The sequence below is a fragment of the Halovenus rubra genome, assembly GCF_026586665.1.
Taxonomy (GTDB): Archaea; Halobacteriota; Halobacteria; order Halobacteriales; family Haloarculaceae; genus Halovenus; species Halovenus rubra.
The window spans coordinates 1-57,671 of record NZ_JAODIY010000016.1 but is presented as its reverse complement, the minus strand read 5'-3'; the positions used below and the strand labels follow the sequence as shown (position 1 = coordinate 57,671).

43 protein-coding genes, 2 tRNA genes and 1 pseudogene (1 of these 46 running past the window's edge) are annotated in these 57,671 nt (G+C 54.6%); 22 read left to right on the top strand and 24 right to left on the bottom strand.

Going from position 1 to position 57,671, the window contains the following annotated elements; all coding sequences use genetic code 11:
- From pglX to N5098_RS14415, 6 genes and pseudogenes are all read right to left on the bottom strand, one after another.
- A protein-coding gene (pglX, locus tag N5098_RS14440; RefSeq protein ID WP_267638588.1) for a BREX-5 system adenine-specific DNA-methyltransferase PglX crosses the window boundary here: on the bottom strand, positions 1-3,599 show its 5' portion. The gene continues 619 nt to the left of window position 1, outside the view; the window shows 3,599 of its 4,218 coding nt (coding positions 1-3,599); the start codon lies at positions 3,597-3,599; the stop codon falls past the left edge of the window.
- Positions 3,600-3,917: 318 nt separating this feature from the next.
- Entirely contained in the window at positions 3,918-7,733 is a 3,816-nt protein-coding gene (locus N5098_RS14435; protein WP_267638587.1) for a hypothetical protein, read from the bottom strand.
- Entirely contained in the window at positions 7,730-8,320 is a 591-nt protein-coding gene (locus tag N5098_RS14430) for a BREX protein BrxB domain-containing protein (protein WP_267638586.1), read from the bottom strand. Before N5098_RS14430 ends, N5098_RS14435 begins: the two co-directional genes overlap by 4 nt.
- Entirely contained in the window at positions 8,317-12,072 is a 3,756-nt protein-coding gene (locus tag N5098_RS14425) for a DUF6079 family protein (protein WP_267638585.1), read from the bottom strand. The genes N5098_RS14430 and N5098_RS14425 overlap by 4 nt, the downstream gene beginning before the upstream one ends.
- Positions 12,072-12,911: a BrxA family protein gene (locus tag N5098_RS14420; RefSeq protein WP_267638584.1), complete on the bottom strand. Its 840-nt coding sequence runs from the start codon at positions 12,909-12,911 to the stop codon at positions 12,072-12,074. Before N5098_RS14420 ends, N5098_RS14425 begins: the two co-directional genes overlap by 1 nt.
- Before the next feature lie 200 nt (positions 12,912-13,111).
- Positions 13,112-13,832 (bottom strand): annotated as a pseudogene (locus N5098_RS14415) (transposase); the annotation flags it as partial.
- 327 nt (positions 13,833-14,159) lie between these two features.
- Here N5098_RS14415 and N5098_RS14410 point away from each other — a divergent pair.
- Positions 14,160-14,837, top strand: coding sequence for a GIY-YIG domain-containing protein (locus N5098_RS14410; protein ID WP_267638583.1), 678 nt, complete (start codon positions 14,160-14,162; stop codon positions 14,835-14,837).
- A 156-nt stretch (positions 14,838-14,993) separates the two neighbouring features.
- Positions 14,994-17,078, top strand: a complete 2,085-nt coding sequence (locus tag N5098_RS14405) for a pentapeptide repeat-containing protein (protein WP_267638582.1) — start codon at positions 14,994-14,996, stop codon at positions 17,076-17,078.
- Positions 17,079-17,094: 16 nt separating this feature from the next.
- Here the strand turns inward: N5098_RS14405 and N5098_RS14400 are convergent, their stop codons facing one another.
- Entirely contained in the window at positions 17,095-17,562 is a 468-nt protein-coding gene (locus N5098_RS14400; protein ID WP_267638581.1) for a hypothetical protein, read from the bottom strand.
- A gap of 232 nt (positions 17,563-17,794) precedes the next feature.
- Here N5098_RS14400 and N5098_RS14395 point away from each other — a divergent pair, with 232 nt between their 5' ends.
- From N5098_RS14395 to N5098_RS14385, 3 genes are all read left to right on the top strand, one after another.
- Positions 17,795-18,751, top strand: a complete 957-nt coding sequence (locus N5098_RS14395) for an ADP-ribosylglycohydrolase family protein (protein WP_267638580.1) — start codon at positions 17,795-17,797, stop codon at positions 18,749-18,751.
- Complete coding sequence (locus N5098_RS14390) at positions 18,748-19,284, top strand: hypothetical protein (RefSeq protein WP_267638579.1); 537 nt, start codon at positions 18,748-18,750, stop codon at positions 19,282-19,284. Before N5098_RS14395 ends, N5098_RS14390 begins: the two co-directional genes overlap by 4 nt.
- A gap of 267 nt (positions 19,285-19,551) precedes the next feature.
- Positions 19,552-19,917: a hypothetical protein gene (locus tag N5098_RS14385; protein WP_267638578.1), complete on the top strand. Its 366-nt coding sequence runs from the start codon at positions 19,552-19,554 to the stop codon at positions 19,915-19,917.
- Positions 19,918-20,098: 181 nt separating this feature from the next.
- Here the strand turns inward: N5098_RS14385 and N5098_RS14380 are convergent, their stop codons facing one another.
- On the bottom strand, positions 20,099-20,602 hold the full coding sequence (locus tag N5098_RS14380) for a tyrosine-type recombinase/integrase (protein WP_267638577.1): 504 nt from the start codon (positions 20,600-20,602) through the stop codon (positions 20,099-20,101).
- 201 nt (positions 20,603-20,803) lie between these two features.
- Positions 20,804-21,319 (bottom strand): type 2 periplasmic-binding domain-containing protein, encoded by a 516-nt coding sequence (locus N5098_RS14375; protein ID WP_267638575.1) that lies wholly within the window; start codon positions 21,317-21,319, stop codon positions 20,804-20,806.
- Between the two features lie 136 nt (positions 21,320-21,455).
- Here N5098_RS14375 and N5098_RS14370 point away from each other — a divergent pair, with 136 nt between their 5' ends.
- Positions 21,456-22,682, top strand: a complete 1,227-nt coding sequence (locus tag N5098_RS14370) for a hypothetical protein (RefSeq protein WP_267638574.1) — start codon at positions 21,456-21,458, stop codon at positions 22,680-22,682.
- A 4-nt stretch (positions 22,683-22,686) separates the two neighbouring features.
- Here the strand turns inward: N5098_RS14370 and N5098_RS14365 are convergent, their stop codons facing one another.
- The 5 genes from N5098_RS14365 to N5098_RS14345 form a co-directional block, all read right to left on the bottom strand.
- The gene (locus tag N5098_RS14365) at positions 22,687-23,793 is read right to left on the bottom strand and encodes a tyrosine-type recombinase/integrase (protein WP_267638573.1); all 1,107 of its coding nucleotides are present in this window, start codon (positions 23,791-23,793) and stop codon (positions 22,687-22,689) included.
- 164 nt (positions 23,794-23,957) lie between these two features.
- Positions 23,958-24,032, bottom strand: a tRNA-Glu gene (locus N5098_RS14360).
- A 102-nt stretch (positions 24,033-24,134) separates the two neighbouring features.
- Positions 24,135-24,878 carry an FAD-dependent thymidylate synthase gene (gene thyX, locus N5098_RS14355; RefSeq protein WP_267638572.1) on the bottom strand — a complete coding sequence of 248 codons (744 nt, stop codon included), beginning with the start codon at positions 24,876-24,878 and terminating at the stop codon, positions 24,135-24,137.
- Between the two features lie 147 nt (positions 24,879-25,025).
- Positions 25,026-27,107 (bottom strand): DHH family phosphoesterase, encoded by a 2,082-nt coding sequence (locus N5098_RS14350; protein ID WP_267638571.1) that lies wholly within the window; start codon positions 27,105-27,107, stop codon positions 25,026-25,028.
- Between the two features lie 55 nt (positions 27,108-27,162).
- Complete coding sequence (locus N5098_RS14345) at positions 27,163-27,441, bottom strand: MarR family transcriptional regulator (protein ID WP_267638570.1); 279 nt, start codon at positions 27,439-27,441, stop codon at positions 27,163-27,165.
- Positions 27,442-27,621: 180 nt separating this feature from the next.
- Between N5098_RS14345 and N5098_RS14340 the strand changes: the two genes are divergently transcribed.
- Positions 27,622-29,499 carry a S9 family peptidase gene (locus N5098_RS14340; protein WP_267638569.1) on the top strand — a complete coding sequence of 626 codons (1,878 nt, stop codon included), beginning with the start codon at positions 27,622-27,624 and terminating at the stop codon, positions 29,497-29,499.
- Positions 29,500-29,504: 5 nt separating this feature from the next.
- Here the strand turns inward: N5098_RS14340 and N5098_RS14335 are convergent, their stop codons facing one another.
- Positions 29,505-30,779 carry an MFS transporter gene (locus N5098_RS14335; RefSeq protein ID WP_368408031.1) on the bottom strand — a complete coding sequence of 425 codons (1,275 nt, stop codon included), beginning with the start codon at positions 30,777-30,779 and terminating at the stop codon, positions 29,505-29,507.
- A 294-nt stretch (positions 30,780-31,073) separates the two neighbouring features.
- On the opposite strand from N5098_RS14335, the gene N5098_RS14330 reads away from it, so the two are divergent.
- Positions 31,074-32,771 carry a vWA domain-containing protein gene (locus N5098_RS14330; RefSeq protein ID WP_267638567.1) on the top strand — a complete coding sequence of 566 codons (1,698 nt, stop codon included), beginning with the start codon at positions 31,074-31,076 and terminating at the stop codon, positions 32,769-32,771.
- Positions 32,772-33,246: 475 nt separating this feature from the next.
- Here the strand turns inward: N5098_RS14330 and N5098_RS14325 are convergent, their stop codons facing one another.
- The 4 genes from N5098_RS14325 to N5098_RS14310 all read right to left on the bottom strand — a co-directional run bounded on the left by N5098_RS14325 (position 33,247) and on the right by N5098_RS14310 (position 34,601).
- Positions 33,247-33,375, bottom strand: coding sequence for a hypothetical protein (locus N5098_RS14325; protein WP_267638566.1), 129 nt, complete (start codon positions 33,373-33,375; stop codon positions 33,247-33,249).
- A 48-nt stretch (positions 33,376-33,423) separates the two neighbouring features.
- Positions 33,424-33,496: transfer RNA gene (locus N5098_RS14320), tRNA-Pro, on the bottom strand.
- 71 nt (positions 33,497-33,567) lie between these two features.
- Positions 33,568-33,915, bottom strand: coding sequence for a hypothetical protein (locus N5098_RS14315; RefSeq protein ID WP_267638565.1), 348 nt, complete (start codon positions 33,913-33,915; stop codon positions 33,568-33,570).
- A 182-nt stretch (positions 33,916-34,097) separates the two neighbouring features.
- On the bottom strand, positions 34,098-34,601 hold the full coding sequence (locus tag N5098_RS14310; RefSeq protein ID WP_267638564.1) for a metallophosphoesterase: 504 nt from the start codon (positions 34,599-34,601) through the stop codon (positions 34,098-34,100).
- A gap of 77 nt (positions 34,602-34,678) precedes the next feature.
- Here N5098_RS14310 and N5098_RS14305 point away from each other — a divergent pair, with 77 nt between their 5' ends.
- From N5098_RS14305 to N5098_RS14250, 12 genes are all read left to right on the top strand, one after another.
- Positions 34,679-35,494 (top strand): shikimate dehydrogenase, encoded by an 816-nt coding sequence (locus N5098_RS14305; RefSeq protein WP_267638563.1) that lies wholly within the window; start codon positions 34,679-34,681, stop codon positions 35,492-35,494.
- A gap of 111 nt (positions 35,495-35,605) precedes the next feature.
- Positions 35,606-36,010: a helix-hairpin-helix domain-containing protein gene (locus tag N5098_RS14300; RefSeq protein ID WP_267638562.1), complete on the top strand. Its 405-nt coding sequence runs from the start codon at positions 35,606-35,608 to the stop codon at positions 36,008-36,010.
- Between the two features lie 38 nt (positions 36,011-36,048).
- On the top strand, positions 36,049-37,524 hold the full coding sequence (gene pabB, locus N5098_RS14295; RefSeq protein WP_267638561.1) for an aminodeoxychorismate synthase, component I: 1,476 nt from the start codon (positions 36,049-36,051) through the stop codon (positions 37,522-37,524).
- 28 nt (positions 37,525-37,552) lie between these two features.
- Positions 37,553-38,206, top strand: coding sequence for an anthranilate synthase component II (locus tag N5098_RS14290; RefSeq protein ID WP_267638560.1), 654 nt, complete (start codon positions 37,553-37,555; stop codon positions 38,204-38,206).
- Positions 38,199-39,056: an aminotransferase class IV gene (locus N5098_RS14285; protein ID WP_267638559.1), complete on the top strand. Its 858-nt coding sequence runs from the start codon at positions 38,199-38,201 to the stop codon at positions 39,054-39,056. The genes N5098_RS14290 and N5098_RS14285 overlap by 8 nt, the downstream gene beginning before the upstream one ends.
- A gap of 53 nt (positions 39,057-39,109) precedes the next feature.
- Positions 39,110-41,113: a PGF-CTERM sorting domain-containing protein gene (locus tag N5098_RS14280; protein ID WP_267638558.1), complete on the top strand. Its 2,004-nt coding sequence runs from the start codon at positions 39,110-39,112 to the stop codon at positions 41,111-41,113.
- A gap of 47 nt (positions 41,114-41,160) precedes the next feature.
- The gene (locus tag N5098_RS14275; protein ID WP_267638557.1) at positions 41,161-41,943 is read left to right on the top strand and encodes an N-acyl homoserine lactonase family protein; all 783 of its coding nucleotides are present in this window, start codon (positions 41,161-41,163) and stop codon (positions 41,941-41,943) included.
- Between the two features lie 356 nt (positions 41,944-42,299).
- On the top strand, positions 42,300-43,487 hold the full coding sequence (locus N5098_RS14270; RefSeq protein WP_267638556.1) for a thiamine ABC transporter substrate-binding protein: 1,188 nt from the start codon (positions 42,300-42,302) through the stop codon (positions 43,485-43,487).
- 16 nt (positions 43,488-43,503) lie between these two features.
- Positions 43,504-45,342 carry an ABC transporter permease gene (locus tag N5098_RS14265; protein ID WP_267638555.1) on the top strand — a complete coding sequence of 613 codons (1,839 nt, stop codon included), beginning with the start codon at positions 43,504-43,506 and terminating at the stop codon, positions 45,340-45,342.
- Positions 45,323-46,384 (top strand): ABC transporter ATP-binding protein, encoded by a 1,062-nt coding sequence (locus N5098_RS14260; protein ID WP_382231165.1) that lies wholly within the window; start codon positions 45,323-45,325, stop codon positions 46,382-46,384. The genes N5098_RS14265 and N5098_RS14260 overlap by 20 nt, the downstream gene beginning before the upstream one ends.
- Before the next feature lie 138 nt (positions 46,385-46,522).
- Positions 46,523-47,938 (top strand): ATP-binding protein, encoded by a 1,416-nt coding sequence (locus tag N5098_RS14255; protein WP_267638552.1) that lies wholly within the window; start codon positions 46,523-46,525, stop codon positions 47,936-47,938.
- A gap of 70 nt (positions 47,939-48,008) precedes the next feature.
- Positions 48,009-48,776: a class I SAM-dependent methyltransferase gene (locus tag N5098_RS14250; RefSeq protein WP_267638551.1), complete on the top strand. Its 768-nt coding sequence runs from the start codon at positions 48,009-48,011 to the stop codon at positions 48,774-48,776.
- 44 nt (positions 48,777-48,820) lie between these two features.
- Here N5098_RS14250 and N5098_RS14245 read toward each other — a convergent pair whose 3' ends face one another.
- Both N5098_RS14245 and N5098_RS14240 read right to left on the bottom strand, forming a co-directional pair.
- Positions 48,821-49,498 (bottom strand): cytochrome c biogenesis CcdA family protein, encoded by a 678-nt coding sequence (locus tag N5098_RS14245; protein ID WP_267638549.1) that lies wholly within the window; start codon positions 49,496-49,498, stop codon positions 48,821-48,823.
- A gap of 14 nt (positions 49,499-49,512) precedes the next feature.
- Entirely contained in the window at positions 49,513-50,040 is a 528-nt protein-coding gene (locus tag N5098_RS14240; RefSeq protein WP_267638548.1) for a TlpA family protein disulfide reductase, read from the bottom strand.
- A 222-nt stretch (positions 50,041-50,262) separates the two neighbouring features.
- Between N5098_RS14240 and N5098_RS14235 the strand changes: the two genes are divergently transcribed.
- Positions 50,263-50,451 (top strand): hypothetical protein, encoded by a 189-nt coding sequence (locus N5098_RS14235; RefSeq protein ID WP_267638547.1) that lies wholly within the window; start codon positions 50,263-50,265, stop codon positions 50,449-50,451.
- Positions 50,452-50,474: 23 nt separating this feature from the next.
- On the opposite strand, the gene N5098_RS14230 is transcribed toward N5098_RS14235, so the two are convergent.
- Both N5098_RS14230 and N5098_RS14225 read right to left on the bottom strand, forming a co-directional pair.
- Positions 50,475-51,926, bottom strand: coding sequence for an aldehyde dehydrogenase family protein (locus tag N5098_RS14230; RefSeq protein ID WP_267638546.1), 1,452 nt, complete (start codon positions 51,924-51,926; stop codon positions 50,475-50,477).
- Positions 51,927-52,075: 149 nt separating this feature from the next.
- Positions 52,076-54,271, bottom strand: coding sequence for a 5'-nucleotidase C-terminal domain-containing protein (locus N5098_RS14225; protein ID WP_267638545.1), 2,196 nt, complete (start codon positions 54,269-54,271; stop codon positions 52,076-52,078).
- Between the two features lie 240 nt (positions 54,272-54,511).
- On the opposite strand from N5098_RS14225, the gene nreA reads away from it, so the two are divergent.
- Positions 54,512-55,765, top strand: coding sequence for a DNA repair protein NreA (gene nreA / locus N5098_RS14220; RefSeq protein ID WP_267638544.1), 1,254 nt, complete (start codon positions 54,512-54,514; stop codon positions 55,763-55,765).
- Positions 55,766-55,831: 66 nt separating this feature from the next.
- On the opposite strand, the gene N5098_RS14210 is transcribed toward nreA, so the two are convergent.
- Positions 55,832-57,466, bottom strand: coding sequence for a SufS family cysteine desulfurase (locus tag N5098_RS14210; protein ID WP_368408029.1), 1,635 nt, complete (start codon positions 57,464-57,466; stop codon positions 55,832-55,834).
- Positions 57,467-57,671: the final 205 nt, after the last annotated feature.

Here is a 57,671-nt window from a genome sequence, read left to right as displayed (position 1 = left end):
GCCTGCCGCTCCTCGGTCGACCACTGTCGGGGATCGGACTGGACAAGTTCGGCTAGTCGATCCTCGAACACCGCGATTTGTTCGATCCCGCTCTCACACCGAGAGTACTCTTCGGTAGCCTCGGCCTGCTCGCTTGCCGAGAGCGAGTCGTCACTCCGGCGTCGATTTGCGGCGATGCGGCGCTCCCGCAGAAGATTCTTCCGTGGCTCGAGATAGCGGTTCTGCAGGCGGTCAAAGACCCCCTTGTCCAGTTGGTGGTAGTCGACCAGACAACCGAACCCTTCGCCTTCGGGGTCCGAGACGAGACGCTCGGTAGTGAACCGCCAGAGAACCGGCGTTCGGTCGAACGTCGAAACGTGGTAGTCGAAGAGGTCCTGTTCAAGCCACGTCCGGAGGTTAGGGTACGCCTCCGCAGCCGCGCTCTGACTCCCCAGTACCTCGTCGACTTCGGCGAGCCGGTCAGTTGCGTGTTTCCCCCAGATGCGTTCGAATTCCGATTCAATGTGGGCGAGGAGATCCTTCTTCCCGTCGACATCGGAAAGTGGAATGATGCCATCATCAGCGTTGTCGACAGCACGGATAGTGAAGTGGAGAAGAAGGTCTTTAATTTGATTGGGAAAATCGTCAGAGGGTTCCGTGATAGATTCTGGATCGTACTCTTCCTGAACACGAGGGGTTTCATTCGTCCGCAGAGTAATTTCGTCAAAAATAATTTCTTTACTTTCATCAGTTATACCAAAACAATTAAATACTGATCTATCAATTTCTCTCGCGCAACGCTGTAATTCACCTTCGATTCGCTCTAAGTGTTTGCTTGCAGCAATAGCGATCCGCGAGACGGGCTCATCCGTTGAGATGTTTTCTGTAGGCGTATCAAGTGTCGATATATTCATGATCTCTCTATGTGGATGATCACTGTATATTGGATGGACACTCCCTGTGTCAATCATATCCAAGAGAATTGGCCCAGAATAGTAGGGAGAAGTAAAATCATACTGTCGTTTAGAGATTAGGTGGCCGACGACCTCGTGAGAGAGTGCCTCTAATTCATTTTTCGACTCTAGCTGTTCATTCCAAGGTACCTTCGAGACATTCCCGACTTCCCAGTGTCGCTCTGGGGTCTGGCAGAGCATTAGATACGTCATTAAGTGGCTATTAGCGTACGCGAGCGCGTGCCAAGTACTATTTTGAGGAATGAACACGTTCCCAGCGTGACCGAAGATAGACGAGGGATGAAGATACCCAAATCTCCGCCCACTCGATTTCATATATGTGTATGTTAGCGCCTCTGAGAAGTAGTACTGAGTATTCTGTGGCCTCGAACTTTCCCATCGCTTAATCTCTTCACCGTCCTCACCCCATCCAAGAGCAAGGTCAACGCTGGGGAGTATCCAAGCATCTTCTCCACCTTTTGCAAATGGTACCCAGAATCCAGTTTTGATCTCCCAAAACTTTCGAGTGAATCTTTGATCGTCGCCTGTCTGTAGTCCGACTTTCACATTACCAACACTTTTTCGATCTACCCGACCGTTTTCAGCATCAAATACGGTTTCTGCCGTGTAGAGATGGCGTAGCTCTATTGGTACCCAGTAGGAGAGTGGACTTTCAGGAATTAAATTAAATTCAGACAACTCTCTGTGGTATTCACGTCTGACTTCACCAGTTGGGTTATCAAAGAACGCAGCATGTAGGAAACCTTCCTCTTTCTCGGCGGCATTAAGATCGTGAAGACGATAGAATACTCCGGCTGCATCTTCAGAGATTCCGCTTCCGCTCCGAACGATCGTTCCTGCGGTTCGAACGGTAGCTTTGTCAAGAACGTCGTTCCCGTATTCAGCTAAAAAGTCAAATGCACCGATTTCGCCGATCAGATCCTCTCGGAAATCGGTGAAGCTGCTTTTATACATAAATGATCTCTGTACGATCATCCCGATGCGGCCAAATTCTTTGGAGAGATTATTACATATCTCAAAGAAATTGACATAATATTCGGGCGTGTAGGTGTAGTGCTCCTTCACGTATTTGCTGACCTCCTTTGGCATACGTCCACTTGCCCCATAAGGAGGATTCATCAGAGAAACATCATAATCCTGCGTCAGCACCACCAGCAGATTCAGGAAGCTTCTGAGATTCTGCTCGCCGAAGGAATCACTTGTCCGATCTTCGACGGCTCGACGGAGAGTCTTTAGGAACGAATTCAGCGACTGGTGAGCACCCCCGTTGTAATCGCTGAGTTCCGCTTGATTCTTGCTGGAGTCGAACGCTTCCTCCAATGTTCCACTCACATCCAACAAACTTCCGAGCGCTTCGGTGTGCTGGAACGTCTCGATGACATCGTCCAGTGCTTCACGGAGGTCGCTGCCCTCGCCGGTAATCTCGTCGAGCACATCGGTGGCCTCCTCAACCTCGGCAACACGGGCATCAGCGCAGACGATTCCGACGTTTGGCATTTCGAAGTCACCATTTTCCGCCTCCGTCCGCGTTCGGGCCTTCAGATACAGATTGAATGCCGAAAGCTGGCAGGAGCGCAGGTCGATGTCGACACCGTAGAGGTTGTGTTCCAGCACCTGCGCGGGAATCTCTTCGCGGTCGAGATCAGTCTCTGCCCACCAGATACGCTCCAGAATGTCGAAGGCATACAGTAGGAAGTGTCCACTCCCACAGGCCGGGTCGATGACACGAAGTTCCCGTGGGTGGTCAAACTCCGGGGCATCGCCCGGTTCCTCGTCCGGGATGAGGTAAGTACAGAGTTCGGGAACGCTTGGTGCGTCTTCTGGGGTTGCAAGGCGGTTCTTCCGCTCCTCAGGAGAGAGTGCCTCGGGCTCGGGGATAGTGTCCTCCCGGCCTGTGGCTTCGAGGTAAAGTTTCCCGAGTGAGTTGTCCGCGAGCATCCGAACGACCCAGTGGGGAGTGTAGAACTGGTTCGCAGGGCCAACGTCCTCGGGCTCGAGAGTGTTCTTGGCGTCAAGCGCCTCGACTACTGGGCGGTTGTAGTACTCGTAGATCCAGCCAAGCACATCGTCGGCACGCCAGACGTCATCGGGAATCTCGTCGAGCATCCCACAGAGTTCTTCGAAGGTGTCGTCGTCGGGGTCGATGAGGCTGTAGGCAGATGAGCGATCGAAAAGAATCTCGATCTCTTCGGCGAGGGTGTCACACGCGCGATGGTACGCTTCCAGAATCGCTTCGTCCTCCAGCAGAAAGTCCTCTGTGCCATCGGTAAGTGGCTCTGCTGCTGGAGTCAGGCCATTCTCTTTGAATCTTGTTACCTCCCTATCGACGAAGTCACGGACCTCCATACAGCGCAGCGCAGTGAGTCGGTTGACAATAGTGTAGCCGACTCCCGTGACGTATTTTTCGAACGCCTCATCCCACGTGTGACCGTCGACGCCCTCGAGTTCGATCGCTTCGACGAGTTGCTGAAGCTCCTCGTCGACCTCCTCCGTATCTTCCGGCTCGTCATCGAGCCCCTTCTGTTTGAGTTGGAATCGAACATTGTCCTCGACTCGTTCACGAAGGTTTTCTACGACGTCTTCGAGATGTTCACGTTCAGCCTTATCCAATTGCGCCTTCTGTTGAGAGAGTGAATCGTCTTCCATGGAGCGTAAACCAGTATGCCAACAACGACTGACAGTAGCCTCTTATAAATTGCTAATTATCAGATGCAATCACATATCCAAGAACCCAGCTTGGATTTCGTTCTTGGGACTCATCCTGAAAGTTACTGTCTACGGGCTCGACGCAATCATCCCCTTATTATGAAACTGAAGACGGTGCTCTTGCTTCCCCAGGTGATTATCACCTGAGAATTTTCAACGATGAGGATGGCGAATTACTGACAAAAATACGATTGGTCGTAAGCTAACTCCTAAATATTCTTACGACCCAATATTATGCTCCGCGTAGTCATCTGCTGATTACTTCTCGATCAATATGATACTTCCATCGTCAACATCGTCTAATGCATCCCTAACTTCCCGGATACGCGCCAACAATTCTTCCGCTTCGCCAAGGAGTTCTGTCGCGCGCTCCTCTGTCGGGCGGTCATTTTCGTCGACTAATCCCGTCACATCGTCAGTGACAGAAGCGTTCGGAAGCTCCTGCCGAAGCTCTTCGGCAACGCGCTGAAGTTCCGCCCAAGCACCACCGCCCGTTCGCGGATCCCTCGCTTCCTCGATGAGCTGCTGAACTCGCTGAAGCGATGGCGGTCGCAATGAATCCAGCACTGTTGCGACCGACTCCGTCGTTGGAGACTCCGAGTAGTTTGCTTGGAGATCATCGTGAGCAGCCTGTAGATCTGACCACGGGCTCGGATCACCATCGAGAAGGTCACGAACCGTTTCGTAGTCCTCGGCCTGCTGGCACGTAGACGAGCTAACCAGCTCCTCTTCCGTGATCTTATCGTTGCTCCAAGCGACCTCGAATACCGACCGTAAGTCATCGAATGAGACACCGTCAAACGTTGCTGTGCCATCTGCGAGGAGAGTCTTGACTTCCGACTTATTCTCACGGAGCCAGTCAGTCAGCTCTGAACAGATTTTATCTGGATCTGTGGTGTCGGTGTTTTTTCCAGTTACTCGACGGTACTGCTCGGAAAGTTCGTCAACCCGGTAGCCAGTTGCATCCGCAAGGCGTGAAGTAATAGTCGACTTCGTCGGAACAGATCCACTCTCAGCAGTTGTCTGCATCCGGTCCGTGATCGTCGCACTGGGATACCACTCCTCGAGCAATTCGAGGGTCTCGGTGAACTGCTCCCAGAGCGTTTTCTCTCCATCCTCTGCGGCGAAGAGTTCACAAGCGTCAGCGAACGTCTCAGCATCCGATTTGACGCCATCCTCAACGAGGTCCGAAGTGGTAATCTCGCCACCACTGTACGCTGGCGACAATGCGCTTTCGAGTGCATCCAGGGACACATCGAACTCGCGAGAGACGCGCTTAAACGTTCGTTTGACAAGGACGCTGTTTTCGTCGACCCAGGTAGCGAGTTCGTTGACCCATGCGTCCGGGTCGTCGCCTTCCGGGTTGTGACCGAGGATGGTCGACACGACCCTGCGGATTTCCTTGGGATTGATCGTATCGACGCCGAACCGCACCTGCAACGAGGTGAGACCGCCCTTCGTACGCACCTGGCGTCCGATCGCTGCTGGGTCGGTCACGTAGTCGGTGTCTTGTTTGAGAGCAACCTTCTCGTTGGACGTTGCGAGTGTGATGAGCAATGCTGCGATTGACTCCTGGGGCGTCCCTCGATAGTCACCGTTTGCAGTGCGGGTTTGCTGGAGCAAGGTTTCGACGTCAACTGCACTCTGTTGTTCGTATTCGTCGATGAACTCCCGACACCAGCCACTGGTACCGATTGCCCGATTCGAGGTATCTACGCCCAACATGACTTCATCGCTATCGGCCAGCGGCCAATCACCGCTCCCTCTGAAGAACTTCGCTAATTCCTTCGCATCGTCGACCTCCACGAGTGGGCGGGACAGGACCTTCCGAGTCGACCCAAACACGGACTGAACTTGGTCTTCAACGACTTCTTCGAGGGCACTCGGACGCTCACCATGATACTCGTGAACTGTGTGGACTGATGCATTCTCAAGGAGATCAGTCACTGAAGACTCTAGCTGACGTTTGTCGGTTCGATGTTCTCGTTCGAGTTCCTCATGTGTCTCCGTTTCATCGCCGAGGACTTTCTCCATACCGAGGACGTTCCGAATCCTGTCGAGCGTTGTTTCGGGCACTTCGATTGCGATGAGTATGTGTTCTCCACCAGCTCTGCCGTCGTTTACGTCCTTCCACGTGTCGACTTGATCAGTAACCGTCTCCGGATCGTCTGCCAGCACCCGGATACGCACGGCATCGAATTCCGTCGTTGGAGCCCGACCGACTGGGTCGAGAATAGAGTACTCGTACCGGAGCGGGACGAGCCGTTCGTCACCGACATCCTCCTCGTGAAGACTGGTATCGCTCCGGAAGAAGCCGTCGTTCTCTCTGAGTCGTGTCTCTAACCACGCGGACAGCTGATGAGGTGAAATCTGTTCGGCTTTGGTCTGGGCTCGGCTGAGAATACTTTCTTGTTCTTCCGAGACAAGCGTGTATACTTCGTCACCTTTGTCGTTCGTTTCCGTGAGCACCTTTCGCTTATCGACGAGCGTGTTCAACGCGGACTCGGTCTCTTCGACGCTTTCATCGACAGAGGAATCGACGTCGTCGAACATCAGCCGACCCAGGTTCTCCGGTGTTGCTGGAACAGCTGGGGTCTGGTTGAGGAGGTACAGAGCTTTCGATACGCGGACCTCCCAGGCATTCTCATCGCCGTCAAATGTCGGGATCAACGTATTGTCCAGCATCTCCTGCACCCACAGCGGGACATACGTCGTCTCCTCGACAAGGAGGTCGAACAGTTCGTCCCACGTGACGAGAGCACCCTCCTCGGCTGTTGCCCAATCGAACTTCGTGAACAGCGACCGAACCAACACGAGCAGCGCTCGTCCCTGGATGTAGTCTCGATTCGTCTCTCTCCCCTGAGTGATCAACTCCTGCATCACCTTTCGGAGCAAAGTGAGATCGTACTCGCGGAAGGGATACGACTCAACCGGATTCGGATCAGCGCTGCCGACTGGCGAATACGTTTCCAGCGACAGATCGGGCATCGATGAAACGAGTGATGATACCCGATCACTGCCCGAACTGTCCTTCTGCAACCACCGTTTCCGGACAATGATCTCTGTGTCTGCGCCTTCGAGTGGGATCTGCTGGTGTGACCAGTGATCGTCCGACGGCTCACCGATGAGGCTCTCTCGTGTTGCTGGCAGCGAATATTGGCCGGTCGTGACGACGACGGGGTTGGGACCGTGTTGAAGCGCTTCCATCGTCTCCTCGAACTCGCGGTAGCGATGGCGACTGTCACCGACGAATAGAGCCACCTCGTCGAGACCCAGGAGGAGTTCCGTGTGTGGGCCGTCTTCGTTCAATGCTTCAGTAACCGTGTTGACCCGGTCGACCAATTCCTTCGGATCGAAAGATTCGCGATCCACCTCCGATTTCGCATTTTTGATAGAGTCACTGACCCCAGCAGCGGTAGCGAGTGGCGTTCCGCTTGTCTCGCTGAGTCCTGGAAGAACACCTTTGAGCCACTTTTGTAGTCCTCCTCGATCCTCGAGAACTTCTTCGAACGACATCTTGTCGCCCCGTATGTTATACTCCTCGGTTTGAAGTGCCTCCCAGACACCGTCGTATTCCATATCGACGGTCCAGACCCACTCGAGCAACCAATTCGGGTCTGTCGGATAGCCGAGTTCACGACCGATCGCCTCAAAGATGAGGAATGGGAGCGGCGGTTCTTTCGAGGCGTCCCGATCAAGGAGATTCAGGAAAACTGGCTTGAGTCGATCAACGTGTGAGTCGTCGATCGAGCGAGCGAGGTTGTCGAATCCGGGCCACTGCTGAGCGAGTTCATCACCCAGATATGCGAATTCTGATTCACTGTCTGCGACGAGTCCGATGAGTTTCAATAGGTGGGTTTTCCCCGATCCGAAGGTCGCATGGAGATAGAGAAAGCGTGCTGCTTCTCCGGGATGGGTTTGAATGACCTCTCCAAGTTCTGTGAGCACACGCTTTGCACTTTCAGTCTCATGGAACTCTGCGACATCAGTCTCAGCTTGCTCTCGTGCATTGATTTTCTGGACTTCTTCGAGTTGCCGTGTTGGATCGCTACGAAATAGCTCTTTGATACTCATTGTTGAAGATGCACCTCCAGAATCCGCCCGTCAATTTGATGTGCTGGATAGTAATGCCGTGAGTTGCCGCCGAAGAAACTCAATTTCCCGCCGACGACATCGCCGGGGAACGGAATTCCAATAGTGGACCTGACATTGCGACGGTCGAGTTCATCAAGGAGTTCAGACGCACGGGTGAACGGATAGAGACTCCCTAGGTTAAGGAGCAATACGACGTATTGTTGCGTTTCCAGTCCGTCGTCGTCAATCTTGTTCGTAATCATCTCCTCGACGAGTTCCTCCGCCAAACGATCTTGCATCGTCTCTTCAATACGCTCAGCAGTCGTCTCGCTACCCAATGCGACCGAGAGATTGTAGACCTTCGTCTCCGGGAGGAGTTCGTCGAGCCAAATCGGTTGGACCGTGACCTCCTTGTCAACATTTGGGGGTTCTCCTGTGCCCGTCGCCCATTCACTGAGTCGGTCTGCAACCCTATGTTCGACTGATGGATCGACCGCTGCGATCACGAATGGATTTCGGATTCCAGCTTGTCCATCAGCGAACGTACACAGCTTCTTTTTGAACGCGAGATATGGAGAGTCAGTCATCGGATGATCACCCCCGAATCAGCCTGCTCTACGTCCAATTCTCTGCTCTCAACGAGACGTTCGAGGCGCTGATCAATTCCCTGTCGGTCGTCCGGGAGAACCCCGATTTGATCCACATCTTCGGGTGTCCGATCGTCGACGATTGCAGAGAGACGATCAAGTCTAGATTCGAGTACGCCGATGTCATCTTCGGTAGCGTCTGTTCGAGGTTGCACACCAGCGATATTATCTGCCACCGAGGCCAGCGTATCTTCGTCATCTGAGTCAAGTGCTGTGACTGCCTCGTCTACGGTTTCGTACCAGCTTCGAAGCTTACGAAGCGGCGTGATGTAGGTCCGCTCGAAGGCGACATGCACACTCGACGGGAGTTCCGTTGCAGGAACAACCCACGGATGTCCCTCCAGCCGCTCCACGAATGTAGCGAGTCCGTGCTTATCGACGTACTCGTTCCAAGAGCGTTGGAGTTCGGCGCTACAGTCGGTGGCAGTCTCCCCAACCAGGACTTTCCACCCATCTGTCGTCCACCAGCTCCCATCGAACGCATGGAGAGTATCACGCTGCTCCGCGACCAATGACTGCGCCTTCTCGTCGATCCATTCGAACTCACTGTCGCCGACTACCAGCTGAACGTCGTAGTGGTAGAGCGATAGGAGCCGTCGATTCCAGACATCTACGACTTCGTTGAGCCATTCCTGTCCGGCGTTAGTCTGTTCAATCGCATCCCCAAGTCCGTCTCCTTGGGACCTGACGACGGCAAGACGGTCGGAGGTTGCATCGATGCGTTCTGATAACTCGTCGACGAGGGCGTCAAGCAAGCCAGCGACAGCGTCCGAATGGATATCCGTGTCTGCAACCAATTGGACGTCCTCTTGGAGACCAGTGAGCGCAGAACGGAGCTGTGTATTCGCTTCCTGGAGATTGATAAGTCCATCAGCGACTGTCTCTGTGGTCTGCTTGAAATCACCCTCTTCGAGGAGATTACCGATCGGCTCACGCGGAAGGAGTTTCAGTCTCGTCGTCGATAGCTGGTTTTGCTCGAGAACGACTTCATTTGCGAGCGTGTTCCCGTCTTCGTCGACAGGAACAAGCCGACCTTCTCGACAGAATCCCCAGATGATAGCACGCAATGCAGGGCGGGCCTCATCGTAGAATAGTTTTTCATCAGCAATTCCATCCAGGACCGTATTCATATTGAGACCGTCCTCTTTGTCCTTCAACTGCCGGCCAGTGAGCGACAATACATTTCGCTGAATGCTTTTCTTTCCGTGGCTCGCGGATGGATCTGAGGAGGGGACCTGTATTGTATGCGCCCATGCTGGGAGCGGATCTTCAGTGGAAAGCTCGGCGAGTTCTTGCAGTCGGTCGTCGGTCACTTGGAGCATCATCGGGTGGAAGTCGTCCGGATATCCGACATCGACCGCAGTTTGTACTGCTTTCGTGAGAGTCCCGATGTTCGTTCGATCTTTCACCGTGTAGGAACCGCTCTGCATCGCGCTGACGAGTTTGCTTCTGACAGCACTAGCCCGCCGGTCGAGATCTCGTTCAACAGCAGGTGGGGCAGTGTGTGTCGAGATCGCGTCCCGAAGCGCCCACCACTCGACGATGTGCTTCCGAAGGTCGTCGAGTCCGTCAGTATCGATCTCCCAGTAAAGAGTTTCTTCATCCCCATTGTCTGGCGAATAGCTTGGATGAACACCCTGCACTGCAGTGGAGACTTCTAGACCTCCCTTGGCTTCCCTGGTTGTCTCGAACCCAACACCGTCGAGACTAAATTCATATGCGACGGGATATTCGTCACCGGATTCACTATACGGAACGGACTCCGGAAGGGAAAGATCCTGCATAATTCGCTCCCAGAGATGCTCGTCCAATGCGTGGAGAATAGCATCCCAGTCTGGATCTTCCTCGTTTGCCTCGGTCTCATCGTAGATGAGTCGCTCTTCTTGTGTGGCGAACCGGTATCTGGCACCAGATTCGTCTTCAGTCGGTCGGATGAATTTCTGGAGCCTCCCCAGCGATTCTTCGACTCGGTTTTGCGTGCTAATCCACGACCGACCGTTGAGGTCAGACATCACGGAGACGGCGATGTTCCCCTCGTTCAGTGGGACGATATCGTGGACGTGCTGCAGCAACAACACGGCTTTCGCCACGTCGAGATCGAACGCTTTCAGATTGCCATCTGCGACTTCGTCTGCAATACTTCTCCCTCCCTTTTGCGACCTATTCTCCTCACCCTCGTCATCGTCGGGTAGCTCTCCGATAACTCGAACGTCTTTTTCGAGGGTCTCCTCCAGCTCTGGTTTGATCAGTTCATAGAAATCGACCAGCGTGACGACGTGGTCGGGATATCCGTTTTCAACCCAACCCTGGAGGAGATTGTGCATGAGTGCAAGAATCGCACGCGCAGTCCCCGAGAAGATTGATTTTGCGGGGTCAGGGGCTTCCTGTCTGAGATTGAACAGTATTTCGAGGAACAGAGGAGCGTGATAGGGAAGGAATGGATAGAACTCAACGAGCTCTTCATCGTCGATGCTGTCGAGTGGCGGTTTCGTATTCTGCTTGATTTCGTTGTAAACCAGGGATTCGGTCGGTTTTACCGAGGCCTCCTCGAGTACCTCACGAACTCGGGCCTCGCCTTGGTCGGACTTCTCGAACAGACGCCGCTTTGCGATGTTGCCAACGTGTTTACTGGGTAGCTGGTAGCGGTGCGGGAAACGGTCTTTGACGATACTAAAATCGGCTCCGTGAGCGGCAAATTTCGGTTGGACGTCTTCAATTTTGGCTTGTGCTGTCGCGACGAGTTGAATATCGCCATCGCCGATATCATCGATGTTCTCCGCGAGCGTCTGGAGTTCAGTCAGGCGCTCGAAGTCCGTCCCAATAAAGAGACTCACCTCGTCGAGAAGCAACACCAACTTCACCGGTGTCCCTAACTCTTCCTCCCGTTCTTCACGCAGTTGATTCAGCCGTGTCACCACTTCTTCTGGATCGATATCCGAGGGTCTGAGGTCCGTGTACCCATCACGGGTTTCATTCACCTCCTCGAAGAGTTTTGGTAGAACCACATCCGCGAGCGCATTGTAGCTCTGGATATCCTTCCACAGGCTTTCCGAATCCCAGTCGTACCCATCGCTCTCGGCAGTGACTGTTTCAAGCACCTCTTGTGCACGAGTCTGGCGGTTGGGCCATACATCGGTCGTCCGGAACCACTTCTCGAAATAGGCGACATCAAGCTGTGAGGAGAGTCCATTCGAGATTTCGTCGTCAACACCAGTCAGATCGGGGTCCTGATGAGCGTGTCTGAGAACGATCTCACTGAAACTCCGCTGCTTTTGCCCCTGGTATTTCAGAAGATTGATCGAGACGGGGATGACATAATATTCGTCGTGGATATTCCGCCAATTGTCACGCAATTGGTCCACACTGGAATCCTCTGTTACTTGCGTAAGGTCACCCCAGACATCGTTATATTGTCCTTCGAGCCAATCGGTATCAAGCAATCCGTCGAGGACAGTCAGAAGATGGCTCTTTCCGCTGCCGTAATAGCCGTAGAGCCAGTAGTTTGACCCAGTACGCATATCATCCGCCTGGCCAAGCATCCGGTCGACGAAGTCTCGAATGAAGCGTTGAGAGTCCGACGTTACGTGATATGACTGCATTGCGCGCTTGCGATGATCGCGTTCATCCCTGTCGATGCGGACCGATTCCTCGAAATCGTCTGGAAGGTCTTCAAACCAACTCGCATCGACCATCAACTGTCACCTCCATTTTGAAGCCACGAATACGTTTCTTCACTGGGGCGTAAGTCTAGATCTCCGTGAAGTTCGATATATTCCCACGCGGTGGTGTTTGCAGCACGGTCGAACAGTTCTTCCCAGCGTTGCTCCGGTTGGAAAAGGTATAGCAATCCTCTAGGGGCTGTAATCCAGTCTTCATCACCCGTCTCAAACGAATAGTCCAATGCGACAAGAAGTGGGATAGTTCCTACTGACGAGGGATCTCCTTCTACCGCTTGTTGTCCATCGAGAACCCCGATTTCACGCATAACAGATCGAATCCCTTCGCACCACCGTTCCGTCGTCGATTCTGCATAATCAAAGCTGCTGCCATCGGAATAGGTGAGGTTGCTAAGGATTGTTGAGAGAGTCTCGTTCGAGAAATCCAGTGGATTTGGCTCACCCCGAGCTAAACGAGCACTGTACTCGTGGACGACGTACCGAACCAAGGCATCATCAGAAATAAGATACAGATAGAGGATTTGTGCCTTGTCTCGGGTCGTGTCACACTGGTCAAACACCTGGGGAAGAACACTCGGTTTCGGGAGAGTTGTCGGTGCATTTTTGAAACGCGATGTCAGTACCCGGAAAATTTTCTGGGAGCTTCCCCGTGTGCTCCGATTCGAGAGGCGCTCGTTGAACCAGATCTCTTTTACATCGTTCCAGTTCCCTTGGTCTGCATAGAGCTGAGCCAGTTCCTCAGCCCGATCAACAAGGAGACCGCACATCGTTAGATCCATGTTGACCTCGTCTGGCGAAAGTTGTCCAGACAACGATGAGAGAGGAGCGTCACCTCCATCGGATATGAGGGTCATACGTTGGTAGACTAAACCGACCCACTTTATATTTGGTCTACGCCCCTCACTGGAGGATTATTGGTGAGTTATCAGTGGTAGGGGGAAAGGATGGGCGGTTGCCCCACCCCGAAAAAGCGCCATTCCACACAGGACGCTCCTTTTCGGGCGTCGAATCCTGAATCTGTCGCAATAGATAGTTTGCACTCATTTGTCTTTACTTAGGCTTCACCTCTCGGTTGTGTGGCGGTAGAGAGCGTCTCTTGCAGTATCGGTCGTTGCTGGTGGATTTTCTGAGCGTCTTCGATCAACCGCTCCAGCAGTGGCGGTGGCGAATAGCCGAGATACTCGCCGAGTTCAGAGAGGGTGAGTTGGGCGTGCGACCGGAAGATCGCCGCCCTACGCTCGGGCGGAAACACGATCTCATCGTCAGTTCGCTTGGTGACCAGTGCCGACAGATTACAGTTTACTAACAGCGACAGCAACGCTGCGTACAGCAGAGTCTCCACGATGTACGTCTTGCTCTTATCGAACTCATCTAGTTTGTACTGCGTCTTCAGCTCACGAAACAGCAGTTCTACCTCCCACCGACATCGATAGATTGTCGCTAGACTGCTGGTAGAAACTCTTCTCTCGGGTGATCTGTGATGTACAGATGTAGTCGTCGGCGTCCGGAACGAGGACGCCGACGACGCGGAACGTCTTGCTATCGTACGATTGCGTGCCCGCGTACTCGCGTCGCTGAAACGTCGCTTCGACCTTCACATCGATGTACTCTCGGTGGTGGTCGTCCACGACATCTTGGATTTGCTCGTCTGTTAAGCGAATGGCGTCGCCACGCCATTCCCGTAACTCCGCCGCTATCTCCGGGTTGGCGTTCGGCTTCAGCCGGCTCACGAACTAGCCGTCGTTCTCGTCAATCAGCGCAAAGCGGCGGTACTTGACAACGAAGTATTCACTGCTACAGATTAGCGGATGAATTTATAATACAAAACAATTAATCGTCTTTAGCTAAAGCTCCAATCGGGAGACAGCGGCGTAATAGATCCAGATTCAGATTTGGAGGGTCGAGAGCTACTTTGGCGTCTGATATGAACAGCTGTTACACCGATCAGCACTCTGCCAGAGCAGCCTTCACGCGGCTTGTCCAGCGTAGCTAAAGACGAATGTACAAAACAATTTCATGTCAATCCTCGGCTATCGTGTGAATTTGAGGAGATCCAAATTCTATTTGAAATATTTAATACGTTCTAACTATATACCTCAAATATGGGTCGAAAAGAAGATATAGAGAGACTTTATAATCTGCTTGAACTCTTGGAGGAGCGTGTGAACGGAAAACGAAAACTCAAAAATTGTGATGGCTATCTGAATTGGCCAGATCAAGGAATCTATTTTTTCTTTTCAAATACAGAACGCGAAGAAACAACCCAACAAAGGATAACTAGAACTGGAAAATCGGGTGATTTGTGGGACCGCTTATATCAACATCGTGGACCATTAACTGGGAACTATCCAGGAGGGGGCCGTCATCGAGCTTCACGATTTCGTTTACACATAGGAGAAGCGCTGATAGAACGAGATGGGTTACATTCTGATTTTCCGGAGTGGGGCGCCGGGGATTCTGCTGTTCCGGAAACACGGGATGAGGAGCAGTTGCTTGAGGAACAGGTGAGTAACTATATACGCGAGTTGCCTTTCTTGTGGATAAATGTCAATACTGCCGAAAGTCGAAATTATCTTGAGCGCAATCTTATCGCATTATTGAGTAATTTTGAAAAAGAAGCAATTGATCCGAGATCATCAACTTGGTTAGGGAAATATAGCCCAAATGAGAAAATACGAAAATCTGGGTTATGGTGCGTTAATGATGTCCACAAAAAATATGATTCGGATTTTTTGGATGAGCTTGAGTCACATATTCTCAAAACTACTCCCGTGGAGTAACTCAGAAATCCAGATATACTGACTACAGTCAATTAGAGCAAGAACCCAAGTGCGGAAGGCGCATTTTTTGATCAACAATCTAATGTGAGGAATTAAACCCATCGAATACATTCGAATTGAATCCAGCTTTATGTAGGTAGACAATCAATTCATTCTATGGTTACAAACAAACAACAACAATGCTCATACGAGTACGAACACCTAACAGAGACAGAACCTGCCGATATCATCTCACTATCACGCCCACCGGAGACCGTCCAGTGTCCGCACACTCTCCCGGCGGCAGATGTCGAAACGTGTCTGTTCCATGGCGTCGACAAGGAGTACCCGCGGGAGAAGGCCACTGAATCGTTTCTGACAGCTCTCGAAGAAGGCCCAACGCACAACAGCTTCGCTGGCGCGTACCTGCCCGGGCTTGACCTCGCTGGCGAGACGATTACGACGCCAGACGAACGCCCACTCGATCTGCGGGGCGCAATTATCGACGGGGTCGTTGACCTTACTGATGCACGAATCACCGTTCCAGTGATCCTCGATGGTGCAACAATTATGCAGGAACTCAAGGCGGAGAATACCGTCTTCGAGGGTCCAGTCAGTCTTGTCGACACCGCACTCCAGAAGGGATTGTACTGGCAGGGTGCAACCGTCAAGGGAGGAATCGTCGCCAACAATGTCGACGCTCAATACGTCGACTGGCGTGATGTTACCGTCGAAGGACCGGTGACCTTCGAAGATGGCTCGTTCGCGTCTTCGCTCAAGTTCGCGCGCGGTAAGATTGACGGCCCATTCGTCCTCGCAGGGACGACCTTCGACTGGCATATCGACGCAACGATGCTCTCTGTTGAAGGTGACTTCGACACGACTGGGATGACGGTTGACGGGAACGTTGACTTCGTGGGTGTATCCATCACTGGCTCGCTTGCCCTTGAGAAGACACACATCGGTGGTGAGCTCAACTGTGATCACATGGTGGTCGGCGAAGACCTCCAAGGAAGCAAGCTGACAGTTGAAGAGAGTGGACAGTTCGAAGACGTGCGCGTCAAAGGGGGACCAGTCATTCTCGATGGAGCTGAAATCGGGGGGAAAGCCGACTTCGCGTCGATGGTGATCTCCAATGGACGCTTCTCAGCGACAACGGCGGTCTTTGACGACGAAGTCTGGTTCACACACGCCGAAATCGCAGGAACTGCAGATTTCTCGAATGCGACACTGAACGGCCCGGGGCACCTTCGGGACGTCCACTTTGAGAGCGATCTGCAGTATCAGAACGTTGACGACACCGAGACATCAACCTGGATGGCTGGCACAACTATCGAGGGTGACCTGGACTGTACAGATACTGCGTTCGAGCACTTCCAGTTCTCCGCAACAGTCGAAGGAGATGCTGACTTCACCGGCACAGAGTACAACAGCCAAGCACTGTTCCGCTCCAGTACGTTCGAGGGACAAGTCTGGTTCGACGACACGCTGTTCACCGGCACCCCCAACTTCTCGAAATCCCAGTTCACGGATCAAGTTTCCTTTGACGACGCGGAGTTCATGGTTGAGCCGACTTTCGAGGACGCTCGGTTCGCGACCGACCCAACGCTGGAGGAGGCAGAGTTTCTCACCAACATTGACGCGAGCGTTGAAGAACGCTATCGGCGGTGGGAACTCGTTCTCGTGCATCCGGAATCGCTCGAAAACACTAACCTCTCTGTCCCCGTGACTGCAGTTGGCCCAGATTTTTCGGTTCCGATTGCACTCACACACTTGGCAGAAGAGGTTCCTGGGAAGACAAAAACGTTCCTCGATGCCCTTGGTGAGATTGAATCACAAGAGTGGCACGAAGTTATGGATGATGCGCTCTCAGTAGCCCGGACTGCCGCGACACAGGTAAACGACCCGACCAGCAGCTGGCTCGTATTCGGATTCGAACTTATCGATTCAGAATCGAACTCAGCTGAATTTCTCAGTTCAGCCAAGCTTGCAGGCGTTTACGAGCGCGACGAGGGCGAGTTTGCGTTCAGCCACCTCGCGACTGATCTGGCAGACCTTGACTATCTTGTCCCAGTTCCTGTGACTGATGCTGCCTTCGACGCGGGAGCAGGCGTCGCAACCAGTAGTGAAGTTCGGAAGGCAATGATTCGGCATGAGCGGGTTCGTCTTCGTGAACTTCTCGAAGGTGGATCTTCCGAGACGGAGAAGTCTGATGTTCATCGTGCAGTTGTCCCACTATTGGTCGGTGCAGGCGACCTCTAGATGCTGCAGTCACCCCTTATGAATGCCTCTCCCAACAGTCGCGGCAAAGCATATCAGCCTCAACTTCCAATAGGGGTCGCTGGGGTGTGAGAACGTCGCGGACGGAAATTTCATCTGCACACACTTCACAGGAGATTGTCGGGGCGATAGGCGTCTCCTCCGGCACCCACCATGGCAAATTGTCAGCATCGACAGTCTCTGGCTTCAGCGTCCAATTCGGGATGGGATCGGGATTACCGAGTAGATCCTTCCCGAGTTGTTCGACACCATCCGCTGTCACTCGCATGCTACCAAAGGCATACCCTCTGTAATCGATGCGATACACCTCCTCTGACTCCTCAATGACAGCGACGAAATCAATCCCGTCTCTGATGATGTCTGGATCAGTATGGTTGTACCGCAGGTGAACACCCGGTAAGTCGCCATAGAGTTCCCGCTCCTCAATCTCGATTTCTTCGATGATGTGTTCCTCGTCAACGAGCATATGGCTACTTCAGTGACCAGGTGGAAAATTGTAGTGTTATTTAAAAGACGGAATACAGGTGATTTGCTTTGGTCTGGCAATCAGCCTCTAAAGACTCTAAAGCATATGTCCACCCTCTCCAATGACACTCAAAGAGAACTCACGAGAGCTCAGTTCTCACCTACTCTGGTGATGTGTTCCGGTAGCTAAATTGTGTCTGACTCGAAAGACCGATACAAGAGGGTACCTCGAAATGGATGGGAACAGAGCAACAGGACTCCTGTTGGGACTGGCTTGTGGTGATGCGCTGGGCCGCCCAGTTGAGTTCAAATCAACTGCCGAAATCAAGGGCGAACACGGGGAAGTGACGGAGATGCTTGGTGGTGGGACACACAAGAAGCCACCAGGCACAGTCACAGATGACACGGAACTTGCGCTGTGTATTGCCCAGAGCCTCGTCCAGTGTGATGGGTTCAAGCCAGCAGACGTCGCTGAACGGTTCGTCGCCTGGTACGACAGCCATCCGTTCGACGTGGGGTTGATGACTACCGAGACATTGCGTCGTCTCAAGCGTGGCGATGACTGGGACACAGCGGGGCAGACCGTCTGGGAGTCCCGTCCCGAGGGACAGAACGCTGGCAACGGCAGCGTCATGCGGTGTGTCCCCTACGCGATAGCATTCCAAGACGACCCGAAGCGACTCCAAGAGATCAGTCAAACCTCCTCAGCCATCACACATGCAGACCCGCGCTGCACGTACGGCTGTGCTGTCCTGAATCGGACGCTGGCAAGCCTCCTAGCTGGCGATCTTGATCCACTGGACTCTGCGCTTAATAATGTTGCTGGGGACGCGCCACAGGAACTACTCGACGCACTTCGACCCGTCCCAGACGACATCGATCCGGCGACACTCCAGTCGAGTGGCTACGTGATTCATACGCTCCAGACTGGTCTCTATCATGGACTCACAGCTGCCGATCCGCAAGAGGGGATTATCAAGGCGGTCAACATGGGTCGTGATACGGATACCGTTGGGGCAGTCACTGGGGCGGTCGTCGGCGCACGGTTCGGTGCGTCAGCTATTCCGGACGACTGGTGCGAGGAACTAACAATCGATACCAAGCACAGAACAGTGCCAGAGTGGTGGCCAGCAACACAGCCGACTGCTGAGGCCCTTCGACAGTTCGCACAGCACCTGCAGGAGCTATGAGAATCGAAACGCCACCGCAAGCGAGAGAACTGCACCAACCCGAGCAGAGTGCTACCGGGCGGACGGTCTTCGCGTTCGATCGAGACGATACAGTCGATGTCAACCCACCACCATGTGATGATCGTGAGGCAGTCCCGCTCACGTGGGTCGCTCATCTCGCCCACCGGACAGACCACATTGTATACGCAACAGGAAATCAGCTCCTCAAACGCGAGGCGACGATTCCAGGGACGACCGAGATTCTCGCCGCCCATCCGGCATACGAATGGCCCGACTCTGAGTCGTCGGACCAGCTGTATCTATCACGCCAAGAGCAAGTCCGGATGCTGGGCGAACTGTATGACAGTGCCCACCAGCGCATCGTTGTCGACGATGTAGATCTATCCGAGTTGGACGACTGGACACACTACTATTCCTGGGACTTTGTCCCCGAGGCCCGGAAGGGCAACATCGTCAGCGACCTCCCCCCTACTGAGCCTCGGGATGAGTTGGACAAGTTCCTCAATCCACAGGTACCGGGAGAATACTGGTAGTCGATTACCCCTGACAGCAAGTAGCCGTGATTACACACTGTGTCGACCAGTTCAACCTCAACGAACCATACAGCTGGTTCGAGAAACTCCTCTGTAACAATGTATCGGGATGAGCGAGGGTTTGATGCCCTGTGAGAAATGTACCATTGTTATGATGAAAATTGTGTTATACGACTCGCACAAAACTTACGATTAAAAATGGATGATTACATGTAATCTATATATCACACGAAGCCTTTTAAGTTACTAATATATAGGTTTGATTGAATGAAAGAATCCGACTCTGACCGATTCGAAACCAAACGCCAGGCACTAAACTCACTCGCCGACAACATCGGACCAAGCGAGTTGCTGAAAAAACAAGCTGCATTTGAATATGCTGCGCCCTGGGGTGAAGTTGCACAAGAGGCCGTCATAGACCGGACAAAGCCATTCAAAGACTACCGTGCTGTTCCATATTCAGGCACTGACCCGAACGACTTGATGATCGGTGCCAATGAACTCCTCAAAATCCTTGTAGAACAAGAAGGCGAAGAACCTCAGACAGCTAATTTTGCAGGTGTTGGCCTAACTGCAGAAGTAGAATATAACGAGAATGTAGAACTAATTCAAAACATCCTGAACGACACCTAACGAATTATCAATAGCGCGTATTCCTCCTGCACTGGCATACGCAGTTTGTTTTCAATTGTGTAACATGCTCAGCAGCTGAGTAACATGGACAACGATCATGTCGTACTTGCGACACCCCCGTGTCTTACCTACGACATCTAATTTCACTTTTCAGTACTTGCTGTCTCCGATGAAATCATTCTCACTCGATATCGTCCAGAGTCTCAGATCGACTATCGGTCGGCGAATGATCATAGCGAAGAGTACTTTCCAGCGATTCGTGTCTGAGTTGACTGTTAGCCTGTCCGAGGTTTCCATCCTCGACGATATAGGTTCCTGTCGAGTGTCTAATCGAGTACCAAGACAGGTCTCGATTCTCGGTGTTGATCTCGGTCTTTTCGAGCAACCTACGCAGTAAGTCATTTAGCGTTTTCTTGTCGTAGGGGTTCCCCTTCTGGTTCAGCCAAATTTCGTGTCTATTGTCGTACTTCGGCAGCGCAGCTCGCTGTTCCATCCATGCTTCGTTCAGTCGGGACGTTTCTGGCCGCAACGCTACCTTCCAGTTCTCTCGACCTTTTGCGGAGTTCTCTTTAGGAACGTATAATTCGTTGATGTCCAACCGAAGCCAGTCGACACTGCTGTTTTCCACTTCGACTGGTCGCAGTGCAGCGTCAAGTGCAGTATTGACCAATGACGGTATTTTCATACACTCGCGCTCTCTATTCCAAACATCTCTGTTGATTTCTGATTTAGGAATCCCTTTTTTTTGTGCAAGATATGCCTTTATTCGATCACGTTCTTCGGGGGTGACTGATACTGATGGCTGTAAGTACGTGAAGATTCGAACTTGGTATTTTCTAACAGCGAGGCTCTTGCCTGGCGAATCAGGAACTAGCGATTCAAAGAATTACAGCCACCAGTATGAGGAGTAGTGAGGCAGTTGCCCGTAATTTAGGGCTGCTTTGCGCAGTTCCGCCCGCTCATCCCGACGAAAAAAATCTCGCTCTATTGAAGACGGTTCCTCGAACAAGTACGTTGAGTCCCATTCGCTTCCTCCTTTATTCCCCCGAAATTCAAAATACTTTTCTAAAGTATTCTGGAATTTCCGTTTGCTTGATGGACTGTATGCTTCTCCGTTTTCCTTCACTAATTCATCGTCGTTCAGTGCTTCTTCGATTCTGTCAGCAATGTCGTGACTCAACTCGACCATCTGCCCGTTTGAAAGGGCATATCCTGCGCGCAAGAGCTGATCGTACCGCGATAAATAATTGTCAGCTGATTCTTGTGCTAATCCTTCATTTGCTTCTGGTTTCTTGCCTTTTTCCAACATGAATTCGTAGAAATCTCCTGCCTCTTGATCTATGGGAATTCGGAGACGAGGTCCGACTAATTCAGCAGTCTTCTGAGAGATGTACTTGGTCATTGTCGATCACCTGCTCTGGTCCACGACCGATGTCGCGGCAGATAATCGTCGTTGCATTTTTAGAATGATGTTTACTGTTCAGGTCGGAGAGGAAACATTTATTTACCACAAAAATGATTCTACTTAAATACCAATCATGGTTTATGAGTATGACGACATAGATGTGGACCGGAGCAGCTTTGCATTATCGCGAGGGCAACTTCAGGAGCTAATCGAGAATCCAAATGCTCCCCCAGGTGAGCTGGATAATGCCATCGAGAAAAAACGAAACAGATTAGCAGAACGAATTTTTCGAGGAATCTTTGATGTACACGCCTTCCACAAAAGTGGGTTACTGGATTCTGATCAGTGGGACCAAGATAGAGACGAATTGTTAGAGACATTCAATGAATATTGGGAATCTTCCCCACCAGTCGAAGGAGCAGATGAAAATCTGTACCGACTCGGAAAAGCGCACGGTGAAACACTCTCCCTATTGTATGACAACGGCGAGACGCACAGTCAACGTGATCTTATTGTCGGGATTGTTGACGGGCTTTTAGACCCCAGGTATATAACCCCAGAATCTCAGAAAGATTTGGCTGTGATTAAATCGGCACTAGACGAGTTATTTGGTGGGCACGAGTTCGATGTAGAACAGGTACGCAAAGATCTTGCTCGAAGACGAAAGCAAAAAGAGATAGATTTTGAGAAGTTGGAAGAACTTGGACTTCAAGACACATCGGCAGTCGCCCTCTTAGCGCTCACAAAGTCGAAATTGGAGAATATAACAGAAACAGAGGTAATAGCAAATGAACTCCTTGAAGAGACAAAATTGGGTCCTTTCGAGGAATTATCAGAATATTTGATGTCAGACACAAAGGCTATTGAAGATGTTTACTCAGGTAAAAAGGTCAATCTGCCCGAAACTCTGTGTATATTTCGAGAATTAGAAAACCAATCTCAGACTGAACCGATTGAAATCTCAGGCCTAGAAGACCTCGAGAGTTCACCACAGCAAAATATCACCTCGAAGGATATTGCAGCCGAAAAGTGGGGTATTAGTTACAACAATAATGTTGGGAATGTCCTCAGGAGAGCTTCAGAAACGGAAGGTGAAGCCCCTTGGAATGATCGACCGCTAATTAAACTCAATACAGGTAGACAGGCTTCCTATGATCTCACAAACTACGGAGAATTGGTGTCACTCTTTCATTCCAATTACTCAGACCGAATCAGGAAGCGATTACACTGGCTGGCTTGGTATGACTATCAAAAGACTTCCGAGACTGTGAGTGACATGAAACCAGAGAGTTTACTAGATGGAGATTACGAAAAAGAACTTGAACTGGTAGAGAAGGCTGTAGACGAAATCTTGGAGTGAGTTGTCACCCCATCCGGTCAAGCGCGTCCTGTCGGTCCTCTACGGGTACCTGATCGTATTTCATTGTTGTCTGGGGGCTCGAATGTCGAAGTTGCGCCTGCGCCGCAGCCAGCCCCTCTTCACGGGTCATATACGTTCCTACCGAATGTCGAATCGCATACCAACTCAGGCTCCTTTCTTCGGTTTCGATCTCTGCCAACTCACATAACCGAGACAGGAGATGTTTTAGCGCTCGAGAACGATATGGATTCTCTTGTCGAGTCAACCACAACGCCTCCGTATTATCGTACATCGGTATAGTCTCTCTTTGTACGAGCCACCGGTGCAGCATATCTGCGGTCCGTGACTGTAGACCGACAATCCAGTTATCGCGGTTTTTTGAACTCTCTTCTTTGGGTATTCTGAGGACTTCGTTCTCTACGTCAACCCAAGCGGACGTTGCGCGTGCGGCTTCGATTGGTCGCAATCCAGCATCGAGACTGGTGAACACCAGTGACGGTATTTTCCAACCATTGGCTCGATTCCAGTCGTCAGGTGAGATCTCGGATTTGGGCTTTTCGAATCGTTGAGCGAGGTATGCTCGCCAGCGATCCCGTTCTTCAGGTGTGAGACTGTTGTAGGACGGAACAGAGCCGTACTCAAGAGCGGCTTCTCTAATCTTGCTCCGTTCTTCTCGCGTCAAAAAATCTCTCGGCTGTGAGGACGATGCGCCACTATTGAATCGGATTTCTGGCTTCCACTCGTTGAGACCATGTTCGTGATGTCGCCACTTCAGCAACATCTGTACGGCTTTCTGACAGTTGTCCTTGTGCGCGTTACTCTTGTCCTGATAGGCTAACTCTTCCATCCAGTCGTCTGCGTGTTCGTGGTCAACATCCGCAACGTATCGGCCTTCGCTTTCCCAGACCCAGCGATAGAACATGTCCATCCTGTAGGCCCGTGCGCGAACAGTTTCGAACGCATAACCATCCACCTTGTCAGGGTTCTTTCCGAAGGTGAGTAACCACTCGAGACAATCCTTCCGTTGGTGCTCGTAGTCAGATAGTTGACGATTGTTTAGTATTTTTTCACTAGGCTCTGTGACAACGGTAATTCCGTCAAGTTCGGTCATGATTGCCTCCGGAAACTTTCGTCGAATGTAATTGCCGGGGCAACAACATGAACCGCAAGACAGCGACGGGATTTGGTGGCTTCGATTACGTGTTTGCCCTGTTGCATTAGGTTCACCTCAGGTTAGCCACGCACCAAAACCACAAGACAGCAAAAGGATGAGGATGCTCCGGCGGGGATTTGAACCCCGGTCATTGCCTCGAGAGGGCAATATGATTGGCCGGACTACACCACCAGAGCGCGTTAAATCGTATGCGACGAAGCCCGTATAACCATTATGTTTTGCTCCTGCACTGAGAGAGTATACCAAGTAGTGGTTGCGACCAGCAGTGCACCCGTTGTCTACGGTGCGAGCCGGTTCTTGCGGTTGTGCATCTCCTCGTCGTAGTATTCGAAGGTGATGGGACACCACTGGGCAGCGAGGTCAAGGACACGTTCGGTCATATCACGGATTTCCCACTGTGCGTCAGCGGCAGCACGCATATCAGCGACGTGCATCAGCATGCGGGCGTTCATCGACATGACGAGATTAACCTTGGTTCCGATTGGGAGGACATACCGTGCGTCTTCAGGTGGCATTCCTTTCTCCAGTAGTTCCTGATAGGCATCGAAAGAGTTGGCAATTGTCTCTCTATACAGTTCTTCACGCTCGGCGGCAGTCTCCTCATCAACTTGACCGGACTGCTGGTTGCGGCCAACCCAGTCGGGATCCGTCGCGGACGGAGGAACGACGACCATCTCACCGTCGTGAACATCATCGGGGTCGACATCATCGAACGAGACGTATCGCATCGACTGCACATCAAAAGAGACGTGCCGATGACGGGTGAGTTGGGCCATACACGAGCGGCTGATGCCTTTCACCGCGAAGGTTGCATGGGGGTGTTCGAATGGACCAAAGTGGCCGTGGTCGAGTAGGTGGTGGATGAGCGTCTCCTGTTTGTCTTCGAGCGAGTCGCCCCCCATCGAGGCCATGGCCTCCTCGAATGGCGTGTCAGCGACGTACTCTTCCATGTAATCGTTACGGGCTGCCTGGCAAATGAGGCGTTCGGGGTCAGCCGTCGATTCGAGTAGCTGAACGTCCATACAGGTCCGTGTGACCTTGAGCTAATAAAGGGTTCTTTGTTCGACATGGTGATAGCTAGCTGTGTTTGCAGCTTCTAAAAGGATAAGAACGGCACAAACGACGCCATCACAGAACAAGACTGTTGTGTGACGAGAGCAGTCCCAGAATCAGGCCGGGTGGGATGCAGAGAGCGCGTTACCGAGTTCGGTAAGAAGGGCGTCGCGCGCAGCCTCTTGCTCGCCGCGCAGGAACTCGACACGTCCCTCACGAGCGCCGCGGGCATCAAGCGCTGCATCAGGTGCCGACTCCTGTGCTGTCTCAACTATGTCACGCACGTCGATAGTCTGGGTGGTTCGAATGTAGGCCTCGTCTTCATCGATACCGACGAGTGCGGCTGCATCCTCACTATGGCGTCGGAACAGCTCGTCCAGTAGGAGGTGGGTCGCCGGGAACTCGAACCGGTGCGTGTAGGCGTCGGTATCGAGGACGAGTATCGTCTCGTCGCCAACCGTCTGCCGGTCGAGATTGGCTTCTGCGGTCTCGATTTCTGTGTCCATTCGGGTCCGGAACTGTTCGCTGATGTGGGCCGCAAGTTCGGCTGGGTCGTTCGTCTCGTCGGTGAACAGGAGGTCGATGATGAGTTCGCGCTTGTCCTCGTAGGACTGGTAGAACGCTTCCAGCGCGATGGCCTCGCGAAGAGTGCGGACGGCGTCGGCATCGTAGCCGGCGGCCGTCGCAAGCTTTTGATACTGGGCTGGTGTCTCCTCCCAGAAACTCACTGCTGGGAGATGACCAAGGTCATCACGAACCTCTGGGTTTACGTGTGCAGCGACAGTCGCGCCGAGTGCCGTGGCCGTCGTTTCGGTTTCGCCATTGAGTGCTGGGCCGACGAGCACGTCAGTTGCAGACTGAATCTCACTGTCGATAGCGCGTTCATCGATGACAATGCGGCGGGCGTCGTACACGTCAAGCAGGTCAAAGCCATCAAGGGACTCAGTGGTGCCGCCGGTGGCGACGAAGACGAAAAGTGGGAGCGACTCACCGTGGCGCTCTCGGTTCGAGAGCATCGTTGTCACGTCGTTCGTCGCGTCGTCCATGTCGTAGACAGCGTCTTCGAGGGGGCGACGGTCGAAGTAGTGGTACTCCGCGTCTGCACCCTGCTGTTCCTCGCGAATAAGTGGCAGCGTTGCGCGTTCAATTGCTGTACTAGCAACGTATCCATCAGCAGTTGCAGCGTGTCGGACGACAACCGGTCGACCTTCGAGCACAGCACGACGAATAGCCGTTGCCGCGTCGCGAATGTCATCAACAACCGATTCGACAGCGGTGTCATCAGCCAACGTTTCGACTTCGTCTGGTCGCGCTCGCTCGACAAGGGCGTCGCGCATTCGGCCAGTCACTTCATCGCGCTCCTCATCTTCGAGTACGACAAGTGCCTCCGTCTCAATCTGCAGTTCACCGCGTCGTTTCTCGACTTCTCCCTCGATGCGCACGATATTACCTTCGGTAACATCAGGATAAGCCCGGACACCAGCTTCCTCGAAGGCAGCACAGTCTACTGTGCCGGTTTCGTCGCGGAGTTCAAAGATTGTCGGGCCACTTGTCTGGCGGGCAGTCTCGACTTCACCTTCGATACGAATGCGGCTGCCGACGTGGTCGGGGAGTTGGTCAACCGTGACACCAGGAATGTCGAGTTGCTCCGGCGTATTGTTATCAGTCTCGGCCGATTGCTCTGCCGTTTCGGTCGGCTCGTCAGTGGTCTTTTCGTCTGTCGACTCGTCAGTGGTCTTTTCGTCTGTCGACTCGTCAGTGGTCTCGTTGTCCGTCGACTCGTCAGTTTTGTTGGCCTCTTCGCTATTGGCTTCCTCGGCGAGCAGTTCCATGTCAGCGTCGGGGTCGTCGATGAGCGTCCCGCGGAACTGGCTCTCTTCTTGGCGGATTGACCAGCCAAGATCGACATTTCCGTTGTCTCTCACGCTCTGTACTTGAACGAACACGGAATCGCCCGGGTCAAGACTCATACTCTCGAGTCGTTGGTTGAGTTCGCTCTTGTGAAGCAGTCCCGTCACGCTGTCGCCGATGTCGACGAAGATACCGAATTCGGCGTAGCCGTCGACAGTTCCTCGGTAGTACCGCCGCGGTGTCAACTCGTCGGGTTGGGCGCCGCGAAACTCAAAGACAACGTCCTCTTCGTGAAGGTCACAAACGCGGCCGTCAACAGACGAACCACAGATGATACACGTAGCCATTGCTTTGCTTAAACAGGTCCGGATTAAAACGGTTGTCGAAACGAGTCCACTATCTTCAGCGGACAGTCACCGTATAGACTTGTTTACGAGCATCGGAGAGACTATACTGCCTCTCAATAAGATTGTCCGCTTCGAGTCGGTTCAGTGCGTACCTGACAGTCCGCTCCGGGAGCAATGATTCCGCTGCGATGTCTCCTTGTGGGAGCGGACCCTCCGCTCTGAGCACCCGCGCGACAAGCTTCGCACTTGGTGGCAACTCCCGCAATCGGTCCCTGTATTCTGCTTCGGACAGTCTCGGTGACGTGTCGTTTGGGTCACCCACTCTTGTACCCATATGACCACTTCTAAACCATTCACTTGTAAAGTTTGTGCTAAAAAACATCTATAAACTGCTATTGTACACTATATCATAGAATAAAGGTAGATAGTTAATTCAACAGGGGATGGTCGAGAGTCTTGTCGAAACTACCGTTTGTGTGTCGGGAAACGGTCGAGCCCACAACAGCTTTGATTCATGCAACCGTTTGACACTGCTGTGTACAATCTCGAACGGTATCTCACGATACGCCAGGCGTATGCTGCTTCGCTCTCTCCAGATGGGACGCTCGCATTCCTGCTCGACACGACCGGGGTGCCCCAGATATGGACGATGGACGAACCCGGTAGTTGGCCAGTACAGCGAACCTTCTACGACGAGCCTGTCTCCTTTTGTAGTTACTCGCCAGAGCGACCCGAGCTGATTTTTGGCATGGATGAGGGTGGCAACGAGCGCATGCAACTGTTCAGGCTCGATGGGGATGGGCACATAACCCCACTAACAGATATGCCAGACGCCAAACACTACTGGGGTGGCTGGCGTTCCGATGGCGAGCAGTTTGCGTTTGCCTCGAACCGTCGTGACGAGTCAGTCTTCGATGTGTACGTACAAGACAGGGATGGGACTGGGAATGACGCGGAGCGGGTCTTCGAAGGTGATGGCTGGTTCACCGTTGGCGGCTGGAGTCCAGACGGTGACGAACTGATTCTTGTCGAATCACACTCTGGGTTCGACCAAGACGTGTCGGTTCTGGACCTCGACACAGGCGAGGTTCGTCACCTGAATCCCGACGACGACGAGGTTCGCTACCGGAGCCCACAGTGGGCACCCGATGGCGAGGCGTTGTATGTCGCTACCGACCGCGGCGCCGATACGATGTATCTCGCCCGGATGGACGCCGAAACGGGTAACCTCGAAACCGTTCGTGATGGCGGCGACTGGAACGTCGGCGGCGTCGCACTTGATGAGGATAGCGGCTTACTTGCCTACTCCCGGAACGTCGACGGCTACACCGACCTGACGCTGGGTGAACTAACCGGCGAAACCGAGATATCCGAGCTACCGATGCCGGAGATGCCGGGCAACGTCGCCGGCGGCATCAGCTTCGGTCCCGACGGCAACCGGCTCGCAATCTCCTCGACCGGCCGCTCTCTCAATACCAACATCTCTGTGGTCGACGTGCAGGCGCTTCGGGAGGCCGACAGCGACGAGATTCTCGGAGGTGACGGAGCGGCCGATACGCTCCTCGACGAGTCAGTGACACGCTGGACCCACGCTTCGACGGCGGGCATCCCACTGGAGAGCTTTGTCGAACCGGACCTCGTCCACTACGAGAGTTTTGATGGCAGGGAGATTCCTGCGTTCTTTTCACTGCCCGAGAATGTTCCAGAGGGTGGCGCCCCAGTTATCGTCGATATCCACGGCGGTCCAGAAAGTCAGCGCCGTCCTTCCTTTGCCGGCTTGACCCAATACTTCCTCTCGCGGGGGTACGCCGTCTTCGAGCCGAACGTCCGCGGGTCGACGGGCTACGGGCGGTCGTACACACACCTTGATGACGTGGAGAATCGGATGGACTCCGTCCGGGATATCGAGGCCGCACTGGACTGGCTGGAGGGTCACGACGCGGTCGACCCAGACCGCTTTGTCGCCAAGGGTGGCTCCTACGGCGGGTTCATGGTGCTAGCGTCGGTGACCGAATTCCCCGAGCGCTGGGCGGCCGGCGTCGACATCGTCGGCATCGCCAACTTCGTCACGTTCCTCGAAAACACGGGACCGTGGCGGCGCAAGCTCCGCGAGGCCGAGTACGGCTCGCTGGAGGAGGACCGCGGGTTCCTTGAAGATATCAGCCCGCTCAACAACATCGAAAACATCGAGGCCCCCCTGTTCGTCCTCCACGGCGAGAACGACCCCCGCGTCCCGGTTGGCGAAGCCGAACAGATTGTCGAGGGTGCCCGCGAGCAGGGCGTGCCCGTCGAGAAACGCATCTTCGAGGACGAGGGCCACGGCATCTCGAAGCTCGAAAACCGCATCGAGGCTTACTCGCAAATCGTCGAGTTCCTTGACGAGCACGTCTAGGCCGGTTACCGCCGTTCCCGGTACAGGAGCCACACGCCGGCGAGAAACGCCACGCCCAGTGCGACAGTCGTGATAGCGAACGCGAGGCGATAGCCGTACTCGGTGTAGGCGACACTGCCTGCCACGATATCGTCGGTCCGATGGCGGTCGAGGACGAACCCCATCAGCGTCGGGAGCACCGTCGCGCCAAAAAAGCCCCAGCCGTTGACCGTCGCTGTGGCGACGCCGCTCGCACCGGCTGGGTACATCTCCTTGACGATAGACAGCGAGAGCATCGCGAACCCGAGACAGAAGCCGATGGCGAAGTAGACGACCGCAATGACGGGAAGCGGCGGTTTGCCGAGGGCCGGAATGACCGCGAGCACGAGTGTAAACCCGCCAAGACCGACGAGCAGTGGGAGAACTCGCTGGCCGAGGCGGTCCGAAACCCAGCCGACAGTCGGCGAGCCGATGAGTATCCCAATCGAACCAAGCAACGTGTACGTCGATGCAGACGTGACACTCAGGTCGTACACCACGACCAGGTAAGGGACGCCCCAGAGCCCCAGGATGGTCAGGACCGTCCCGGAGGCCGAGAAGAAAATGAGCGAAAGCAGCCACTGGTCGGGGTCCCCGAGCAGGTCGCGGAGGTGTTGTCCCGTCTCCCGCAAGGTGACGGTTGGCTGTTCGGGGACGTTCTCGATTGGTTCGAGTCCCGCGTTGGCTGGCGAACTCCGGGCGAGCACGAAGACTGCTCCGCCCCCGACGAAGCCGAACGCTGCGAGGCCGAGCACCGTCTCGCGCCAGCCGAACTGCTCGACAGCGAGCGCCAGCGGCGTCGTCGCGAAGATTGCGCCGAGTCCGGCGATGCTCGCAGTCAGCCCGGTCATCGTCGCGAACTCGTCGGCCCGGTACCAGTTCGCGCAATAGCGCAGGATGACAACGAAGATGACGGTGCTGCCGAGACCGATGAGTCCGCGGGAAAGAAACCCCGCGAGGTACCCGTTGCTCATCGCGAAGCCGATTGCCCCCACGCTCAGGACGAACGCGCCGCCGCTGCCGACGTAGCGCGGGCCGTACCGGTCCGCGAACACGCCCGCCGGAATCTGCGTGATTGCGTAGATAGCGAAGAAGGATGCGTGCAGCGTACCCAGCTGTGCGGCCGAGATGCCGAAGTCGGCCGTCAACTGCTCGGAGAGGACGGCTGTCGAGAGACGGTGGACGTTGACCGCCAGAAAGACCAGCGCCAGCGCCCCCCAGCCAATCCACCGCCGTTTCCGTGGGTCGCTCAGGAGAGTCACGCCTCCCGGGTTCGCACGGTTCCCTCCTAAGAATTGTGTCATACTGATGTCGGTTTTTGGGTCCAATCGACCCCTGCTGGCTCGTCGGGCAGGGACGAGACGGGCCGAACGAAGAGACTATATCACACATTTCGACAGTAATATAAATAATCTGATTATATACTCACGCACTCAGAAATCGAATATGTGACGGTAGAGCCCCAATAGATCAAAAATTATTTTTAGTATCGATGATTCAAACAGTCATTTGAGAAGACATTTGTGTTTAATAACAGCTCTATCGATGTCACAACTATGCGTACCGTGTTACTAATTGTCTTGGTCGCTGTGCTGGTGCTGACTGCCGGCTGTCTCGGTTCACCCCTCGGCGGTGACGATGGAATCGACAAGCAAGCTGGGACCGACGGGTCGGACGGCAGCGATGCGGGCGGCGATGGAACGGATGGCGCAGCGTCGGGCAACGACGGCCAACTCGGCTATTCGGTCGGTGGTGCGAGTGATATCAACAACTTCAGGGACAACGTCGAGGAGGGGTATTTGCCCCTCGCGGCCGACGTGACAGCCGAGGGTGCGTTCAAGGAGTATTACTTCGACACTGGCGCGACGGAGCGCTGTGAGGAGTTGTTCTGTCCGAGCTACAGCCAGGCAGTGTCGGCTGACCCGCTCTCGGGCGAAGCCGAGCAGTACCTTACAGTCGGGCTCAACTCCGGCATCGAGAAATCAGAGTTCGAGCGTGACGACCTGAACCTGGTAGTCGTCGTCGACACGTCGGGGTCGATGGGTGACCCGTTTAACTCCTATTACTACGATGACGATGGCGAGCGCGTCGAGACAGAGGAGCGCCAGAAGATGGGAGCTGCAGTGAATGCAGTCAAAACGCTGGTGGGCCAGCTAGACGGGCCCGACCGAGTCGGCGTCGTGTCGTTCAACGACGGTGCAAGGGCAGTCGCCCCAATGCAACGGGTCGACGAACGCGATATGTCGGAGCTACACGAGAACGTGGAGAGTATGTCTGCCTACGGCGGGACGAACCTCGACGCAGGAATGCAGGAAGCCGAAGAGATGGTGAGCGAGTACGCTGACGATTCCGAGCGAGAGACCCGCGTCATCTACGTTACCGACGCGATGCCCAATCAGGGAGGGACCAGCAGCGAGCACCTCGGCGACCAGCTCAGCGACCATGCGGAGGACGATATCCACTCGACGTTCGTCGGTGTCGGCGTCGATTTCAACGCGGATTTGGTTGACACCATCACGGACACGCGCGGCGCGAACTACTACTCGGTGCAATCCGCGGCGCAGTTCCAGGAACGCATGGACGAGGGGTTCGATTACATGGTCAACCCCCTCGTGTTCAACCTCTCACTGTCGGTCGAAACTGAGGGATACAAAGTCGAACAGGTGTACGGAACCGCCTCAGACGGTGCGCTCGACGGCAACATCATGCACGTGAAGACCCTGTTCCCGTCGCGGACCGAGGGCAACCGGACGAAAGGCGGTGTCGTCCTGCTCAAGCTCAACGATAGCGGAACCGGGGATGCCGTCGAACTGCAGACCTCCTACGAAACCGGGGCCGGCGAAGACCACACGACGACCGAAACCGTCGAGTTCGCTGACCGGGAACCGGAGTACTTCCAGAACAATGGCATCCGCAAGGCTGTGGCGCTGTCACGGTACGTTGAGCTCTCACAGAACTGGATTGCCTACGAGCGGGGGAACATCGAGGGCGAAAGCCCTGACGCTCCCGAGGGAGGAATCGAGAGCAAGGAGAACCCGTACCTCGGCCAGTGGGAGCGCCAGTCGGAGGACCTCCAAGTGTCTCCCGCCTACGCTGACCGGTTCGCCACGTTGGTCGAGTACTTCGAGTCCGAAATAGCGGCGGTCGGTGACGAGTCTCTCCAGCAGGAACTCGACATTCTGGACTTGCTCATCGAGGCGGGGTCGGTGGAGGAACAGGAAGATTCGAACTCTGTCGCCGTGACAGTTCCGTAGACAGGAATCGAGGCCTACGAACTTCGTTACGTCATTGATTTCCAGCAAGGTCTTCAAGAAAGTTTCAGCCGGTCACGTTCGGGAACAATGAGAGTGCCTGCACTAAGCCGGGCTAGTCGCTCTCACTGGGTACGAATCGTATGAACTGACCGAGCCGGGTCAGCGGTATCTCTCTGGAGACCTCAACGCGAATCATCAGCCGACGCCGACCGCTGACCGGGTTTCAAGCAGCTATTGACGCTCTCCCTCGGGGACTCGGGAGCCGACTGCACTTGCGGGTACTCGTTTGTCGAACGCTGGGACTGCATACTTACAGCTAATCGTTGGAATCCGTGAAAGTTGTGCCACACCTATGCATTGCCGGGTAATCGAAACCAACGGTACCAACGGACGGGGAAGGGTGGAGTAGGCTGCTCGTCGGTCTCGCCGATGCGCTCGTCGACGGGCTCGGTGTCCGCGGACCACTCGATTGTGCTCATGGCGAGCACACCCCGTCTTCGAGCGCCGTACAGGTCTGGTCCTGTTCTCTGATTTCGTAGCCACAGTACCGGCAGATGGGCGGCGGCAACTCGGACGGGTCGAAGTCCGTGGTGGCTCTGCTCATGGTGCCACCTCAGAACCAGCAAAAACAGCTGCTAAGTATTTAAGGGAGTGGGACCGCCCGGATTTGAACCGGGGTTGCGGGCACCCAAGGCCCGGAGGATACCAAGCTACCCCACGGTCCCGTACATACATTTCCCGGAGTGGTGATTGTAAGCGTTTCGTTGCACATCTCCTATGGGAGTTACGCACACGGTCACAGAAAATCCCGAACGTCAGAGTACCACATGTCGTGTTCGTCGGTTTCGTCAAGCGCACGTGCGAGTCGTACAGCAATAGCATGCCAACAGAGTTCTGTGGGGTCGTTCGGGTCGAGATTGTATTTGGCATCCTTGCAGGTGCAGGTGTCGTTCTCGATGATATACTCTCCCTCGTGGCCAACGACGACAGTAAAATCGCGGTAGTCTTTGACTCGGTTTTCGCTGATAGCTTCAATCGCTCGCTGTGCGCGGTCACCATGGAGTCCAACAATACGGTCGACTAACTCAGGTGTGAGTTCGCCAGTCGCCGCGAGGTTTTGTTCCCAGTCGTCGACCGCTGTCACAGATGGCTATTTGCTGCCGAACGGCAAAATGGCGTCGGTCCCTGGGTCGTAGCTTAAATTTCTCTTTGACTCTCCGTCGGATATTTTATATGCCCAATCTAATTGTAAGACGCGCTGACCCGTTTCGGCCCTCTTCCCGAACCCCCCAAACACCCCCACCCTGACAGCGCTTTACCGGAGCCTTATAGATTTACCCTCTCTCGTGGCTGTCCCTCGATGGTCTGAATCTGGGCGCACAATCCCACCCCAGTGTGCGTCACGGTGGCCATCGTCGCTTCCCTTCCACGCGGGTCGGCGTGGCTCCCTGGGTTAATGACAAGCAGATCCTCTTTATCCCTGAGTTCTGCTCTGTGTGTATGGCCCACCACGACGACATCAGCCTCCTCTTGACGAGCGAGCAACGAGAGTGACGTGCTATTGTGGTGATGTCCGTGTGTCACCAGAAATCGATACCCTTCATAGGTGAACGTCTTCCAGTCCGGCAACCGCTCTGTAACGGTCGCGTTGTCGCTGTTGCCCGAAACCGCGACAAAGCGCTCGGCTCTCTCTTCGAACTGGTTGAGGACGGTTTGTGTCGTGAGGTCACCGGCATGTGCAACGATTGAGGCCGACGAAAGTGTCTCGGCAACCGAATCGGTCAGCTCTATGTCTTCGTGGCTGTGGGTATCTGAAAGCAAGGCAAGCATGTCCCCCCAAACTTGCTCGTCGGCAAAAAACGCACTGCGTGCATAGCACGTATGTTAGTCGGCACCGAGAACCAGATATGGATGTTTACGGACTCATCGGCAACCCTGTCGAGCACTCGTTGTCCCCGCCAATGCATGAGGCAGCATACGAGGCACTCGACCGTGATGCTCGGTACGTCACCTTCGAACCGCCAACAGATGGGGCAACTGACGCTATCACGAGCGCAGAGACACTCGGTGTTGCGGGGTTGAACGTTACGGTGCCGTTCAAACAAGACGTACTGTCGGCAGTTGAACCAACGCCACTCGCCGCACAGATTGGTGCCGTCAACACCATCGATTTCACGACTGAGCCGCCAACAGGACACAATACCGACGCTATCGGGGCGGTCCGCGCGCTTGCCCATCACGATGTGACACTTGACGGCAACGCTGTCGTTATCGGTGCAGGCGGCGCGGGCCGGGCAGTCGCGTTCGGCCTTGCAGACGAAGGAATGAGTGTCGATATCGCCAACCGGACAGTCAAACGCGCACAAAAACTGGCCGCCGACATAAACGAAACAGCGGTGGCCAGCAGTGTCAGCCCATCGTCGCTGGATGGACTGCCATCCCTCCTCGAGGATGCAGATGTATTAGTCAACGCGACGAGTGTGGGGATGGAAGAGGACCGCTCGCCGGTACCGGCAAATGCCCTACACGCAGACCTTGCTGTACTGGATGCAGTGTATTCCCCACTCTCGACGCGCCTCTTAGAAGACGCGAAGGCGGCAGGTGCGACGACTGTCGACGGTGCGTGGATGTTGTTGTACCAGGGAGTGGAAGCCTTCGAATTTTGGACCGATTGCGACCCACCAGTCGAAGCGATGAACGACGCACTGAGAGGAGCACTGTAACTAGGATAGATAACGACACGTCCCGATGGTCAGACAGCGTGGCAAACGGATGGGAACAATTCGCATACCAGTCCGCGTACAATTAAGTAACCACCCTACTTAGGGGGTGATATGAGCGCCAAGAGCCTGATACAAAAAATCAAACAAGTTGTGGGGCTCTCGGACAAATCGGAGTCCGAACCCGAAACAGGTCCGTCCACACACAAAGAGACGGATGTAACAGTCGAGCGCGAGCCCGAACCGACAGACAAAGCGCCATCCGAGACGAATCCGACGGCTGCAACGCCTGCGAGCGATGCCGCCGGTGAACACCCAGTCGATGACGGCGTTACTGAAAACAGCGAATCTGTTGAAAATATTAAAGGTATTGGTCCAACCTACTCTGAACGACTCGATTCAAACGGTCTCGGAGCTGTCCCAACATTGGCCGAGAGTGATGCTGAGACGGTCGCCAAAGCGGCTCAAACCTCCGAGGGTCGCGCTAAAGAGTGGATAAAGCGGGCAAGAAACAGATAAACCGCAAAACGGTTACTTCTCCTTGTCGTTGTGAGAATATGGAACCGACGGTCTGGACCGACCAAACTACGTTTCTCTCGGCCGCGAGCGACGTGCCGGCAGGTGCGCGCGTTCCTGTCGAGGTACGCGTCACGGTTTCTGACCCGTTCGATGCCTACCGCCGCGCACGGACATCAAAAGAAAGTGCGTATCTCGAAACCACCGGTGGTCAGTCCGGCTGGGGCTATTTTGGAGTCGACGCCACGACTGTCAGGACAGCTGGCCCCGAAGCGACTGATTCGCTTGAAACTCTTGAGTCGATACTTGCCGATGAAACGCTTGTCCGTGGAGACTGTGACGTTCCCTACCCCTGTGGAGTGATTGGCTGGCTCTCGTACGATATTGTCCGGGAGCTTGAAACGCTCCCTGAGAATACGAAACTGGACCGCAGACTGCCCCGACTCCAAGTCGCCACCTACGAGACAATGGCTGCGTGGGAAGAACCACACGACGGTAGCGTGACACTCCGTGTCACGTCCTGTCCGCGGGTCGAAACGCCTGCAGACGAGACAGCGTGCCAGACGGCCTACGAACGTGGCCGTGAGCAGGCACTGGATCTCGCTCGCCGAGCACTCGACGGGAATCCAGACGTTGAATCACCTTCGGTTGAAGCGACAACCGTCGAGTTCGAAAACGATTGTTCTAACTCGGAGTTTGCCGAACGCGTCCGTCGCGTCAGAGAGTATATCCGGGATGGAGACACGTTTCAGGCGAATATCTCCCAACGACTACACGCGCCAGCAACCGTCCATCCAGTCGCGGCATTCGACGCACTTCGCGAGGTGAATCCTGCCCCCTATTCAGGCCTGTTGGAGTTCTCCGGTGTCGACCTAGTAAGTGCAAGCCCGGAACTACTGCTTGAACGCGACGGTGACAGACTCGTGACCGAACCGATTGCGGGGACCCGTCCACGCGGTGAAAACGAGACAGAAGATGCGCAGTTAGAACAGGATTTGCTGACCGACGAAAAAGAGCGTGCAGAGCATGCGATGCTGGTTGACCTCGAACGGAACGACCTCGGGAAAGTCTGTGCGTTCGGGAGTGTCGACGTAACCGAATATCGGCGGGTCGACCGCTACTCCGAGGTGATGCATCTTGTTTCGCTTATTGAAGGGCAGCTTCGGCCGGAGTCAGTACTGAAAGATGCCATCGCTGCCGTCTTTCCCGGCGGGACTATCACTGGCGCGCCCAAACCACGGACAATGGAGATAATTGACGAACTCGAAGCAACTCGGCGTGGCCCATACACGGGGTCAATCGGCATCTTCGGGTTCGACGACCGGGCGACGCTGAACATCATCATTCGTACTCTCGCGCGGTGGGAAGACGAGTACTTCCTGCGTGTCGGGGCAGGTATCGTGCATGACTCGGTACCTGAACAGGAGTACGAAGAAACCCTCGACAAGGGACGAGCACTTGTGACAGCAATCGACCAGGCACTCGGAGAACAAGCAAGCATGTCGGTCAAGCAATGAGCGCCGAAATAGGGCCACGATACAACAGATGAAGGTACTCGTCATCGACAACTACGATTCGTTTGTCTACAATCTTGTTCAGTACGTCGGCGAGGTCACCAAGAGCAGTGGCGGCGAGGTTGTTGTCCGCCGTAACGACGCAGTTACGCTGTCGGATATTGACGCTCTTAATCCGGATGCAGTTGTCGTCTCACCTGGGCCGGGAACTCCTGAGGACGCTGGCGTCTCGCTCCCGCTGTTCCGGGAACGGGCCTACCCAACGCTGGGAGTCTGTCTGGGCCATCAGGCACTGTGTGCCGCCAATGGCGCGCCAGTTGGGCACGCCGAGTCTGTTGTCCACGGGAAACCGTCGACAATCATGCATGACGAACAGGGTATCTTTGCGACGCTTCGGTCAGAGTTCGATGTTGGCCGCTATCATTCGCTTGCAGTCGAGCGGTCATCTCTTCCTGACTGCCTCATCGAAACTGCACAAACAACCGACGAGGCAGGTGTCGTAATGGGCGTTCGACACGAGCACCAGCCCCACGTCGGCGTGCAGTTCCACCCTGAGAGTATTCTCACGGATGTTGGTCTGGCACTTATCCGGAACTTCCTCGCCCAGTACGTTCCTGAGGTAGCCGTCCAGACCGTTGCGAACCCGGATATCAAACCCACGCCCGAGAGTGAGCAGGATGGCTGACTACTATCACGTCGACGGCACTCTTGTCCCAGTTGAGGAGGCAACTGTCAGCGTCCGCGACCGCGGATTTATGTACGGCGATGCTGCGTTTGAGACCCTCCGGGTGTACGCTGGCCGGCCGTTTGCATGGAAACGGCATGCCGACCGGCTCAGGCGCACTTGCGAAACACTTGGGTTTGCCGATGCGTTGCCCGGGAGAGAAGACCTTCACGAGCGTATTGTCGAGACAGTTACGGCAAATGGCCTGACAGATGCATACACGAAACTCTCCGTGACACGGGGCGTTCAACCTGGAAAGTTAGCCCCCAACAGCTCCGTCGATCCGACGATTGTTGTGATGGTTTCGGAGCTTCCCCGTGGCGGCGTGGACGGCAAACCAGTCTGGAGCGAGCCGGCGACAGTGGAGACAGTCGAGACACGTCGGATTCCAGACAGCGCCGTGCCCGCGAACGCAAAGACACATAATTATCTGAACGGGATTCTTGCCCGTCGCGAGAGTGAGGGTGACGAGGCGCTGTTGTACTCGACAGACGGTTATGTGACGGAAGGAGCAACGAGTAACTGCTTTTTTGTCCGCGACGGAACGCTCTGTACACCGACGGCTGACCTCCCGCTGTTGCCAGGCGTTACCCGTGACGAAGTGCTCGATATCGCACGCCAAGAGGGGATTCCGGTAGAGACAGGGCGATACCAGCGTTCGGATATCACGTCAGCAACCGAGGTTTTTCTTACCAACTCAACGTGGGAGGTGCGGCCTGTCATTGCTCTCGATTCCCAGTCGTTTGAGGTTGGGCCACTGACCCAACGGCTACAGCGTGCCTACGACGAACGTATCGAGAGCCTGTACTGATCGCGAAGTCACAAGACAGATACGGACCGCCGTTTGACCGACTGGTAACAACCATGAGCGGCGATAGTTTCGCGTTCGGTCGGCGGCGGTTTTTGCAGGCAGCTGGTGCGAGTCTCGCTGGTATCGGTCTGTCAAGCAACGCAGGTGCATCAAAAGGCCGGCAGGCGACCGAAGCTCCTGCCGAAGATGAGTATGCAGATATTCTGGCGGCGATGGACGGAGATGGCTCCGAGGAAAACCCCTACATAATCACTGACATCGTCGAGTTACAGGCAATAAACGGCGACCTCTCGGCACAGTACGAACTCGGGAACGACATCGATGCGTCCGTCACAGCGGACTGGAACGACGGCGCAGGATTCGACCCACTCTTTCGCGAGGCGACCGATACAACAGAGACTGCAGCTGACGGCACCGAGAACTCGGGTGAAAGTGCAGACGAAGAAAGTGGCACGGAGACTAGCAGTGACAGTGACGATACCGAAGGGTCGGACGACCAAGAATCAGACGGGAGCGCGGCCACTTTCACCGGTGTATTACGAGGAAACGGCAACGAAATTGCAGGCTTAACAATAAACCGGCCCGACGAGCGAGGTGCCGGTCTATTCTTTATCAACAATGGCGTTGTCGCCGATGTCGTCATCACAGATGCCACAGTCGCCGGTAAAAGTGCGGGTATCGTCGCACAGTCGGGCAACGGTGGTATCGGTAAAGTTGTGGCTGACGGGACCGTTACCGGTGAGGAAGCTGTCGGCGGTATCGCTGGGACGACAGAAGGTATTGTGGCTGAGATCGAAGCGACAGTCGAGGTAACAGGAACAAACGCCGTGGGTGGCCTCGTGGGTACCTCAAATGGGAACGTTATCAACAGTACCGTCTCCGGAACTGTCGACGGAGATACTGACGTTGGTGGCGTGGTCGGTAAGTCGTATAATTACGTTGAGCGCTCTGAGACTGACGTTGCTGTTTCGGGGACAGTCCGCGTCGGCGGCCTCGTCGGTGATATGTCCGGCAGAGTCGCTGGGTGTACGGCTGACGGCACCGTTACAGGCGAGACAAATATCGGCGGAGTTGTCGGAGAATGTTGGGGGGAACTGTTTGGTACCGTCGCCAAAAACAGTGTCGAAGGTGAAGAAAGCGTCGGCGGCCTCATTGGTGAGAACCATGGGGAAGTCGGAGTCTGCTCGACGCACGGCGCTGTAACAGGCACCTCTCGGGTCGGCGGCCTTATCGGCTGGGCCGCGGCTGGGACCGTCGTAGCCGACTCATATACCGTTGTCTCAACGACCGGTGAGTCTGCAGTTGGTGCGCTTGTGGGTCTCCTTGGCTGGGAGTTCCTCGGTGACGAGGCGACAGCAGAACTCCGTCGTGGCTACTGGAACGTCGACGAAACTGACCACGATCCGGTCGGTCGCATCGAAGCCGGAGATGGTGACGTGACTGTCGAGTCGAAGACGATTACTGGCATTGAAAGCGATAAGTTCGTCGGCACGGCCGCTACTGAACACATGACAGCATTCAATTTCCAGGAGCACTGGCAGTCACGTTCAGACAAAGCACCGGTGCCCCACGTACAACTCCCAAACGTGTTCGATATTGCTGAAACATCGACAAGCCAGCTTTCGGTCGCTGCTGACGAAACGTTCGATATCGAAGTGACAGTCGAGAATACTGGAGAAGAGACGGCAACACAGAGGGTTTCGCTTCTAGTCAACGGCGACAGCTTCGAACATACCGAAACACAACTCAAACCGGGCGAGTCAACACAGGTTGTTTTCGAGGGACTGCCAGCCGCAGATATCCCTGTTGGGACACATTCGTTCACGGTCCAGACGGGAGAAAACAGTACTGAGGGAACAATTTCGGTCAAGAGCACGACACTTGGTGACGAAGACACACCCTCGGCTGACAACGAAACAGCGACATCGACTCCCGAGCCAGACAGTACAGATGATAACGGGCCGGGATTCGGTATCGGTGCCGCGCTCACCGGTGTTGGGACGGGTGCGTATCTGTTGTCTCACCGGCTTGGACGTGACACGTCGACGGACGACTAACCCTACTGACCGGTAGCCCTACCAGCCTGGCGTTCGGACTGTTATGTATGGAGTTACACCTGCTCGATAGAGGGACGATACAGGCAGACCTGAACTTCGCGCTTGACGCCGAGGTGGCAGCAACCAAGAGTAATCAGTCACCTGAACTCGCATACGAGGAGTATGCGGTCTGGAATCTTGTTATCGACCATCCGGAGGCGACGATTCTCTGGGATACTGGCTCCAATCCTGAGGCCGAATCCGCGTGGCCCGCGCCGCTGTTCGAAGCGTTCGCACACGTGGATGCTGACGAACGCGATCTCGAAACAGCACTTGGCGATGTTGGTTACAGTCGGAGTGATATTGACGCCGTCGTGCAGTCACACCTGCATCTTGACCACGCCGGCGGCCTGTATCACTTCGCTGGAACAGACGTGCCAGTGTACGTTCACAAGCGAGAAATCGAGCACGCATACCTCAGCGCGAAAACGAGCGCTGGTGACGACTCCTACCTCCCGAGTGATTTCGACCACGACCTGAACTGGCAGGTTGTCCATGGGGACCGTCAGCTGGTTCCGGGCGTCGAGCTCATCCATCTCCCCGGACATACGCCAGGAATACTCGGTGCACACATCCAGCGTGAGAACAAAGACGTACTGATTGCGGGAGACGAGGCGTTCCTCGCTGAGAACTACGAACAGGGCCGCGAAATGGGGACAAGCCTTGTCTATGACTCACAGGCCTGGGCTGAGAGTCGGCGCAAACTCAAAGACCGCGAGCGACGAACCGATGCGACGGTTATCTACGGCCACGACCCCGACCAGTTCAAAAAACTCCAAGGCACATTCTAAGACCGTCGCCAGCGGCGGGTGCTGTCGTATTCAGCCAGCCACAAGAAGAGATGCAGCCCTCGACTCGCTTATTGTGATAGCAGACATCGGTTGGAGGGAGTGCTGAAACGTCGATACAGCGACTGTAAAACACAATGCGTGGCTGGACAGTGAGAACTCGACAACCGTGACGGCGATAGTGAGCTAAAGTACTGTATGTCGGTCGCTGAAACCCGATACGCTGTAGGACTACGTCTATGATAAGTTGGCTGTCTACAAAAATATATATCGAATACAGGCAGTAGCGAGACACTCACATCTGTTGACGGATTCATGGACCACGCCCCTTATGTACCACTGGCAGTTATCACGCGGTAATGAGACGACGGAGAGTGCTTACAGCGCTGGGAACCGGTGCTGTCGCGGCTGTTGCGGGATGTATTGGTGATGGCGATGACTCAGAAGACGGTGGCGACAACGGAACGCCAGAGAGCAGTGAGACTGCTACCCCTGAGGCGACACCAGAAGACAACGAAACGGCGACGCCGGAGGGCACCGATGAGGAGACCGAAGACAGCGGGTCGACAACTGACGGCGAGGCTCCGACGCTGACAATTGGAACGTACAGTGCGTTCCTCGATGCGCCTTCGATTAGTCCAGGTGGGTGGCTAAAAGAGCAGTTCGAGTCGGAGTACGACGCCACAATCGAGTGGGAGGCCCCGGAAAACGAAATTAATCACTATATCGAACGCCAGAGTCAAGGCGTCAGTATCGATGCAGACCTGTATGTGGGGATAAATACCGATGAGCTCGTCCGAATCGACGAGAAACTCGACGATTCGCTGTTCATCGAGGCCGGCGAGATTCCCGGTTCTGACAACATCCGTGACGGGCTCAGCTTCGACCCGAGTGGTCGAGCACTCCCATTCGACACGGGCTATGTGAGTCCGGTCTATGACAGCACGCAGATGGAGGCTCCGGAAACCTTCGAGGGGCTGCTCGACGAGAAGTACAAGGGGTCGCTCATCGCACAGAATCCGGGAACTTCGACGACCGGCCGAGCGTTCTTGTTGCACACAATCGATCACTTTGGGGAAGATAGCTACCTTGATTTCTGGTCTGACTTGCAGGATAATGGCGTCCAGATACTCGGGTCGTGGAGTGATGCGTACACCGCCTGGGAGGAGGGCGAAGCACCGATGGTTGTCTCCTACTCCACAGACCAAGTGTTTGCTGAGCAGGCTGGAGACGACCTCGCAAAACACCAGATTCAATTCCTCAACGACGAAGGGTACGCCAATCCAGAAGGCATGACAATCTTCAACGGGGCTGACGACCCGGGCTTGGCACGAGAGTTCATGTCGTTCGTGCTTCAGCCAGATATACAGGGCGAAATTGCCAAGCAAAACGTGGCTTTCCCGGCAACTGATGATGCCACACTGCCCGACGGGTACAACAAACTCGCCAAAGAACCATCGAATCCAGTGACACTCAGCTACGAACAGCTACAAGGCTCACTCGAGGACTGGATTGAGGCCTGGGAACGCCAGTTCATCAGTAACTGAGTGAGGAGCCGTCGCGATGGATTCAGACGAACACAACGGGGCCGACGAGCGCACACAGCAGAGACAGCGCCTCCGTTCGGCCGGGGCACATCTCCGCGATACCGTCGACCGCTGGGCGTTCACAGCGTTTGGCCTCGGGACGCTTGTGCTCTTAATTGTCGTTTTTTATTATCCTGTCGCGACGGTGTTTATCGAGGCTGTGGTCGTCGACGGACAGGCGACTCTGAGTGTCTTTGTCGAAATTTTGCAGGACCCATTTTATTTTGGTGAACTCGCCCGGCTGTTTAGCGGCGAGTCCCCGTTGGCAGTTGCCAGTGACTTACTCTCGTCGGACCGTCGGCTGGGTATTGTCGGCTTCACCGCCTATCAGGCGTTTCTCTCGACCGTTGTGAGTGTCGTTCTGGGTGTGCCTGCCGCGTATCTCCTCGCACGATACGAGTTTCCTGGCCGCCGAACCCTTCGTTCGCTGACCATCCTCCCCTTTGTTCTCCCCTCGATTATGGTCGGCGTGGGATTTGTCGCAACGTTTGGCGAGAGCGGGCCGCTCAACAGCGCTCTTAGCGCGATTGGGCTCCCGACACTCGATTTTATGTTCACTCTCAAAGCGATCGTAATCGCCCACGCGTTCTACAACGCACCGCTCGTCGCCCGAATTACGACTGCTGCCTGGGAATCTGTTGACGCGAGTGCAGTCGAAACAGCGCGGAGTCTCGGTGCAAGCCCATTTCGTGCGTTCCGCGATGTCGTTGCCCCACAGCTATACCCCGCAGTGTTGATGGGCGCAGCGCTGACATTTGTGTTTACCTTTGGCACCTTCCCCATTGTTCTCGCACTCGGTGGGTTCAAATTTGCGACTGTTGAAGTGTTCGTCTACCGACTCGTTCAAGACCTTGATTACGCTGAGGCGGCCGGGCTTGCGATTATCGAGCTCGCTATCTCACTGTCGATACTCTATGCCTACCTCCGCTATGAGGCACGACAGTCAATGGATTCTCGTGGTGCTCAGCCACTCTCGCGAAAACCGCTCCGCCCACCGTCGTTGTCAGCGCGCTCTCTACTGCCACGCGCTGGACTGGCAGTGTACGCGCTGGTTGCGTTCGTTGTGTTCGTTCTCCCACTTGTCAGCATGATTGTGGCGAGTTTCACCGATGCTGGTGGCTTCACTTTTTCGAACTATCAGTTCCTGCTTGAACGGCAGGCAGAGGGCGCGGCGTTCCAAGTTCAACCCTGGCCCGCTGTCAGAAACTCGCTGCTTTTTGGCCTCGGCTCGCTCGCGGTTGCGCTGCCTGTTGGCGTCGTCGTTGCCGTGCTAACGACCCGCGACTTCCGAGGACGGAAAGTAGTCGATGCTGCCGCAATGGCACCACTTTCTGTCTCAGGCGTCATCGTCGGGATCGGTGTGCTCCGGGGGCTGGTCTTCGGCGTTGAGCTTGGCGAGACACGCATCGCTGTCGGCGGCGCGCTTGCCATCGTCGCAGCCCATGCAGTTGCTGGCTATCCGTTCGTCGTTCGAACTGTTGCGCCAGGGCTTGAAAACCTCGATGAACAGCTTGTCGAGTCAGCACGGGCACTGGGAGCATCACGTACCCGCGCGTTGCTCGATATCGAGTTGCCACTTGTCTGGCCGGGTGTGGTCGCCGGCGCAGCGTTTGCCTTCGCCATCTCTATTGGCGAGTTCTCCTCGACGGTTATCCTCGCTACCGGAACCGACCAGTTCACCATGCCAATTGCAATCGAACGGTTCATCGGCCGTCGGCTCGGACCAGCAACCGCAATGGGTGTTGTCTTACTGTTGGTCACCAGCGCCAGTTTCGTTGTCATCGATCGTCTCGGAGGTGAACACCGTGGCCTCTGAGCCAATTGTTTCGTTCGAAGGAATTACCAAGCAGTACGCCACAGCAACTGCTGTCGAAGAGCTTACCTTTTCTGTTCAAGAAGGTGAATTTTTCACACTTGTCGGTCCCTCAGGGTGTGGAAAGACAACGACACTCCGGTTGCTAGGCGGCTTCGAATCCCCAAGCGAGGGGGTTGTACGCCTTCATGGTGAGGACGTGTCGGGCGCTCCACCTGAGTCAAGAGATATTGGTGTCGTCTTCCAAAACTATGCACTGTTTCCCCACATGACGGTGGCCGAAAACGTCGCCTACGGACTCAAATTCCAAGAGCCACCGGGCAATGTGAGTAAGTCTGAACGTGTCACCGAACTGCTCAGCCTCGTGGGGCTTGACGGATTCGAGGAGCGCGACCCGACGGCTCTTTCAGGCGGACAGCGACAGCGCGTGGCGATTGCACGAGCACTGGCCCCCGGTCCTGACCTACTTTTGCTTGACGAGCCAATGAGCGCACTCGATGCCCGCCTTCGTGAACGCCTGCGCGTCGAAATACAGGCACTTCAAGAAGAACTGGGTATCACCACAGTTTATGTAACCCACGACCAGGAGGAAGCACTTGCCGTCTCTGATAGAGTTGCAGTAATGCAGGACGGACAGGTCGAACAGGTCGGGACGCCTCGTGCGGTCTACCACGAACCGGCGACTCGCTTCGTTGCCGAGTTCATCGGTGATAACAACGTATTCTCAGGAACTGTCACAGACACGGCAGGTGATACGCTTACCGTTGATCTCGAAACGACCGACGTGACCGTAGAAACATCCCGAGACATCTCGCCCAGAGATGACGTTGTTTTCTGTGTCCGTCCAGAGCAGTTCTCTCTTGAAAGCGGGGTAAACCAACTGGCAACAACCGTCCAGAGCAGTGAGTTCCTTGGCTGGACAACTCGGCTTCACCTCGACTGGCACGAGCAAGAACTCCTCGTCCGCGCCGACACCGAACTGGACGAAACCGTCACAGTCAGCTTTGACCCGACCGACGCTCATTTAGTTACTGGTGGGCACTAGGCTACAATCGGAACGACTAGTACAGGAGTCTGTACGTTGAACTGAAGATATTTTTGAGGATAACGACATTTAATCACAATTTCAATAAAAATAACACGACCACCAATAATATATACAACCACAATCATATGTTAACAAGTGTCTAAGTTGATCGAAGTTCTCTGTATCGACGGAGACACGCAGATATTGACAGAGATACGGAAAAATCTGGAAGAAGACAAAGAGCAGTTTAACATCCGGACCGTAACAAGTACCGCCAAAGCCTGGGACGTTCTTGGAACGGCATCTGTCAACTGTCTCGTCTCCGAATATGGGCTGTCTGATAACGGTAGATTTGGCTTTGTTCGAGAACTGCGTGGTGAGGGCGTCGAGGTGCCATATCTTTTCTTTACTGATACCGCGCTCAACGAGATTGTGGGTGATGCGTTCTCAGCTGGGGTAACCGACTGTGTTCGGAAGGGAACGACACAACAGTACACGATACTGGCAAACCGTATCGAAACCGTCGTCGCAGAGTACAGGGCACAGAAGCGTTACGATGATGAAAAACATCGTCGAAAGCAGATGCTCGACCGGTTGTTCGATGGGTATGTCAGACTCAACGAAGAGTTGGAGTTTATAGCGGTCAACGAGAGCGCAGCGTCGTTTATCGGCTTATCACGCGAAGAGATACTAGGTGAGCAGTACGATAAAGATTTGATGCAGTCTGGAAACACGACGTTCTATGATGCCTATCGGGAAGGGCTTGCTACAGGAGAGAGACAAGTTATTGAGGGACGCTCAGGACTCAAGCAAAATACATGGGTGCAGGCACGTATCTATCCAACTGACGACGGTCTCTCAGTATATTTTCGTGATATTACCGAACAAAAAGACCACGAGAGCAAGCTCAAAGAGAAAAACGAACGGCTTGAACAGTTTGCACGCATCGTCTCTCATGACCTGCGGAATCCACTCAACGTAGCCCAGTTGCGTCTCGAACTGGCGATGGACGATAGTGACAACCCCCATCTCGAAGATATCAAAGACGCACACGACCGGATAGAGTCTATTGTCGAGGAGACGTTGATACTTACTAAACAAGACGAACAGATTGGAGAACGAGAGTCAGTTGACCTCAACCAAGCAGTCGAAGGGTGGTGGAACAGTGTTGCAACAGAGAACACAGAGTTGGTCGTTAACGACCCCCCAACCGTACAGACATCACCAGAACGTCTCCGGCACGTCTTCGAGAACCTGTTTAAAAACGCCGACACTCATGCCGGCAAGAATACTGTTATTGAGGTTGGGTCACTCGATGATGGGTTCTATATCGCTGACAACGGCCCTGGGATACCCGACGATCTGAAAGACGAACTCTTCGATTTTGGCGTCACAGGCGCGAAAGGTGGGACGGGTTACGGTCTCGCGATAGTAAAAGAAATCATCGATGCCCACGGCTGGAATATTAATATCGAACGGCACCCAACGGACACACCCCACACTGTTGATGACGCCGATTATACACTCACTGGTGCCTGTTTTTGCGTGACGGGTGTAGATATAGTCAGTTAGCTCAAAAATCCGAGAGGTTTGTTGACACATCGAAGCAAAATTTAATTCTTCTCTTGTCGTGTCGTGTAATATGACACACTGGACCGAGGAGATGTTCGTCGAGCATGCGTCTGTTTTTGAGCGGACGATGCACAGTCGCGTCGAAGAAGCAAACGAGGAGGTCGAGGAGTTACTCGACGTGCTAACTGAACATGATATTCAACCCGAGACAGCGCTCGATGTCGCCTGTGGCATCGGCAGACACACCGTCGAGTTCGCCACACGAGGGCTTACTGTCCGTGGCATTGATATTTCTACGCCATACGTTGAGTCGGCTCGCGAGCGTGCCGAAAAAAACGGTGTGGCCGACAGTGTGACTGTCGAAGTCGGAGACATGCGGGAGCTGGATTCCTTAGAGGGTACGTATGATCTCGTGACGAACATGTGGACGGCGTTTGGCTACTTCGATGAAGAAACCAACGAGGCGGTGGCCGCAGGGTTTCGTAACTGCGTTGCTGAGGACGGGGCGCTCGTGATGGAACTCTCGAACAAGGAGTTCGTTCTCGGGAACTACAGCGAGTCGAGTGCCGGATTTGATGAGGACATTCTCTCTGTCGAACGGAACGAGTACTGCCCGACGACGGGCCGCATGGAGACGAAATTCGCTCTCTTCGAACAAGACGGGGATGGGTACGAGTTTCTCGGTGAGGTCAAATGGGACCTGCGTGTGTACGCACCGGCGGAACTCCGACAACTTCTTGAGCGGGCAGGGTTCGGCGATGTCCATCTCTACGGTGGTGTCGATGGCACCCAGCTAAAGCGTGACTCCAACAGGCTGATGGTCATTGCAGAACCCTAATCCCGTACTCGAAATCAATAACCAGCGTGTGGGTGGGGCCATTGCTAGAACGGAATTGTTTCTGCTGGTTCGACGCTGTAGGCAATAGCCAACTGGGCAAGACCGGCAAGGACGAGCACAATACCCGCAACTTTCGTCATGACCGCAGTGCGTGCGACCGCGGTATCAAGTAGGGCCTGTCGACCGACTGCTGTTATCACCGTCGCAGCGAGCATGAGCGATGCAAACCCAGCCGCATACGCTCCAAGCACAATAGCGGTTCCCACGGCGGCGAACTCAAAGGAAAGAACACTAACAGAGAGAAATAACGGGAGAACACAGGCTGTCGAAGCAAGGGCATACATTGCGCCAAAGATACCGAACCCGAGCACGCTGGCGCGTCGTTTGGGAAGGGGGACCGTCAGCGAGAGTGCCCCCTTCCTGAATACAAGAATGCCGAGGCCGACAAGTAAGACTGCAACGAGATACTCGAAAACCGGAATCGCCTGTTCGAGCAGTTCGCCAGCAGCGAACGCGATGACAGAAAGGAAAGCAAACGCCACAACAGCACCGAGACTTGCTGCACCACCGCGGGCAAATGCGCCCGATAGCGGCGGTGAGTCGCTGTCGACAGATGCCACATAGTAGCCAATGTATCCCGGTAAAAGTGCGAAGACACACGGCGAAAAAAAGGCTGTGACGCCGACGCCAAACGCAAAGCCTGCCTGTGCTGTGACTGACATTGGTTTCGATGGGGCTACTTAGCGTCCTCGATATGATTGAGGATTGCCTCGGCGTCGCTGTAGCCTAATTCTGTCGACGTCACGCGGTTGTTGGCGTCGATAACGGCAGAGTATGGGACACCCGAGGCATCGAGCGCCTGTGTCAATGCAAGGTCTTCGTCGTAGGCGACCGGCCAATTCCCGTCGTGCTCGCGCCACCACTCTGCCACATCTGCCGGCTGGACCGTTTGTCCGATGGCCTCGTTCGTGACTGAGATGAACTGTACGGTGTCGGCGACGTTTCGTGCCGCCTCGTTTAGCGGGTCCATTTTGGCCTTGCAGGTGCTACACCACGTTGCAAACATCGTCACGTATGTGACCCGACCCGACTCAGGCACAACTGCTGTGTCGGCGGTACTTCCGGGCGCGTCGATCTGTGGGAGTTCGACCGATTCGACACGCTCTTCGTTCCCGGACAAGCCCAAATCCCCAAACGCAAAGGCTGCGCCCGCACCAAACACACCGAGCGAGCCGAGTCCGGCAAGTGCTTCACGACGGCGCATACTGTCTCACTAGCTTTCTTTTGGTTCGTGCGTAATTAAATCTGCTTCGTTCGTATTATGAGACTGAGAATCAGGTGACACGACGAGCGTTCAGTCGGGCAACGAATTACACGTACCCGTGTTATCGGTCAGCCCACCGTCACACACCACACTACTGTCAAATGGCTTGTTGCTGGATGAAATCAGGCCCTTCATACTGCTTGAGTCGAAGCGTCGAGTACAATGGAGACACCCACATTCGACCGACTTGACGGGCTTTCTCTGGGTGCGACGATACTGCTTCTCGTCTTTGCTTATGTCGTCTACCCTGACCCACTTGTCAAGTTCACTGCGTGGTTGATTATCCTGACCATCTACATGACGTGGTTTTGCTATTTTGGCGTCAAGTGGCTCTACGACGTCTATCTGTGAGAGTACACCAGACGCCGTGAGCCTTACTGGAGGTTCACGTTAACGTTTTTGACTCGTGTGTACTCTTCGATGGCGTATTTGCCCTGCTCGCGACCGGTACCGCTTTCTTTGACACCACCAAACGGTGTCTGTGGGAACGTATTTGGCGTCTCGTTGACGTTGACCATCCCGTATTCAAGATCACGTGCGAACTCGTGAGCGCGAGATAGGCTGTCCGTCCAGACACACGCCATCAGTCCGTACGGCGAGTCGTTTGCGACTTCGAGCGCCTCCGCTTCGTCGCTAACCTCGATAACCGACAGAACCGGCCCGAAAATCTCCTCGCGGGCGATTGTCATGTCGTTGGTCACGTCAGTGAACACCGTTGGCTCGACAAAGTAGCCTTCATCCTTGTCGTTGGGGACGCCGCCACCAGTTGCAACGGTTGCCCCTTCATTTTTGCCGGTCTCGATGTATTCTAAGACCTCCTTGCGCTGAGAATCACTGACCATCGGTCCCATCTGTGCACTGTCTGTGATGCCGTCACCGAGTGGAATCGATTCGGCATGGTCGACAACCATGTCAACAAGGTCATCGTGAATGTCCTCATGGACGACAAGCCGTGACCCGGCCCAGCACATCTGTCCACAGTTCATAAAGATACCGTAGCGGACACCTTGTGCAGCGGCTTCGAGGTCAGCATCCGGGAAGACTACCTGTGGTCCTTTGCCACCCAATTCGAGTGTGACGTTTGTAACCTGCTCGCCGGCTGTGGCCCCGATATTCGTTCCGATTTCAGTGCTCCCAGTGAAGGTGAGATGGTCGACACCCTCGTGTTCAGCGAGCGCGTTTCCGGCGACACTCCCTCGCCCGGGCAGAACGTTTATGACGCCGTCAGGAAGACCCGCTTTCTCGGCCGCCTTCGCGTAGTAGAGAGCCGAGAGTGGCGTCTGGCTAGAGGGTTTGATGACGAGGCTGTTCCCGCAGGCAAGCGCCGGTGCGATGGAGCGACCCGCGAGCTGGAAGGGGTAGTTCCATGGCACAATGTGGCCTGTCACGCCGACAGGTTCGCGGAGGGTGTAATCGAGTCGATTTCCTTCGACAGGAATCTGGCTTCCCTCAACTTTGTCAGCCCAACCAGCGTAGTAGCGGAACGTGTCGACGACCATCCCATGTTCGAGTTTTGCCTCGAACTGGGTCTTGCCGTTGTCGCGGGCTTCTGCGAGCGTAATCTCGTCACGCCAGGATTCGAGCGCGTCGGTAAAATCGTGCAGGATAGATGCGCGCTCTGACGGTGCCATTGTCCGCCACTCGCTGCCGGGTGTAACCGCATCCTGGGCGGCCTGTACCGCCACATCTACGTCCGTTTCGTCCGCTGCAGCCACCGACGCATACACATCCTCTGTCGCCGGGTCAACCGAGTCAATTTGTTCGGCCTCTTGCTCGCTTGTCCACTCGCCGTCGATGTACAGGTCAGTCGGACCGTCGTAGCTCATACGTGCTGACTGACGTGGCCCAGTACTGTATAGGTCTAGCAAACCGGGCGCCAGTACTTGTCAGAACAAGACGAGCAATCCCGAATTGGTTGTTACCTGTAAACACGACACAATCCCGGCTGTTTTTTCGGTATTGTGTCAGCGACACGCTACGCTTGTCGGCGTGTACCGACCAGAGCAAGACTGACAACTGCGCCGACTGCAATCAGGAGCGTAAATCCTGGCCCATCCGAATCGGAACTATCAGCGTTGGCATTTTCGAGTTCGTCTATCCGGTCTTCTTTCTCGCTGAGCGTAGACTTGAGCCCCGAAATTTCGTCGTTCTTTTCGTCAATTTTTGCTTGGGCCTCGTCAAGTTCTGCCTTGGTATCCGACAGTTCGCTTTGCGTGTCCTCAAGTTCGGTGTTGACTGTCTCGAGTTCATCTTTTAGACGGACTGCTTGTGAGACCATCGCATCAGCGTTGAGCCGGGACATATTGAATCCATTACGTTGGCTGTCAATCTCAGAGTCAGTGTATGTTCCGTACAGCTGGACTGTGTCACTCTGCTCGGAAAGCGAAATAAGTGATCTCTGATTGACAGACAACCGGAGGCTGTCCCCATCAAACTCGACAGCGTCGACCGCGAGCTGTCCCGTCGTCTCGTTCATGAGCGTGAGCGACTGCTCTTCGATTGAGTCGACGGCTGCGGGCACGTCGTATTCGAGTGTTGCAGTCTCACCGTCAAGCGAAATTGTTGGCTCACCGAACGCTCGGGTCGTTCGCCGAATACGATCTTCTTGTGGTGGTGTGACCGTTCCTTGCTCCTCTATGTAGTTGACCGCCGCAGTGCCATACAGTGTCAGGTCGTTATTCACCGTCTCCAGTTCCGAGAGCATTGGACCGCCAGCCATGTACGAGTTGACCGTCACCTCGTAGGATTTGTCCATCTCGATTGGTTCACCGTGAACATGGACATCTTTTATTTTTTGTGGGGGGTCTGGTCGGTCGACAACTTCGTAGGTGAGCCCGGCGACCTGCAGTTCGGGCTGGACACCAAAATCAGAGTCGAACGGTGCTGCCGTTCGAGAGAGGTACTCCACAATCTCGCTCCCGGACATCTTCTTTGTCACAAGTGTGTTGCCAAATGGCAACGAGGTGTAGATGTCGTCATAAGTGAGTTCGCCCGCTTCAAGCATGAAGTTACCCCGGATACCGCCCGCGTTTGTCATCGCGACATCAGCACCGGTCTGTGCGAGGAACGCATCTCCAATAATTCGTCCCCAACCAGTGTCATCGGCATAGTTTCCAAACGTGGAGTCTAGCGGTTCCGTCGTTTCGCCAGCGACTGTCGTAAGCCCTTCTGTCCGACCTGCCTGAACCGCTTGGTCGGCCGATTCGTTCATCGACCAATCCCCTTCTTCGAGATTGTAGAGACGGCCACCGTTGAATCCGACCTGTTCGTCAGTAACACTGAGCGAGAGTTCACCGAGATGGGTCGCTTCGCCGCCCGCTTCGATGATGACTGTCCCAGAGGTGACTGCCGGTTCGTGAAGTACCTCGTCGTCACCGGTGACAATCACATCGATATTGTCCGTGTTGTTCGCAATCTCTTTTGACTCAGGGACGCCAGTGTGTGTGAGCGCAACGACGACATCGACGTTCTCCTCTTTTTCGAGTGTGGTGGCAACCTCACTGCCAGCCTGTGACCAGTCCGTAACCTCATATCCTTGTTCCGCAAAGTCGACCGCTGTTTTCGGATCAATCGCGTCATCGACGAGTCCGAGAATGCCGATTTTGACGCCATCACGCTCGACAGTCGTGTAATCTTGTGTGCCTGGAATGTTGCTTCCATCTTCAGCTTGGATGTTTGCAACGAGCCACGGGAAGTTAGATGCCTCAGTGAAGTTCTTGACCGGTTCGAAGCCATAGTCGAGGTCGTGGTTTCCAATGACCTCGGCGGCCGGGTTCAAGACGTTCATCACGTCGATGGGAACCTGCCACTCAGACACTGCCGAGAGCGAACTCGGGCTGACTTCGTCGCCGCCACCAACGACGATAGTGGGGTTATCGGTCGCCGCCTTCCGGTCGTTGATTGCACCGACGAGGCGTGCCATCGACTCGTTGTCAGCCATTGCCGTCTGGATATCGTTGTACTGGAGAATGGTGAGGTTCGTTCCGGTATCAACGCCGACAGAGCTGTTCACCTCCGAGATACTATCGTGAGTGGGGGCTGTCCCATCAGCGACGACAGCACCGGACGCGGTAATAAAAAGAAACGTGACTGCCAGTGCCACCGCAGCAGTCAGAACGAGCCATGTTTGTGTTCTGTTGTTCGACTTCGACAATTGGTACGGTACCCACATTACATTCGTTAGCTAATCGAGGGGCTACATATCAGTTAATATCGGAGTATATATATGTCGAAATATGGCATACAGTAATCTCTTTACTAGTCGGATAACTCTATTTAGAGATATGTTTGCAGTAGAGCCATCGCGTTACGCGTGTCGACGACAGATTGGCCGACCTACTTCTGCAAACGACAGAGCAGTTCGGTCACTGGACAGTAGATTCATACGGGTGACCCACCAACGCCAGTCTGGATGCGTCTGGAGGAGTTCATCGACGAGTTCGAGCGTGACGAGTCCGCCCAGCGCCGCCGCCTCGCCCAACAAAAGTCCTACGAGATTACCGACCATCTTGATGACGTAGAACGGCAGTTTGAGCAGGTCGTACAGGGAGACTCACTCTACGGGTCGACTGCGCCGGAAATCTTTGTTGGACGGTCGAGTTACCCCAACGTATCAACCGGTCTGCTCTCTCCAATGGACCGTGAGGCCGACGCGACAGCGTACGCGACCAGCGGTGACTGGTACCAGCAAGGGTTGGGTATCAATGATATACTTCAGCGCCGGACAGGCCTGCTTAACTCGACGCGCTCGGCGCAGGTAAACGTCGAGGACGTATGGGATGGCTTTGTTGGAGTCCAACGCGAGGTCGCTATCGCCGACCAGCCCGTCGACGTGGAGGTGGGTCTCGACGGTTCACCCGAGCTTGACCTATCGCTGGACGACATCGCCACACCGACTGGCCCACGAGCGCGTGCGACAGACGCGACGCTCGCCGAGAACCCATCGGTCCCACGGCCTGTCGAGAAGACGCTCGAAGACGACGATTGGGCCGCTGAAGGGGCAATGACATACCTCTACCGGCGCGGGTTCGATGTCTACGACATCAACAATATTCTCTCTGCCGGTGCGCTTGGTCAGGGACAGAACCGCCGTCTCGTCCCGACGCGATGGTCGATTACCGCTGTCGACGATACCATCGGACAGTACCTCCGGGGTTCGATCCGGAACGCTCGTAGCGTCGGCGAAGTACAGGTCTACTACAACGAGTACGTCGGTAATGAGTACTGGGTGATTCTCGCGCCGGGCAACTGGGAGTACGAGCTGGTGGAGTTGAAAGCCCCCGGGAGTATCTGGAACCCCAACCCCGACGGCGACTACTACCTAGCTGCCGATGCCGAGAGCTACGACGGTCGGACAGGCTACGTCGAGGAAACTGCCGGCGCATATCACGCCTCCCGACTCGCGGTGCTCGAACAACTCGAAGAGATGGACCGACAGGCAACCTGTCTGGTCATCCGTCACGCCAGCGACGCCTACTGGGCACCGGTCGGTGTCTGGCAAATTCGTGAAGGTATCAGACATGCCTTCGAGGCCGACCCCGCGACAGCTGAGACGTTTCACGACGCAGTCCGGACACTGGCCCCTCAACTGCCAGTTTCGCTGTCGACGCTTCGTCGCAAGTCAAATTTGGTTGCCGGTATCCAGTCACAGTTACGAGATTTCTAGGTACTCTTTTAGGAAAGCGACGCCCGTGGTGAGAATGCATACATCGTCTGGGCAAAGACGACCTGCTCAGTCGTCCGCTGTTGTTTCTGTTCGCCTATCAAGAAAGTCACCGATACCCTCTTGAATCACGTCTTCGGGACCGACAACACAGTCATGGCGTAGGTCGGGGAACTGGTCGTCAAGCAAACGCTGAATAATGTCGTCCTGTTTGACAACGGTGTCAAGCCGTTTACCTTCGAGATGTGTCGCCAGAATACTCGAGACAGCCCGGCTGACCGCACAGCTTTGAGTTTCAAATGATAGGTCCGCAATTCGGCCGTCGGGTGTTACCTGAACTGCAAACTCTGCTTCGTCGCCACAGGTCATCTCTTGGTGCGAGATGGTAAACGTCGCCTCCTCGACGAGACCACTATTGTATGGTTCGTGGTGGTGCTTGGCGATACTGTCATGATAGCGGTCAGATGCTAGATAGTCGGGAAGGGTATCTCTGAGACCATCAAGCGTATCAAGTAGTGTGTCAATCTCAGCGGTTGTGTTGTAAACGTAAAACGACGCACGAACCGAACCGGGGATGTCAAGCGTGTCGTGGAGGGGCTGTGTACAGTGGTCGCCGGCTCGGACAGCAATCCCCTGTGCGTTCAAAAGCGAGGATACATCGTGGCCGTGAATCCCGTCGACGTTGAACGAGACGAGACCAGTTCGTTCCGTTCCTGATGATGGCCCGTAGGTTTCGATATACTCCCGCGTTTCAAGCGCGTCCAACGCGTACTGGGCCAACTCGTTTTCGTGGCGTCGGACAGTGTCCATCCCGATATCTTCGAGGTAATCGATAGCCTCACCGAGCGCGATGCCTTCAGCAATCGGTGGGGTTCCAGCCTCGAATTTCCATGGCAGGTCGTTCCAGGTCGCGTTTTGAAGTGAGACATGGTCAATCATCTCGCCACCATAGAGGAATGGGTCCATCTCCTCAAGCAGGTGTTTTTTGCCGTAGAGTCCACCGATTCCAGTCGGGCCAGCCATCTTGTGTCCAGAAAAAGTAAAAAAGTCCACATCTAGTGACTCAACATCAACGGGCCGGGTTGGTGCCGACTGCGCCCCATCAGCGAGAATGTATGCATCGTTGTCGTGAGCTAACGCTGCTAGCTCTGTGATGGGATTGATGGTACCGAGGACATTCGAGACATGTGCGACGACAACAATCGCTGTCTGCTCGTCGATTATCTGGTCGGCGTGGTCCATATCGAGGTGGCCGTCGTCAGTCACCTCGATGTACCGGATATCTGCGCCAGTCTTCTCGGCAATCTGTTGCCACGTGACAAGCGTAGCGTGGTGCTCCATCTCCGTTGTGACGATGACATCGTCGGGACCGAGTTCTTTCAGGCCAAGGCCATAGGCGACGAGATTGATGCTTTCGGTCGTGTTCTTGGTGAAGACCATCTCGGTGCGGCCGCCACTGGCCCCGAGAAACGCGGCTGCCTTGTCGTGTGCTTTCTCGTAGGCGACTGATGCTTCGTGGCTCAGGTCGTGGATGCCGCGGTGGATATTTGCGTTGTACTGGCTGTAAAAATCCTCGTAAACCCCGTACACCTGTTTTGGTGTCTGTGTCGTCGCAGCGTTATCGAGATATGTCAGCTGTGAGCCGTTGACGCGCCGGTCTAATACTGGGAAGTCATCCCGTATGTCAGAATCTTCACGGTCCATCTATACTGGAACGTTTAATCCCGAATATATGAAGATTGTGGACAATCAACACACAGGTACTGCAGTGGACATAACGACGAGGGAGCCGAATAGGTGGCATAGTGACATCCTCCGCGCCGTGAACGGCGCGGCTTCCCGGCATGGGAATACCAGCTAAGTTTCGCTGTTGCTGGCAGAGGGTTCCGACCCGTGGAAGGCCGAGAGG

What these genes read in the sequence shown, in the direction of transcription:
- N5098_RS14405 (WP_267638582.1), top strand. Translation starts at nt 14,994, where the DNA reads ATGGTTACAAACAAACAACAACAATGCTCATACGAGTACGAACACCTA.
- thyX (WP_267638572.1), bottom strand. Translation starts at nt 24,878, where the DNA reads ATGGACGTTCAGCTACTCGAATCGACGGCTGACCCCGAACGCCTCATT.
- N5098_RS14250 (WP_267638551.1), top strand. Translation starts at nt 48,009, where the DNA reads ATGACACACTGGACCGAGGAGATGTTCGTCGAGCATGCGTCTGTTTTT.
- N5098_RS14370 (WP_267638574.1), top strand. Translation starts at nt 21,456, where the DNA reads ATGGTTTATGAGTATGACGACATAGATGTGGACCGGAGCAGCTTTGCA.
- N5098_RS14275 (WP_267638557.1), top strand. Translation starts at nt 41,161, where the DNA reads ATGGAGTTACACCTGCTCGATAGAGGGACGATACAGGCAGACCTGAAC.
- N5098_RS14210 (WP_368408029.1), bottom strand. Translation starts at nt 57,466, where the DNA reads ATGGACCGTGAAGATTCTGACATACGGGATGACTTCCCAGTATTAGAC.
- N5098_RS14385 (WP_267638578.1), top strand. Translation starts at nt 19,552, where the DNA reads ATGAAAGAATCCGACTCTGACCGATTCGAAACCAAACGCCAGGCACTA.
- N5098_RS14265 (WP_267638555.1), top strand. Translation starts at nt 43,504, where the DNA reads ATGGATTCAGACGAACACAACGGGGCCGACGAGCGCACACAGCAGAGA.
- N5098_RS14235 (WP_267638547.1), top strand. Translation starts at nt 50,263, where the DNA reads ATGGAGACACCCACATTCGACCGACTTGACGGGCTTTCTCTGGGTGCG.
- N5098_RS14330 (WP_267638567.1), top strand. Translation starts at nt 31,074, where the DNA reads ATGCGTACCGTGTTACTAATTGTCTTGGTCGCTGTGCTGGTGCTGACT.
- N5098_RS14350 (WP_267638571.1), bottom strand. Translation starts at nt 27,107, where the DNA reads ATGGCTACGTGTATCATCTGTGGTTCGTCTGTTGACGGCCGCGTTTGT.
- nreA (WP_267638544.1), top strand. Translation starts at nt 54,512, where the DNA reads ATGCGTCTGGAGGAGTTCATCGACGAGTTCGAGCGTGACGAGTCCGCC.
- N5098_RS14240 (WP_267638548.1), bottom strand. Translation starts at nt 50,040, where the DNA reads ATGCGCCGTCGTGAAGCACTTGCCGGACTCGGCTCGCTCGGTGTGTTT.
- N5098_RS14310 (WP_267638564.1), bottom strand. Translation starts at nt 34,601, where the DNA reads ATGCTTGCCTTGCTTTCAGATACCCACAGCCACGAAGACATAGAGCTG.
- N5098_RS14225 (WP_267638545.1), bottom strand. Translation starts at nt 54,271, where the DNA reads ATGTGGGTACCGTACCAATTGTCGAAGTCGAACAACAGAACACAAACA.
- N5098_RS14245 (WP_267638549.1), bottom strand. Translation starts at nt 49,498, where the DNA reads ATGTCAGTCACAGCACAGGCAGGCTTTGCGTTTGGCGTCGGCGTCACA.
- N5098_RS14420 (WP_267638584.1), bottom strand. Translation starts at nt 12,911, where the DNA reads ATGACCCTCATATCCGATGGAGGTGACGCTCCTCTCTCATCGTTGTCT.
- N5098_RS14300 (WP_267638562.1), top strand. Translation starts at nt 35,606, where the DNA reads ATGAGCGCCAAGAGCCTGATACAAAAAATCAAACAAGTTGTGGGGCTC.
- N5098_RS14390 (WP_267638579.1), top strand. Translation starts at nt 18,748, where the DNA reads ATGAGAATCGAAACGCCACCGCAAGCGAGAGAACTGCACCAACCCGAG.
- N5098_RS14285 (WP_267638559.1), top strand. Translation starts at nt 38,199, where the DNA reads ATGGCTGACTACTATCACGTCGACGGCACTCTTGTCCCAGTTGAGGAG.
- N5098_RS14270 (WP_267638556.1), top strand. Translation starts at nt 42,300, where the DNA reads ATGAGACGACGGAGAGTGCTTACAGCGCTGGGAACCGGTGCTGTCGCG.
- N5098_RS14435 (WP_267638587.1), bottom strand. Translation starts at nt 7,733, where the DNA reads ATGAGTATCAAAGAGCTATTTCGTAGCGATCCAACACGGCAACTCGAA.
- N5098_RS14340 (WP_267638569.1), top strand. Translation starts at nt 27,622, where the DNA reads ATGCAACCGTTTGACACTGCTGTGTACAATCTCGAACGGTATCTCACG.
- N5098_RS14395 (WP_267638580.1), top strand. Translation starts at nt 17,795, where the DNA reads ATGGATGGGAACAGAGCAACAGGACTCCTGTTGGGACTGGCTTGTGGT.
- N5098_RS14230 (WP_267638546.1), bottom strand. Translation starts at nt 51,926, where the DNA reads ATGAGCTACGACGGTCCGACTGACCTGTACATCGACGGCGAGTGGACA.
- N5098_RS14410 (WP_267638583.1), top strand. Translation starts at nt 14,160, where the DNA reads ATGGGTCGAAAAGAAGATATAGAGAGACTTTATAATCTGCTTGAACTC.
- N5098_RS14375 (WP_267638575.1), bottom strand. Translation starts at nt 21,319, where the DNA reads ATGACCAAGTACATCTCTCAGAAGACTGCTGAATTAGTCGGACCTCGT.
- N5098_RS14345 (WP_267638570.1), bottom strand. Translation starts at nt 27,441, where the DNA reads ATGGGTACAAGAGTGGGTGACCCAAACGACACGTCACCGAGACTGTCC.
- N5098_RS14365 (WP_267638573.1), bottom strand. Translation starts at nt 23,793, where the DNA reads ATGACCGAACTTGACGGAATTACCGTTGTCACAGAGCCTAGTGAAAAA.
- N5098_RS14380 (WP_267638577.1), bottom strand. Translation starts at nt 20,602, where the DNA reads ATGAAAATACCGTCATTGGTCAATACTGCACTTGACGCTGCACTGCGA.
- N5098_RS14280 (WP_267638558.1), top strand. Translation starts at nt 39,110, where the DNA reads ATGAGCGGCGATAGTTTCGCGTTCGGTCGGCGGCGGTTTTTGCAGGCA.
- N5098_RS14290 (WP_267638560.1), top strand. Translation starts at nt 37,553, where the DNA reads ATGAAGGTACTCGTCATCGACAACTACGATTCGTTTGTCTACAATCTT.
- N5098_RS14400 (WP_267638581.1), bottom strand. Translation starts at nt 17,562, where the DNA reads ATGCTCGTTGACGAGGAACACATCATCGAAGAAATCGAGATTGAGGAG.
- N5098_RS14325 (WP_267638566.1), bottom strand. Translation starts at nt 33,375, where the DNA reads ATGAGCAGAGCCACCACGGACTTCGACCCGTCCGAGTTGCCGCCGCCC.
- N5098_RS14425 (WP_267638585.1), bottom strand. Translation starts at nt 12,072, where the DNA reads ATGGTCGATGCGAGTTGGTTTGAAGACCTTCCAGACGATTTCGAGGAA.
- pabB (WP_267638561.1), top strand. Translation starts at nt 36,049, where the DNA reads ATGGAACCGACGGTCTGGACCGACCAAACTACGTTTCTCTCGGCCGCG.
- N5098_RS14305 (WP_267638563.1), top strand. Translation starts at nt 34,679, where the DNA reads ATGGATGTTTACGGACTCATCGGCAACCCTGTCGAGCACTCGTTGTCC.
- N5098_RS14430 (WP_267638586.1), bottom strand. Translation starts at nt 8,320, where the DNA reads ATGACTGACTCTCCATATCTCGCGTTCAAAAAGAAGCTGTGTACGTTC.